The organism is Arthrobacter sp. Y3221114, from assembly GCF_059092625.1.
On sequence record NZ_JBNHHW010000004.1, the window covers coordinates 1 to 57671 of the forward strand.

Genomic DNA, 57671 nt, shown 5'->3' on the forward strand with positions numbered 1-57671 from the left:
ACACACCACAGGGGCGGCACGCCACGGCACTTTCAACCAATAAATAATTGGTATCAACAAACTTGGCACACTATTGAGTTCTCAAACAACAGGAGCACCCGGCACCAGGACGACCCTCTCAGGCCCTCCATCGCTCCGGAGCAACTTTTCTAACTTACCCGCGCCGGCAGTCCTTGTCAAACTGCCCTGTCCGTTCCTCCCGTTGGCGTGTGCCTCCGGTCGGTCCCGGCGAGGCGGCCTTACCGCCCTGCGCGGCTTTAAACTCTAGCACCGGTCGGCGCGGATGTAAATTCCGCTGCCGTTCATCTTTCCGCCACCCGGGGCCGGCCACCGGCCGACGGCTTCAGGTACACCACGCCGAGCGGGGGCACCCGCAGGGTCGCCGAAGCGGGGCTGTCCTTCCAGCCGCCTTCCACGGCTGTGACGGCACCGCCGTTGACGACTCCGGAGCCGCCGTATTCGGCTGCGTCGGTATTCAAGGCCTCGTCCCATTCCCCCGCCCACGGCATCCCGAGCCGGAATCCTTCATGCGGGGCGCCGGAGAAGTTGGCCACGCAAACCAGCGGGTTGCCCTGCTGGTCCCAGCGGATGAAGGACAGCGTGTTGAGGGCGCCGTCGTTCTCGTCGATCCACTGGAAGCCGGCCGGCTCATTGTCGCGCTCGTACAAAGCCGGCGTGGAACGGTAAATCCCGTTGAGGTTGCGGACCAGGTGCTGCAGCCCCTTGTGCGGAACATTTTCGGAGAGCCACCAGTCCAGCCCATGCTGTTCGGACCATTCGGACTCCTGGCCGAATTCGGTTCCCATGAAAATCAGCTGCTTGCCCGGATGTGCCCATTGGAATGCCAGGTAGGCGCGCAGGTTGGCCAGCTGCTGCCAGCGATCGCCCGGCATCTTGCGCAGCATCGACCCCTTGCCGTGGACCACTTCGTCATGGCTGATCGGCAGCAGGAAGTTCTCCGTGTAGGCATAGACCATCGAGAAGGTGGCCTTGCCGTGGTGGTACATCCGGTTGACCGGGTCCTCGGCGATGTATTCCAGGGTGTCGTGCATCCAGCCCATGTTCCACTTCAGCCCGAAGCCGAGGCCGCCCGCGCTGGTCGGGCGGGTCACGCCGTCGAACGCGGTGGACTCTTCCGCGATCATGACGATGCCCGGCACCCGTTTGTACGCGGTGGCGTTGACTTCCTGAAGGAAGGAGATGGCCTCCAGGTTTTCGCGGCCGCCATGGATGTTGGGGAACCATTCCCCGTCCTTGCGCGAGTAGTCGCGGTACAGCATTGAGGCCACCGCATCCACCCGGAGTCCGTCGATGTGGAATTCTTCCATCCAGTACAGCGCGTTGGCGACCAGGAAGTTGCGCACCTCGCGGCGGCCGAAGTCGAAGATCAGCGTGCCCCAGTCCGGGTGTTCGCCCAGCCGGGGGTCGCCGTGTTCATACAGCGGCTGGCCGTCAAACCGGGCCAGCGCCCACTCGTCCTTGGGGAAGTGGGCCGGAACCCAGTCCAGAATGACGCCGATGCCCGCCTGGTGCAGCCTGTCCACCAGGTACTTGAAGTCGTCCGGGTGCCCGAAGCGCGAGGTCGGCGCGTAATAGGAGGTGACCTGGTAGCCCCACGATCCTCCGAACGGATGCTCGGCCACGGGCATGAACTCCACGTGCGTGAAACCCTGCCAGCTGACGTATTCGGCGAGCTGGTCGGCCAGCTGCCGGTAGTCCAGCCCCAGCCGCCACGACCCCAGGTGCACCTCGTACACGCTCATGGGCCCGTTGTGCGGGTCGCGGGCGGCGCGCCGCTCCATCCATTCCTGGTCGCCGAAGCGGTAGTGCGATTCGACCACGCGGGAACCGGTCAACGGTGGGACCTCGGTCCAGCGGGCCATCGGGTCGGCCTTCTCCCGCCACTGGCCGTCCTGGCCCAGCAACTCGTACTTGTAGACGGCACCCGCCTCGACACCGGGGATGAACAGTTCCCACACGCCGGATCCGCCCATCGAGCGCATCGCGTGCCGGGCGCCGTCCCAATGGTTGAAGTCGCCCTTGACCCGGACGGCCCGGGCATTCGGCGCCCAGACGGCGAAGCTGGCCCCGGACGTGTCGCCCAGCGCGGAGTTATAACGCCGCACGTGGGAGCCGAGCGCGCTCCAGAGGGTCTCGTGCCGGCCCTCGCCGATCAGGTGCAGGTCGATTTCGCCCAGGCTGGGCAGATAGTGGTAGGGGTCGTCGCTGATGGCGGGAGCACCGCCGTCGTACGCTACCTCGAGTCGGTAATCCGGGACGCGTCCCGGATCGTCGGCCGGAAAGACCGCCACCCAGATGCCCTCGTGCTCGTGTTCCATCGGCACGCGCAGGGACGGCGTGATCACGGTGACGGAATCGGCCAGCGGGCGCCGGGTGCGGACCGTGACGTGTCCGTGGTCATCCAGGTGGGCGCCGAGGACGGCGTGCGGCTGGTGGTAGGACCCGTGCGCGACGGCGGAGAGCACCTCCTGCTCGACATGCACCGGGGCGCCGGAGCGGCTGCCCGACGGCGACGCCGGCCCGCGCACGGACGACTCCGCGGCGGTGGAGGGGACGGGACGGGCCCGACGACCGGAACCGGTGGCCGCGCCGGAGGTGTTGGCGGCGGCGGCGGTTCCGGCCGCGGCTGCGCCGGCGGCGAAAGTCCCGCCGTTGCCCGCGGCAACCTTGTCCCGGTTACCGGATCCGGGCGGGGTGTCGGCGCCCGCGGCGACCTTGTCCCGGTTGCCGGTCCCGGCCGGGGTGCCGGCGCCCGCCAGGGGCGCCAGCGCCTCGCGGACCCCGCGGACCGGCACCTGCACCCAGCGCGGGCGGTTGCGCTGTTCGTACACGACTTCGTAGAGGGCCTTGTCCAGGAGCAGCGCCCGGAAGAGCGTGGACGACGTGTCCACGGGTTCGCCAGTCCCTTCCCGGTAGCCGTCCAGGAACGCGGCGCTGGCCTGCGCCGCCCAGTTGTCGGCGGCGGCGCCGGCTGCATCGTCGGGCTCCGCGAGCCGGGCAACGCCGGCGGCGTAGTCGAACGAGCGCAGCATCCCCACCACGTCGCGCAGCGGCACGTCGTCGGTGCCGCGCTCCCCCATGGGCCGCAGCGGTTCGCCCTCGAAATCAAGCACTATCCAGCCCCGCTGGGCCGAGAACAGCACCTGGCCCAGGTGGTAGTCGCCGTGGATCCGCTGCAGCTCCGGAAGCTCAGTCACCTGGCCCAGCCGGTCCAGCAGTTCCTGCACCGCGCCGTCCATGGGCCCCACGGACGCACCCGCCTGGGCCCAGCCCCAGCGGATCCGTTCCGCCAGCGCAGACTTGAAAGCGTCGACGGCCTTGGCATCCGCCGGGTAGGCGCCGGCCGCGTCGCGCAGGCTGCGGTGGATCCGTCCGGTGACGGCTCCGAGCTCGCGGGCCTGCGAGCTGAAGTCCGTGCCGTCCAGGGCCGAACCCGACGCGGTGCGCCAGGCATCCTGGCTGTCCGGAATGAATTCCCGCAGCACGCTCAGGTGGCCGGTATCCCACAGGCGGTCGCTGCCGTCGTTGTCCTGTCCGGGAGTGTGCCACCCGCCGGTGACCCACCCGTAGGTTACCGGGACTTCACGGCAGCCGGCCTCCGTGAGCAGCACTCCGACTTCGACGTCCGGATTGGTGCCGGCTTCCAACACCCGGAAGAACTTCACGATCAGCGGGCCTTGGTCGGACTCGACCACCACCGAAGTGTTCGACTGCTCACCCAGCAGCACGGAGGCCTGCAGCCCGGTGGTGAACTCCGGCCAGGATTCGAACCCGGCCCCGGCATGGCCGCGGGTATGCCCGTCGCCGGTTACCAGCTGCCGCCGCATCAACTCCAGCCAGGCGGCCACGAACACCGGGTCGTGGGCGCCGTCGTAAATCCAGCGCTCCCCGGAATCGCCCGCAGCACCGCCGGCCGCCCCCGCGGCGCCGCCAGCGCCGTCGTCGTCCGCCCCGGCAGTCTCGCCCTCGTGGCTGGCTGCCGTCCAGGTGTCCTCGGTGCCCTGCTGCGCGCGCCCAAGCAGGGCCGCCTCTCCGCCGGCCATCGGCTCCCGGCGGTAGCTCAGCGGCACGTTGACCACGTGGACTGCGTCGGCGGTGTGCACGGCCACGATGTGCACTTCCAGTCCCACCGCTCCGGCCGGGTCCTGCAACCGGATGCCGCCCAGCCGGTGCAGGACCGACTCCTGGCCCTTGGCGGGGAACCAGCGCTGGACGGGCAGCCACTGGCGCAGCAGTTCGGGAAGGCTCGGCGTGAATTCAGGCATGTGTTGCCACCTCTGTTCCTTCAGTCGCGGGTTTGATGACTGGGAGTGTCTCGGTCTGTGGAGATGCCGGGTTGGACGCGGCCGAACGCAGCCGCAACCAGAAGAAGTCGTGGCTGCCCAGCGTCAGCGTGAGCTGGCCGGCGTCGTCAAAGGCCGGGAACGGGACGCCTCCGAACGTGTCGCGCAGCCCGCGACCGGCGAATTCGGGCAGCCGCAGCGGTGCCGCCACGGGGTGCTGGGACAGGTTGAACACGCACAGCAGCACCTCTTTCTCCAGACCCTCGGCATTGCCCTCCGGCACTTCCCGCAAAAAGGCCAGCACCGATTCCGAGTCCACCGGCACGTTCCGGTAAGTACCCAGGCCGAAGGCGGGATGGGCCTTGCGCACCGCGAGCATCTGGCGCACCCAGTGCAGCAGCGAGCTGTTGTGCGCCAACTGCGCCTCAACGTTGACGTAGTTGTAGTGGTAGACCAGCGACTGCACCACCGGCAGGTAAAGCTTGCCGGGGTCCGCGGTGGAGAACCCGGCGTTGCGGTCGGGGTTCCACTGCATCGGCGTGCGGGAGGCATCGCGGTCTTCGAGCCAGATATTGTCGCCCATGCCGATCTCGTCCCCGTAGTAAAGGAACGGGCTGCCCGGCAGCGACAGCAGCAGCGCGTGAATCAGTTCGATCTCGGCGCGCGAGTTGTCCAGCAGCGGGGCCAGCCGGCGGCGGATTCCGATGTTGGAGCGCATCCGGGAATCCGGCGCGTACCAGCCGAACATCGCCTCGCGCTCTTCGCGGGTGACCATTTCCAGCGTCAGTTCGTCATGGTTGCGCAGGAAGGTTCCCCACTGCGCCCCGGCCGGGATGGCCGGTGTTTGCTCCATGGTGGCAATGATCGGGGCCGCCTTTTGGTCCCGGAGCGCGTAATACAGCCGCGGCATGATCGGGAAGTGGAAGGCCATATGGCATTCGGGGCGCAGCTCGCCGTCGCCGTCCGGCTGGCCGAAGTATTCCACCACCTCGTGCGGCAGCTGGTTGGCCTCGGCGATGATCACGCGGCCCGGGTATTCCGTGTCCACCAGTGTGCGCAGGTCCCGCAGGAAGGCGTGCGTGGCGGGCAGGTTTTCGCAGTTGGTTCCGTCCTCCTCGAACAGGTACGGGATGGCGTCGGCGCGGAAACCGTCGATCCCCTGGTCCAGCCAGAACCGTACGACGTCGAACAGCGCATCGATCACCTTGGGGTTTTCGAAGTTCAGGTCCGGCTGGTGGCTGAAGAAGCGGTGCCAGTAGAACTGACGGCGGATCGGGTCGAACGCCCAGTTGGAATCCTCGCTGTCCACGAAGATGATCCGCGCGTCCTGGTATTTTTCGTCCGTGTCGGACCACACATAGAAGTCCCCGTACGGCCCCTCCGGGTCCCGCCGGGACTGCTCGAACCAGTCGTGCTTGTCCGACGTGTGGTTTATGGGCAGGTCGATGATCACGCGCACGCCGCGGGCGTGTGCCTCGGCCACCAGGCGCTTGAAGTCGCCGATGGTGCCGAACTCGTCCAGCACGTCGAAGTAGTCCGCGACGTCGTACCCGCCGTCCCGCAACGGGGACTTGAAGAACGGCGGGATCCACAGGCAGTCGACGCCCAGCCACTGCAGGTAGTCGAGCTTGTCGATCAGCCCGGAGAAGTCGCCCGATCCGTCCCCGTTGGAGTCAGCGAAGCCCCGCAACAGCACCTCGTAAAACACTGCCTTGCGGTACCAGTGCGGGTCATGCGGCAGCCCCGGAGCGTGCAGCTGGAAGGGGCCGGCCATCAGCGGTTCCTTCGGATGTGCAGGATGTGGGCGGGTTCCACGTGTGCGTCCAGCCGCACATAGTTGTGTTCGCCCCAGCGCCAGCTCTGCCCGCTGAGCAGGTCATCCACCCAGAACGTGCCGTCGTCGTTGAAGTCCTCGTCCCGCAGCCCCAGCGCCGCCAAATCCAGCGAGACCGTTGACTCGCGCGCGCTGTGCGGGTCCACGTTGACGACGACGATGATCGTGTCCCGCCCGCCGCCGTGGCCTTGGGGCAGGTGCGCCTTGTGCTTGGAGTACACCACCGTGGCCGGGTCGGTGCTGCGGTGCACGGTGAGGTTGCCCAGGTCGCCCAGCGCCGGGTGGGCCCGCCGGATGGTGTTCAGCCGGGTCAGGTACGGCGCGAGCGAGCGTCCCTCGGCCTCCGCGGCGGCGAAATCGCGGGCCTTGTACTCGTACTTTTCGTTGTCGATGTACTCCTCGGCGCCCGGCCGGGCCACGTGCTCGTACAGTTCGAAACCGGCGTACACGCCCCAGAGCGGGCTGGCCGTGGCCGCCAGCACCGCCCGGACCTTGAACGCGGCGGGGCCGCCGTACTGCAGGTACTCGGTGAGGATGTCAGGGGTGTTGACGAAGAAGTTCGGCCGGAAGAACGGCGCCGTCTCGTGGCTGACTTCGGCGAAATACTCTTCGATCTCTTCCTTGGTGTTGCGCCAGGTGAAGTAGCTGTAGGACTGCTGGAAGCCGGCGCGGCCCAGCGCGTGCATCATGGCCGGGCGGGTGAAGGCCTCGGCCAGGAACACGACCTCCGGGTGGTCCCGGTTCACCGTTCCGATCAGCCATTCCCAGAACCACAAGGGCTTGGTGTGCGGGTTGTCCACCCGGAAGATCTTCACTCCGTGCGAAATCCACAGCTTCACGATCCGCAGGACCTCTTCGGAAAGGCCACGCGGGTCGTTATCAAAATTCAGCGGATAGATGTCCTGGTACTTCTTCGGCGGATTCTCCGCGTAGGCAATCGTGCCGTCGGCCCGGGTGGTGAACCACTCGGGATGCTCGGTGGCCCACGGGTGGTCAGGGGCGGCCTGCAGCGCCAGGTCCAGGGCCACCTCCATGCCTAGCGCCTCGGCAGCGGCCACAAAGGCGTCGAACTGCTCGAATCCGCCCAGGTCGGGGTGGATGGCGTCGTGCCCGCCGTCCTTGGAGCCGATGGCCCAGGGCGACCCGGGGTCGCCGGGACCGGCGGTCAGCGTGTTGTTCGGCCCCTTGCGGTTGACCTCGCCGATCGGGTGGATCGGCGGCAGGTACACCACGTCGAAGCCCATGGCGGCAACGGCCGGAAGCCGCTCGGCCGCCGTCGTAAAGTCCCCGGATGTCCAGGTCCCGTCCGCCGGGTCGTAGTGTGCGCCCTCGGAGCGCGGGAAGAATTCGTACCAGGCGCCGCGGCCGGCCCGTTCGCGCTCCACCAGGATGGGGTACTGCTTCGAGGGGCTGACCAGGCTGCGGATCGGGTGGCTGTTCACGGCGTCCAGCACGGCGTTCGAGGTTCCGGCGGCCAAACGTTCATGCACGGTGAGCGATTCGTCGGCGAGCGCGGCGGCAGCATCGCGCAACACCTGCGCGTTGCCTTCCGGCCGCCCGCCCTGCCCCGCGGCCTGGTCCAACAGCAGCCGGCCCTCGGCGAGCATGAGTTCCACGTCCACGCCGGCGGCAATCTTCACCTCGGCGTTGTGCCGCCAGGTGGCGTAATTGTCTCCCCAGCCTTCAACGTGGAAGGTCCAGAGGCCCGTCCCTGTGGGCCGGAGCGTGCCGTGCCAGCGGTCGGTGCCGGGCGCGCCCGGCGTGAGTCTTGCCCGCTGGACGGGCTGGCCGTCCGGGTCGAACAACACCGCGGTGGCGCCGATCTTGTCGTGCCCCTCGCGGAAGACGGTGGCGGCTACCTCTATGTCTTCGCCCGGGATCGCCTTGACCGGAAACTCGCCGCCGCCGACGACGGGCCAGACGTCGACAACCGGGATCCGGCCAAACTTCAGGCGCGCGGCTGGCTGGGTCGTACTGTGCTCCTGCATCGAAGTCGTCACAAGACAGACGTTAGCGAGATTCCTTCCCGATTGCGAAGCACCCTTACCCCTCGCGGCCGTCTTGACGGCCAGTTCAGGGGGCATTCACCCGCCGGCCATCATCGGCGCAGGGGACGTGCGCTAGCCTAGGCCGGGTGAAGGCAATCCGCAGATTTACTGTCCGAACTGTCCTCCCCGAGAGCATTGCTCCGTTGGCCCGCTTGGCCGGCAACCTCCGCTGGTCCTGGCACCGGCCCACCCAGCAGCTGTTCGAACAGCTGGATCCGCAGGCCTGGGCCGAGGTGCGCGAGGATCCCGTCGCCCTGCTTGGCTCCTTCACCCGCGAACGGCTGCGGGCGCTGGCCGACGACCGGGACGTGGTGGCTCGGGTGCGCGAGCTGGACGCCGACCTTGAGCAGTATTTGGCCGAGGACCGCTGGTACCAGACGCTGGGAGCCGACGCACCGGCGTCGATCGCTTACTTCTCCCCCGAGTACGGCGTCTCCCATGTGCTTCCGCAGTACTCCGGCGGCCTGGGCATCCTGGCGGGCGACCACCTGAAGGCCGCCTCCGATCTGGGCGTGCCGCTGGTGGGCGTGGGCCTGCTCTACGCCGCCGGCTACTTCATGCAGTCGCTGAGCCGCGATGCCTGGCAGCAGGAGACCTACCCCGTGCTGGACCCGGACGGCTTGCCGTTGACGTTGCTGCGCGAGGCGGACGGGCAGCCGGCCCAGGTCACGCTGCCGCTGCCGAACGGGCGCAGGCTCGGCGCCTACATCTGGCGCGCCGACGTGGGCCGGGTTCCGCTGCTGCTGCTCGATTCCAACATCCCGGGCAACGACGAGGCCGCCCGCGGCATCACCGACCGGCTCTACGGCGGAGGCGGCGACCACCGCCTGCAGCAGGAGCTGCTGCTGGGCATGGGCGGCGTGAAGGCCCTGCGCATCCACCAGCGGCTCACCGGCGCCCCCGCCCCGGAGGTCTACCACACGAACGAAGGGCACGCCGGCTTCCTGGGGATCGAACGCATCCAGGAGCTGGCGGCGGCCGGGTTGACGTGGGACGAGGCGCTGGCCGCAGGCCGCGCCAACACCGTGTTCACCACGCATACGCCGGTGCCCGCGGGCATCGACCGGTTCGACAAGGCACAGATCCAGCACTTCTTCAGTGCGGGCCTGGCCCCGGATGTACCCACCGCCAAGATCCTGGAACTCGGGGACGAGAATTACGACGGCGGAGATCCGTCCAAGTTCAACATGGCCGTGATGGGCCTGCGGCTGGCGCAGCGGGCCAACGGCGTGGCCAAGCTGCACGGTGTGGTCTCCCGCGGCATGTTCTCGGGGCTCTGGCCGGGCTTCGACCAGGAGGAAGTGCCGATCAGCTCGGTGACCAACGGCGTGCATGTGCCCACCTGGGTGGATCCCCGGATCGCGGAGTTCGCGCGGTCGGCGTTTGGCGACGAGACGGTGATCGCCCGCCAGTGGGACCGCGTCTACGACGTGTCCGACGAGGACATCTGGGCGTTGCGCCGGAGCCTGCGGACGGCCCTGATCGAGGATGTCCGCCGCCGGCTGCGAGCCTCCTGGAAGAAGCGGGGGGCCGCGGATGCGGAGCTGGCGTGGACCGACGCCGTGCTGGACCCGGACGTACTGACCATCGGTTTCGCCCGCCGGGTGCCAACCTACAAGCGGCTGACCCTGATGCTGCGCGATCCGGCCCGGCTCAAGACGTTGCTGCTGCACCCGGAACGGCCTGTCCAGCTGGTCATCGCGGGCAAGTCCCACCCGGCGGATGAACAGGGCAAGCGGATGATCCAGGACCTGGTCCGTTTCACCGACGACCCCGCGGTCCGGCACCGGATTGTGTTCCTGCCCAACTACGACATCGCCATGGCGCGGACGCTCTTCCCGGGCTGTGACGTTTGGCTGAACAACCCCCTGCGCCCGCTGGAGGCCTGCGGGACGTCCGGCATGAAGGCCGCGATCAACGGTGGACTGAATCTCTCCGTGCTGGACGGCTGGTGGGACGAGATGTACGACGGCGACAACGGCTGGGCGATTCCGACGGCGAACCCTTCCACCGGCGCCCGGACCGCCGACATGTTCGACCCGGACGAGCGCGACGATATCGAGGCCGCCGCGCTCTACGACCTCATCGAGCACCACGTGGCACCCCGTTTCTATGCCGCCGAGGTCTCCGAAGGCGCGGGCGCGGCCGGACCGTCCGAGCCGGTGCCGAACGATACCGTCCCGCACCAGTGGATCGCGATGATCAAACACACGCTGGCCAATCTGGGACCGGCGGTTTCCGCAGAGCGGATGCTGCATGACTATGTGGAGCAGCTCTACCGTCCGGCCTGGGCCTCCGGCAGGACGGCCCGGGCGGACGATTTTGCGGCGGCGAAGGAACTGGCGGCGTGGACCAGCCGGGTCCACGCCGCCTGGGACGACGTGTCGGTGGAGCACGTGGACTCGATGGGCATCACGGACGAGCCGCAGATCGGCGAGTCGCTGACGGTCAATGCCTACGTCCGGCTCGGATCACTGCCGCCGGACAGCGTCACCGTCCAGGTGGTGCACGGCCAGGTCACCGAAAACGACGACCTCGCGCAGACCTCCAGCGACGAACTGGCCGTCAGCGACCAGTTGGGCGATGGCCGTTATCTCTTCACCGGCCCGGTCACCATCGACCGATCCGGGTCGTTCGGGTACAGCGTTCGGGTGCTGCCCAAGCACCCGGCGCTGGCAAACCAGGCCGAACTCGGCTTGGTTTCCAACGCCACCGGCTGAGCCACGCCACGTCGCCCCGACGCCGCTCGCGTCCGCCGCCGGCGCGAGCGGCGCACCCTGAGGGCAGCGGAACGGCTGAAACGTCACTATCCGGCAGTTTCTTTAATTCCTTTGAGACCGCCTGTTTCATGCTGGTTTCGAGCGAAAATATGCCCCTTCGTACGTCCTTCTGTGTGACTCACCCCTTTATTATCAGCATGCTGACTAATAGCATGAGGGTGTTCCGTCCGAACGGACTACGAAGGAGGCGAACTTGGGCACGAGCACCGACCGGGAGGCACCACCGCCGGACCACGAGGACAAGCCGCAGCAGCCGCAGCAGATAAAGAAGGCTTCGTGGAAGTACATCCTCCGCAAGACCATCCGGGAATTTTCCGACGACAATTGCACGGATCTTGCGGCGGGACTGACGTACTACGCAGTGCTGTCCCTGTTCCCCGGCCTGCTGGCGTTGGTTTCCATCCTGGGGCTGGTTGGACAGGCGGAACAGACCACCAACGCCATGATGAGCATGCTCGGGCAGGTAGCACCTGCCCAGGCAGTGGAGGTCATCCAACAGCCAATCCAACAATTGGCCAGCGCCCCGGGAGCCGGGCTCGCGTTCGTCGTCGGCCTGGTCGGCGCCATCTGGTCGGCCTCCGGCTACGTCAACGCCTTCGGCCGGGCCATGAACAGGATCTACGAGGTCGAGGAAGGCCGGCCGTTCTGGGTACTTCGCCCGGTGATGCTGCTGATCACCGTCGTGGTGCTGCTGCTGGCAGTGCTGACGCTGCTGATGCTGGTGGTGTCCGGCCCGATTGCGGAGGCGATCGGATCGGTGATCGGACTCGGCGAGGCGGCGGTGACCGTTTGGGACATTGCCAAATGGCCGGTCGTCGTCATCTTCGCCGTGGTGATCGTGGCCGTGTTGTACTACGCGACGCCCAACGTAAAGCAGCCGAAGTTCCGCTGGATGAGCCTGGGCGCCCTCCTCGCGCTGATAGTGCTGGCCCTTGCGACGCTTGGCTTCGCCTTCTACGTGGCGAACTTCGGCAACTACAACGCGACCTACGGAGCCATCGGCGGCGTGATCGTCCTGCTGCTGTGGTTCTGGTTGGCCAACCTCGCCCTGTTGTTCGGTGCGGAGTTCGATGCCGAGACGGAGCGCGGCCGCGAACTGCAGGCCGGCATGGCTGCCGAAGAAAATATCCAGCTTCCGGTCCGCGACAGCCGCAAGATCGACAAGAAGGCTGAGAAGGAAGAGGAGGACATTACACGGGGGCGCGACCTGCGCCGCAAGTTCGCGCATTCCGAGGAGGAATCCCGTGACCGTAGCTGATCAAGATCAGGACTGACAGGAAGAACCCGACAAGGAAAAGGAATTCCCATGACCACGAATCCACATTCCGGCAGTTACGACGAGGGCGCTCCCGTCTACCCGACAGGGGGCACGGCCGTCCCGCCACCCTCGAATCCCCCGTCCACCGGCCAGTCCAAGAGCGAGACAGCCAAGACCGAGGCGAGGGAAGTAGGACGCGAAGGGGCCGAAGCGGGCCAGCAGGTTGCCGAGACTGCCAAGGACGAGGTTAAGCACGTAGCGCACGAAGCCAAGGAAAAGGCCCGCAACCTGATGTCAGAAATGGGCGATGGCATCCACAGCCAGGCCAACACGCAGCAGCAGCGCGTGGCTTCGGGGCTGCGGTCGATCGGAGAGGAGCTCAACTCCATGGCCCAAAACTCCGAGCAGTCCGGGCCGGCGACCCGGTTGGTCGGCCAGGTGGCAGGCCGAGCCGACTCCGTCGCGGGGTGGCTGGAGAATCGCGATCCGGGATCGCTGCTCGACGAGGTCAAGCGTTTTGCCCGGCGACGTCCCGGTGCCTTCCTTGCGATCGCGGCAGGAGCCGGCGTCCTGGCCGGGCGGCTGACCAAGGGGCTCACCGCCGACAGCGGATCAGCCAGCGGCTCCATGACGGGCAGGCAAGTGGGCACGCACCGTGCCACCACCGGTTCGGGCTACGGCACCGCCGGGGCCGGCAGCTATGAAGCCCAAAGCGCCCAAGGTTTTGCGGCGCCCGGGGCGCAGACAGGTTCCGCCCTCGGCGGCGCACCGGCACAGCCTGAAACCACCTACCCCTTGGGCGAACCGCCCGCCGGTGGCCGTGGCACCGCGATCCCGGAGCGGAACCCCTATGAGGACGGAGGGACTCGATGAGTCACCAGCAAATGCCGGGTCCGAGCAATCAACGGGTGCCCGGACAGGATGGAGCCGAACCAACACGGGCGGAAATTAAGGCCGAAAACGAATCCTTGGGCGACCTGCTCAGCCAAGTGAGCACGGACATCTCCGTCCTGATGCGCCAGGAACTGGAACTGGCGAAGGCCGAACTCAAGGAGACCGGCACCAAGGCCGGCAAGGGGGCAGGCTTGTTGGGCGGAGCCGGCGTGGCCGGCCATTTCGTCCTCCTGTTCCTGTCCCTGGCCCTGTGGGCGCTCATCGCCGGCGGGATCGGATGGGCCTGGTCCGGCCTGATTGTGGCAGTCATCTGGGCCATCATCGCGGCCATTCTGTATTCGGTAGGCCGCAAGCAGCTGAAGACGGTCGAAGGGATGCCCCAGACCACCGAGTCAGTAAAGCAGATTCCGGAAACATTGAAGCCAAGTGAGGAAGCGCTATGAGCCAGTCACCCGAAGAAATCCGAGCCGACATCGAACGCACCCGCGCCCGGCTGGGCACGGACGTCGACGCCGTGGCGGAGAAAGCGTCGCCGTCGAACATCGTCCACCGGCAGACGGACAAAGTGAAGGATTCCGTGGGCCGCGTCAAGGATAAGATCATGGGCGCCGCCGACGACGCCACCGGCGGCACCCGCTCCATGATGCACGACGCCGGCGAAATGGCCAGCGACGCCCCGCACCAGCTCGCCCGCAAGGCCCAGGGCAACCCGGTAGCGGCCGGCCTGATCGCCTTCGGCGCCGGCTGGTTGCTGTCCTCGCTGTTCCCGGCCAGCCGGGTGGAGCAGCAGGCAGCCGACAAGGTCAAGGAACAGGCCGAACCGGTGGTGCAGGAAGTCAAGGACTCCGCCCGGCAGGTGGCCCAGGACATGAAGGAGCCGGCCCGCGAGGCAGCCGAAGACCTGAAGTCCTCGGCCCAGGACTCGGCGGGCAGGGTCAAGTCCGAAGGCACGTCCGCCGCCGAGGACGTGAAGCAACGGGCACAGGAGGCCCGCGGCAACGTGCAGGATCCGCCCCGGCAGATCTAGGTCCTTCGTCCACGCTGCCTGACGGGCAGCATGCCGTCGCCGGGAGAGCCCTTGAGGCACTCCCGGCGCCGGTGCGTTTGCTTAGGAGCGGTAGATGGAGATGGTGCTCGCGCCCACCACATCCATGTCGCCGCTGCGGACCGTGGCGCCACGCCGGTGTTCCCCGTCGTGGGACGTGGTGTAGAGCAGCTCGAAGAGATGCTTCCCGCCGCGGTGCTTGCCGAAGTCCTGCAGCGACTGCGGGGTGGGCAGCACGATTTTCTGCGGCTGGCCTCCGCCGTTGATCACCACCAGACCGTCGATCACGCCCTGGGGCGACCCCATCAGCAGCTGGACCAGGCGGCAGTCCGGGTTGTTCCAATCATCCGGAGTCATCGGTTCGCCGTCGGCGTTGAACCAGAGCAGGTAGGAACTTTCCGCCCGTGCCGGGTAGTTGTACGGCTGGTGCGCCAGGAAGGACCGGCGGAGTTGGATGAGCCGGCGGGTGGCATCGAACATCCGGTGTTCGCGCTCGTCCAGCTGCCAGTTGGTCCAGGCCAGCTCGTTGTCCTGGCAGTATGCGTTGTTGTTTCCCTGCTGGCTGCGGCCGATCTCGTCGCCGGCGCAAATCATGGGCACCCCGAGCGACAGCAACAGGGTAGCCATCAGGTTCCGGGCGCTCCGGTCCCGGGCGTCGAGGACCTGGCTGTCCCCCGTGTGCCCTTCGATGCCGTGGTTATAGCTGCGGTTATGGTCGTGGCCGTCGCGGTTTTCTTCGCCGTTGCCCTCGTTGTGCTTGCGGTCATACGACGTCAGGTCGGCCAGTGTGAAGCCGTCATGGGCGGTCACGAAGTTCAACGAGGCCAGCGCGGTGCGCCCGGAGCCGGCGAACAGTTCGGTGGATCCGGCCAGGCAGCCGGCCAGCCTCGCCACCGTCCCGGCCTGCCCGCCAGCCGCCAGCGCGGCTTGGTCCGCCAGCCAGAAATCGCGGACGGTATCGCGGAAGCGGTCGTTCCAGTCAGTCCAGCCCGGCGGGAAGTGCCCCGTCTGCCAGCCACCGTCGCCCACGTCCCACGGCTCCGAGATCAGCTTGGCTCCGGACAGCACCGAATCGGCGCCGACGGCCACCAGGAACGGGTGGCGGGGGTTGAAATGGTTGTTTCCGTCGCGGGCCAGCGACACCGCCAGGTCGAAGCGGAACCCGTCGATGTGGAACTCCTCCACCCAGTAACGGAGCGAATCGAGGGCCAGCTGGATCACGCGCGGCTCGTTGAAGTTCATCGTGTTGCCGCAGCCGGTGGTGTCCAGGTAATTCCCGTGGCCGTCGTGCCGGTAGTACACGTGGTCCGCCAGCCCGCGGAAGGAGTAGGTGTCCTGGTCTTTGCCGCCCTCGGCCGTGTGGTTGTAGACCACGTCCAGGATCACCTCGAGGCCGGCGGCGTGCAGCTGCTTGACCATGGTGCGGAACTCGTCCTGCACCGCCCGCGGCCCGTCGGCCTGGGCGGCCGCGGTGGCGTACCCCGGCCAGAGGGCGAAGAAGCCGAGCGTGTTGTAGCCCCAGTAGTTGGCCAGCCCAAGGTTTTGCAGGTGCGGTTCGTCCAGGTGGTAGTGCACCGGCAGCAGCTCCACCGTGGTAATCCCCAGCTCCAGCAGGTACTGGATCATCACCGGGTGGGCAAGGCCGGCGTAGGTACCGCGCAGTTCCTCCGGGATGTCGGGGTGCAGCATCGTCTGGCCCTTGACGTGGCACTCGTAGACCACCGTGTCCCGCCACGGCACGTGCGGGCGAGCGTCGTTCCCCCAGTCGAAACCGCCGGTGACGTACACCGAGCGCAGCACGCCGCCGTCGTCATCGATGGCACGGCCGTAGGGGTCCAGCAGCAGCTGCCCGGACGCGGGCAGCTCTTCGCCGTGCGGCCAGAACGCGTACCGGCTGCCGGCCTCCAGACCCTTGACCGTCCCGTGGTGGACGCCGTCGGTGAGTGCCGTCAGCTCAGCGCGCTGCCAGGTGCCTGAAGCATCCTCGAAGTGCACGTCCATGGTCCCGAACCCCGGGGCGAAGACCGCCACATTCACCGCTCCGGGAATCGGCGGCAGGCCCGGGGCGGTGTCGCTGACGCCCAGCGGGAAGGCACGCGAAAGCTGCGCCTGCCGCGCGGGCGGCTCAGGGGAAAGGCTCTTGGCGTGACGGGCCAAAACGGTCCACCTGCTCCTAGCGCGCGCGCTGCCGGGAGATTTCGTACAGGCTGATGCCCACGGCCATGGACGCGTTGAGCGACTCCATGGCCGAGTCGATCGGGATGGAGACGATCTGGTCACAGTGTTCGCGGACCAGCCGGGACAGGCCCTTGCCCTCGGAGCCCACCACCAGGCACACCGGCTCGGTGGCCAGCGACAGGTCCGGCAGCGAAACGTCGCCGTCACCGTCCAGACCGAGCACGAAGATGCCCAGCTGCTGGAAGGCCTTGAGCGTATTGGTCAGGTTGCCCGCCTTGGCGACCGGCACGCGCACCGCTGCGCCGGCGCTGGTCTTCCACGCGGAGGCCGTCATCCCGACCGAGCGGCGCTCGGGCACGATCACGCCGTGGCCGCTGAAGGCCGATGCGGAACGGATGATGGCACCAAGGTTGCGCGGGTCGGTAATGCCGTCCAAGGCCACGAACAGCGGGGCGTTGTTGATGTAGCCCTTCTTGAACTTGGCCATCGTTTCCTCGGCCAACTCCAGGGCGTCCTGGTAGTCGTACGGCGGGATCTGCAGCACCAGGCCCTGGTGGACGGCGTCATCGGTCATCCGGTCCAGTTCCGGCTTGTGCGATTCGAGCACCGGAATGCCGCGTTCGGCGGCGATCTTCAGGGATTCCCTGACGCGGTCGTCCATCTCGATCCGGACGCCGACGTGCAGCGCCTTGGCGGGGACGCCGGCGCGCAGGGCTTCCACTACGGAGTTGCGTCCGGTCACTATCTCGCCCGCGGACTTGCCGCGGCGGGGGGCCGTGCCGCGCTGGCCGCCCGGGCGCTTGGCGGCCGAGCGTTCGGACAGCTGCTTGGTGCGGTACGCCTTGTGGTACGGGCGGTCTTCGGCCTTCGGGGTCGGCCCCTTGCCTTCGAGCGCTTTGCGCCCGTGTCCGCCGGTTCCGGCGGTGGGTCCCTTTTTGGACTTGCGCACCGCTCCGGGGCGAGGTTTGTTGGCCATCGAAAAACTACCTTTGTGTTGGGGAAGATGCGTTCCCACGTGCGGCACACCGGCTGTGCGCGGCAAGCCCGACGGGAATCGTCTGCTTTAAAGGGTACCGCCCCACGGTGCGGGCCGCCGTCAGCCGAGACTCCAGCTGGCGCCCTCGGGCAAATCCTCCACCACGATCCCGGCGGCCGCCAGGGTGTCGCGGATGGCATCGGCGCGGGCCCAGTCCTTGGCCTCGCGGGCCAGCCGGCGTTCCTCCAGCTGGGCGCTCACCAGCACGTCCAACGCCTGGTGGGCCGCGGGGTCCGCGCCGCCGCTGCTCCAGTGCGGATCCAGCGGATTGATGTACAGCACGTCGGTCATCGCCATGACCTGGTGCAGCGCGCGGGTGGCCGCCTCCTTGTCCCTGGTGTCCAGCGCGGTGTTGCCGGCACGGACGGTTTCGTGGACCACGGCCAACGCCTGCGGCACGTTCAGGTCGTCGTCCATGGCCGCGGCAAAGGCGTCCGGCACGCGTTCCGTCACCACGAACCCGAACTGCTCGCCGTAGAGGAACTTCAGCGCCCGCTGCAGGAACCCCTCGATCCGCTCCACCGCGGAACCGGCCTCCGCCAGTGACCCGGGGTTGTAGTCGAGCGCGGACCGGTACTGGGCCTGGCCCAGATAGTAGCGGACCACCAGCGGCTTCGCGTCCTGGAGCATCTGCGCAGGCGTGATGATGTTGCCGATCGACTTGGACATCTTCTCGCCTTCGAAGGTGACCATGCCGTTGTGCATCCAGAAGTTGGCGAATCCGTGGCCGGCGGCCCGGGACTGCGCCACCTCGTTCTCGTGGTGCGGGAACCGCAGGTCCAGCCCGCCGCCGTGGATGTCGAATTCGGTGCCCAGGTACTTGGTGACCATGGCCGAGCATTCCAGATGCCAGCCCGGCCGGCCGGCTCCCCACGGGCTGGACCAGCTGGCGGTTTCCGGCTCGCCGTCCTTGTGCCCCTTCCAAAGCGCGAAGTCGCGCGGGTCCTTCTTGCCGCGCGGGCCGGCGTCGGGCGCCGCCTGCATGTCCTCGATCCGCTGATGGGTCAGCGAGCCGTATTCCGGCCACGAGCGCACATCGAAGTAGACGTCGCCGGAATCGTCCAGCGCCGGGTAGGCGTGGCCGCGGTCGATCAGCTGCTGGATCAGGCGGTGCATCTCCGGGATGTGGCCGGTGGCGCGCGGTTCGTAGGTGGGCCGTTCCACGCCCAGGATGTCGTAGGCCTTGGCGAATTCCTGCTCGTAGCGGTAGGCCAGCGCCCACCACGGCTCGTTCGGCACCGGCACCATCGGGTCTTCGGCCGCATTGGGGCGGAAGGATTCGGCGGACTTGACCAGGATCTTGTCGTCGATGTCCGTCACGTTGCGCACCACCGTGACGTCATAGCCGCTGTAGCGCAGCCAGCGGGTGAGCTGGTCGAACGCGATGGCGGAGCGGATATGGCCGACGTGCGGGTCGCCCTGCACGGTGGCGCCGCAGTAGTAGAGCCCTACCTTGCCCGGGGACAGCGGGACGAAGTCGCGTACTTGCGCGGTGGCGGTGTCATAGAATCTCAGGCTCACCGCTCTAGCCTAGCGGCGGCCGCCGTGCCGGTGCGAACCGCTGCACGTGCGCAGCGGGCTCCGTTTGGGGCACCTGCTCCGGTTATTTTGCGGAGCAGACGCCCCAAGTGGGGCACCCGCAGCGGGAACCGCTCTCCTTAATTCAGCCTAACGACGACGGCGGTGGCCACCGCCGCGATCCCCTCGCCGCGGCCGGTGAATCCCAACCCGTCGCTGGTGGTCGCCGAAACGCTAACCGGCGCCCCGGCCGCCTCGCTGAGCACCGCCTCGGATTCGGGCCGGCGCGGCCCGAACTTGGGGCGGTTGCAGACCAGCTGGACCGCGATATTGCCGATCTCGAACCCGGCCTCGCGGACGATCCGGGCGGCTTCGGACAGCAGCCGGACACCGGACGCGCCGGCATACTCCGGACGGTCGGTGCCGAAGTGCGTGCCAAGGTCCCCGATGCCGGCCGCGGAGAACAGCGAGTCCGCGGCGGCGTGCGCGGCAGCGTCGCCGTCGGAATGGCCGGCCAGGCCCCTTTCCCCCTCCCACAGCAGGCCGCCCAGCCACAGCGGCTGCGGGTCGGATTCCGGGGCGAAAGCGTGGACGTCCACACCGATTCCGGTGCGCGGGAGGGGATACGGGAATTCGGGCACGGTCAGCCTTCCAGGACGGGTCGGGGCCGGCCGGCGGCCAGCAGGGCCTCCGCCACGGCCAGATCCAGCGGCGTGGTGATCTTCAGGGCCCACGCGGAGCCCGGCACCAGCATCACCTCGATGCCGTGGCGCTCCATCAACAGGGCTTCGTCGGTGATGGCCACGACCTCCTCGGGGGCCATGCCGGCCAGCCTCCGGTGCGCCCGGGCCAGGGTTGCCGCGTCGAACCCTTGCGGCGTCTGGACGGCGCGCAGCTGGGCGCGGTCCACCGTGGCGGCTACTTTCTCCGGCGCGATCGCGGCCTCGGCACCGGTGCTCGGCGCGGCCGTCTTGATGGTGTCCACCACCGGCACCGCAGGAACGACGGCGCGCGCGCCGGCCGCCAGCGCGGCGGCTACCCGCTCGAAAACCTCGGGCGGGGTGAGTGCCCGGGCCGCGTCGTGCACCAGGACGCCGGACATGCCGTCGCCCAGCCCGCGGAGCGCGGCGGCGACCGAGGCGGCGCGGGTGGCACCGCCGTCGACCGTGGAGACAAGAACGTCGGGGTACTGCGCGGCGAAGCCGGCACAGAGCCGCCGCAGGGCGGTGTCCCCGGCGGGGACGGCTACACAGATCCGTGACGCGATGTCGGCCGCCAGCACGCCCCGGAGGGCGTGGACGAGGATCGGTTCGCCGGCCAGCGGGACCCGGGCCTTGGGCAGGCCGTAGCCGAGGCGGGTGCCCGAGCCCGCCGCCACGATGATCACGCCCAGGGACGTGCTTGCTGTGCTCACCCCTTTAGCCTAATGGGCCACGGTCGGGCGGTTGGGTAACGAAAAAGCGGCCGGCATCCAGTGCTGGATGCCGGCCGCTTGAAGCGCAATCAGGAGGCGAGAACCTCGTCGAGGACCTCGGCTGCCCTGTCTTCGTCGGTCTTCTCGGCTAGGGCGAGTTCGGAGATCAGGATCTGGCGCGCCTTGGCCAGCATCCGCTTCTCGCCCGCGGAAAGGCCGCGGTCGTGGTCCCGGCGCCACAGGTCGCGGACAACTTCCGCTACCTTGATGACATCGCCGGAGGCCAGCTTTTCCAGGTTCGCCTTGTAGCGGCGGGACCAGTTGGTCGGTTCTTCGGTGAACTTGGCACGGAGCACATCGAACACATGCTCGAGGCCTTCCTTGCCCACCACATCGCGGACGCCGACCAAATCCACGTTCTCTGCCGGAACTTCAATAGTCAGATCGCCCTGGGCAACCCGGAGCTTGAGATACATCTTCTCTTCACCTTTGATGGTGCGCATTTTGATCTCTTCGATCTTTGCTGCACCGTGGTGAGGGTAAACAACCGTCTCGCCGACCTCAAATACCATCTGTAGTATCCCCTTTCCCGACCTCTAGTTTATCACGGATGGTTTGGCCACTTCCGCGAGTTTGCAGGCCTGGACGCCCGTCGGCACGCTAGAATGCCGCCTTTTGACCCCTTGACGGATCCCGGATTTGGTGCTTCGTCCGCGGGTTCTTACGGACGTCGAATCCTACTTTTGACCGGTTTGCGGATAGGCTAGGCGAGGCAAGCTGCCGAGATCTGCAGCACCGCACCTGATTTTGACTGAGGAGTTTCCGCCGTGAAGATTGCGCCGAAGAACCGTGTGCAGCGCACCCTTGTAGCAGGCGCCGCCGCGCTCACCCTGCTCGCATCGACCGGATGCGGCGCAATCAACGAACAGGCCACCACCAAGTCCTACTCCGCCAGCGACGGCATCGTGGCCAACGTCGGCTCGATCGGACTGCGCAACCTGTTGGTCGTCGCAGAGTCTGCCGACGCCCCCGCCCGTATCCTCGGCACCGCCTTCAACACCTCGGATTCTCCCGTGCAGTTGGCCCTGACCGGCCCGGGCAGCACCGCCACCGTCACTGTCCCGGCAGACGGGAAGGTAATTTTCGAAGAGGACGAGAACGAGACCATCGTCGGCAGCCCGGGTGCCGCTCCCGGCGCCCTGGTGGACCTCACCGTCCGCGTGAACAACGAGTCCGCCGACGTGCTGGTGCCGGTCCTCGACGGTACGCTCCCGGAGTACCGGGACTTCGTCCCGTCCGCTGAGCCCGTCGAGACCGCGGCGCCGACCGAGACCGCCGCTCCGACAGACGGCGCCACCGAAGAACCGACCGAAGAGGCCGGCGCCTAACCGACCGTCGCTTCACAAAAGGCCGGGCCGCTTCCCTTTCAGGAAGCGGCCCGGCCTTTTGCTGTGGCGGCGCCCTCGGTCTACGGTTCGAACTTGTAGCCCAGCCCCCGCACGGTGACCAGGTAGCGCGGCGCCGAGGGATCGGGTTCGATCTTGCTGCGCAGCCGCTTCACGTGCACGTCCAGGGTTTTCGTGTCGCCCACGTAGTCGGACCCCCACACCCGGTCGATCAGCTGCCCGCGCGTCAGTACCCGGCCGGAGTTGCGCAGCAACATCTCCAGCAGTTCGAACTCCTTCAGCGGCAGCGACACCGGTTCGCCGTCCACGCTGACCACGTGCCGTTCCACATCCATCCGCACCGGTCCGGCGGAGACGGCATTCGGCACCAGTTCTTCCGGTTCGCCCTGGCGGCGCAGTACCGCACGGACCCGGGCCACCAGCTCGCGCGAGGAGTAGGGCTTGGTGACGTAGTCGTCGGCACCGAGCTCGAGTCCCACCACCTTGTCGATCTCCGAGTCCTTGGCGGTGAGCATGATGACCGGAACCGCCGAGCGCTGCCGCAGCTGCCGGCATACTTCCGTCCCGGACTGTCCCGGCAGCATCAAATCCAGCAGGACCAGGTCCGCGCCGGCGCGGTCGAACGCCACAATGGCGTCCAGCCCGTTGTCCACCACCTCAACTTCGAAGCCCTCTTTGCCCAACAGATAGCTCAACGGATCGCTCAGCGATTCTTCATCTTCGACGACCAGAATGCGGGTCAAGCACCGACTCCTTGTTCATGCGCCACACCGGCGCCCTGCGTGCGCGGCTCCACGGATTCTGTGGTGCCGCCGTCTTCCTGCTCCATTTCCGGCAGTCGCACGGTGAAGGTGGAGCCCTGTCCGGGCTGCGACCACACCGATACTTCCCCGCCGTGCTGGGAGATGACGTGTTTAACAATGCTCAGGCCCAGGCCTGTTCCACCGGTCTGCCGCGAGCGGGCATCGTCGATCCGGTAGAACCGTTCGAAGATGCGGTCTTGTTGGTCGGGGGTGATGCCCGGGCCCTGGTCGGTCACCGACACGGTGGCCAGCCCTTCGCGCACCCGCAGCCCGACCCCCACCTTGCTCCGTTCGGGCGCGTAGCGGATCGCGTTGTCGATCAGGTTCCGAAACGCGGTGGTCAGCAGTTCAGAATCGCCGAAGACCGGCGCGTCGACCTTCCCGCCCACCGACAGTTCTACATGGCGGCTTTCGGCCATCAGCTTGTTGCGGTCTACGGCCTCGGCCACCACGGCGTTCAGGTCCACCTCGGTGCCGCCCTGCACAACGTCCGCGCCCTGCAACCGGCTCAACTCGATGATGTCCTGCACCAGGGCACCCAGCCGGCGCGACTCCTTGTGCATGCGGCCGGCGAAGCGGCGCACTGCTTCCTCGTCGTCGGCGGCGTCGTCGATGGCCTCGGCCAGCAGCGAGATTGCTCCGACCGGCGTCTTCAACTCGTGGGACACGTTCGCCACGAAGTCGTTGCGCATCGCTTCGGTGCGGGTTATTTCCGTCCGGTCATCGGCCAGCAGCAGGATGTATTCCTCGCCGATCGGCGCCACGCGCACCTGGACCACAATGGTGCCCTGGCCCAGCGGACCGCGCGGCAGTTCCAGCTGCCGCTCCTCGATCACGCCATCGCGGCGCACCCGGGCGGTCAGGTCGAGCAATTCGGAATGCACCATCGTGTGTCCGCGGACCAAGCCGAAGGCGTAGGCCGCCGGGCTTGCCCGGACCACGCCGTCGATCGCGTCCACCACCACGTAGGCGCGGCCGACGACGGACAGCACCTCGGCGGCACCGTCCGGCAGCGTCGGTTCGTCCACGTCCTGCAGGCGCCGCCGCTGGCGATCGCTCAGGCCGAAGGCGAGCACACCGAAGCTGCCCAGCACCAGGCCCACGAGCCCTGCCAGCAAGCCGAATATCAGTGGATCCACGCCTCTAGCTTAGGCGCAGCCGGGCACAGCCGAAGGCCGTTCCAGTAGCAATCGCCCCTCCGTTCAACTAACGTTCACTTGAGGTGGCGTAATAGTTAACCGCGGGCTGAGAGGGTATGAAGCCAGTGGGACGCTAGGACGCCTATGCTCCACGTACACAAGCGAAAGGACGCCAGTGCGCAAGGTTTTCCAGGCCGAGCTCCATCAAGTCGGAGAGCAGCTGGTAGAGATTTCCCGGTTGGTCACCGAGGCGATGCAGAAGGCAACCACGGCGCTCGAAACCGCCGACATCGATTTGGCCCAGGAAGTCATTGCCGCCGACGCCCGGATCGATTTCCTCCAGACGGACCTGGACGAGCGTTCCATCGACATCCTGGCGCTGCAGGGGCCGGTCGCGTCGGACCTGCGGATGATTGTCGGCGCCCTGCGGATGAGCGCCTCGCTGGAGCGGATGGGCGACCTAGCCCGGCACATCGCGCAGCTGGTCCGGCTGCGGTACCCCGACCTCGTGATCCCCGCCTCGCTGCGCGACACGTTCCGGGAGTTCGCCGAGAAGGACATTGCGATCTCGGAGAAGCTGACCGAGCTGCTCGAGACCCGCGACCTGGACCTCGCGGCCCAGATCGACACGTACAATTCCCGCATTAATGAGCTCCATGCCGGCGTCTTCAAGGCGATTGCCGATCCGGCCTGGAACTCCTCCGGGCCGACCACCGTGGACGTCTCGCTGGCGAGCCGTTACTTCGAGCGTTTCGCCGACCACGGCGTCTCCGTGTCGCGCAAGGTGACCTACCTGGTCACCGGTGAGTGGCGCCCCAACGGCCAGTCCGTGTAACGCAAGGACTTAAGCAGGAAGGCCGGCTCCCCGCGGGGGCCGGCCTTCCTGTGTTTAAGCGTGTGCCTACTTCTTGCCCTGGTTCGCCACGGCCTGGATGGCTTTCGCCGCGGCAGCGGCGTCCAGGTACGTGCCGCCGGCGGTGACGGGCTTCAGGTTCTCATCCAGCTCGTACACCAGCGGGATGCCGGTGGGGATGTTCAGCCCGGCGATGTCTTCGTCGCTGATGCCGTCCAGGTGCTTGACCAGCGCCCGCAGCGAGTTGCCGTGCGCGGCCACCAGCACGGTCTTGCCCGCCTTGAGGTCCACGGAGATGTCCGATTCCCAGTAGGGCAGGAAGCGCTCCAGTACGTCCTTGAGGCATTCGGTCCGCGGCACGGCGTCGCCCAGGTCGGCGTAGCGCGGGTCGTTGGCCTGCGACCACTCGCTGGCGTCGTCCAGGGCGGGCGGCGGCGTGTCGTAGGACCGGCGCCAGACCATGAACTGGTCCTCGCCGAACTCGTTGCGGATCTGCGCCTTGTCCTTGCCCTGCAGGGCGCCGTAGTGGCGCTCGTTCAGCCGCCAGCTGCGCTTGACGTCGATCCAACTGCGGTCGGCAGCCTCCAGCGCGAGGTTGGCCGTGACAATGGCCCGCTTCAGCCGGGAGGTGTACAGGACGTCGGGAAGCAGATTGTGCTCGACCAGCAGTTCGCCGCCGCGGTGCGCTTCCTTGCGTCCCAGGTCGGTCAGCGGGACGTCGACCCAGCCGGTGAACAGGTTCTTTTCGTTCCAGTCGCTCTGCCCGTGGCGCAACAGGACCAGCGTGTATTTCGAGGTGGAAGTCATGGCTGCCATCCTAGCGGAGCACCGCGTGGCACCGGCGGCGCCGGCAGGACATTACGCAGCCAACCAGGGGACAGCCCGGAAATCCCTCTGCGTGAGCTTGGGCACACTCGGCCCCTTAGCGGCCGGGGCGGGGCCGCCGTGCCCTTATTCTTTTTTCTCGTGCCCCAGCTCACCGCGACCGCAACCCGGCCAGTCCGTCGACCCATCGGCACGGTCACCCGCGGCACCACGAATCCCAATCGGCTGCGCCGCATGGACCGCTGGCTGGCCGGTCCCGCGGTCAGCTGCCTCCGCCGGTCCGCGGACCCGCTGGTCATCGACCTGGGCTATGGGGCGGCGCCAACCACCGCCGTCGAACTCCATCACCGCCTGTCCCGGGTGCGCCTCGATATCGAGGTGATCGGGATCGAAATAGAGCCGGCACGCGTCGCCTCGGCCAAACCGTTGGAGCGGCCGGGCCTGACCTTCCGGCAGGGCGGCTTCGAGATCCCGGTGGCGGGCCGGCGGCCCGCGGTGGTCCGCGCGTTCAACGTGCTGCGGCAGTACCCGGAATCCGAATATGGCGCGGCGTGGGACACGGTGCGGGGACGCCTGGCGGCGGGCGGGCTGTTCATCGACGGCACCTGCGATGAGATCGGCCGCCGCGCCACGTGGATCGCGGTGGCGCCGGAAGGGCCGCTCTCGCTGAGCATCTCGCTGCGCTTCGGCGCGTTCTCCCGACCCTCGGAGGTGGCCGAGCGGCTGCCCAAGGCGCTGATCCACCACAACGTTCCCGGCGAGCGGGTGCACCGCTACCTGCAGGCGCTGGACCGGGCGTGGGCGGACGCGGCTCCGCTGGCTTCGTTCGGAACCCGGCAGCGCTGGCTGGCCATGTGCCATTCAATGCACGACGCCGGATGGCCGCTCCTCGACGGGCCGTCGCGATGGCGGCTGGGGGAAGTCACCGTAGCGTGGCACGCCGTCGCGCCCGCGCACTGAGCGACGCCGAATCTACCAGGGGTAGGCCGACCCGCCGCCCTTGACCTCGATCAGGGCGGGCTTGACGTCCGCCAGGTACACGCCGGCAGCGGCAACGGCGGCCAGCTGGAAGATCATCCACGTGCCCAGGCCGCCCGCGCCCAACGCAACCAGGGCGCCGACCGCGGTGGAGGCTGCCAGCACGCCGACCCAGAAGCCCTTGGTCTTCTTGAAGGCGGCTTGGAAATAGTCGGCCTTGCGGCCCACGCAATCCGCCAGCGCCCATATTTCGATAACCAGGGCGATCAGTCCCAGGACCGTATATAGCCAGTATTGGATGTCGTAGGCGAGTAGCACGGGTTAAGCCTAACCGGTGGGGGTGCGTTTCGGCAGTCTCATACGTCCGCCACGGCGAGTGCCTGGTCCAAGTCCGCCCAGAGGTCCGCGGGGTTCTCGATTCCGACGGACAGCCGCAGCAGGTTCTCCGGGACGCTCTCGGGTTCGTTGACATGGCGGCGGCGCCGCTCGATCAGCGATTCCACGCCGCCCAGCGAGGTCGCCGGCAGCCACAGCCGGAGCGCGTCAATGACCTTGTCCGCTGCTGCCGCCCCGCCCTTGACCTGAATCGCGATGATGGAGCCGAAGCCGTCCATCTGGGCGGCGGCACGGGCGTGCCCCGGATCTTCCGGCAGGCCCGGGTAGCGGACGGCCTCCACGGCCGGGTGCCGCTGCAGTTTCCGGGCCAGCTCGCCGGCGGTGGCTTGGGAGCGCTCGACCCGCAGCGCCATGGTCCGCACGCCGCGCAGCGCCAGCCAGGTCTCGAACGGTCCGGCGATGGCGCCGCGCAGCGACCGGTGCACGAGCAGCTTCGCGCGCAGGTCCTCGTCGGACGTCACGAGGGCGCCAAGCACCACGTCGGAGTGGCCGGCCAGGTATTTGGTCACCGAATGCACGACGACGTCGACCCCCGCCGCCAGCGGGCGCTGGCCCAGGGGCGTGGAGAACGTGTTGTCCGCGACCACCAGGGCGCCGGCCGCGTGTGCGGCGCGTGCCAGCACCTCCACTTCGGCGATCTCGAGCATCGGGTTGGTCGGGCTTTCCAGCCAGAGCATGTCGGCGCCGGCCAACTGCGCCGTCACGGCAGCGGTGTCCGCGATGTCCACGGTGCGCAGCTGCAGTTCGCCGCGCCCGGCCAGCTGCTCGGCGATGGCCAGGCTGCCCTGGTAGCTGTGCCGCGGCATCACCAACACGCCGCCCGGCGGGATCAGCGACAGCGCCGCGGAAACGGCCGCGAGCCCGGACGCGAAGACCAGCCCGGGCAGGGACGCGCCTTCCAACTCGGCCAGGGTCTGTTCGAACGGATCCCAGGTCGGGTTGGAATAGCGCCCGTAGGCCCGGTCCCCCTGCACGACTTCGCCCCGGCCAAAGAACGTGGAGGACAACACCAGCGGCGGATTGACCGGTGCGTCGTGGTCGCGGGGCGGCCGTCCGGAAGAGACCACAACGGTGTCCGGGGCAAGATGCCCGGCATGCTGGCGGCCGTGGGAGAAGGCGTCGGTCATGACAGCACACTAGTACCGCCGCCATCCACACGCTAACTGTGACCGTCCCGCGTGCACGGGCGATTCCAGCTAGGCTAATCAGGTGAGTTCCGACCGCCAGCCCGCCGCCGCCCGCGGTCTCTTTATCGCATTCGAAGGCGGGGACGGGGCCGGAAAATCAACGCAGGCCGCCGCCGTCGAACAACGCTTGCTTCAGATGGGCCGGACGGTGCTCCGCACCCGCGAGCCCGGCGGCACCCCCGTGGGCGAAAAGCTGCGCGCGCTGGTGCTCGAACACGGCAACGGCGAGATCGATGCCCGCACCGAGGCCCTGATCTTCTCCGCCTCCCGGGCCGCCCACGTCGAACAGGTCATCCGGCCGGCCCTGGAGCGCGGCGAGGTGGTGGTTTGTGACCGGTTCATTGACTCCTCGGTGGCGTACCAGGGTGCCGGCCGCGGCCTCGGCCTGGCGGCGGTTCGGGAGCTCAACCTGTGGGCCACGGACCGGCTGCTGCCCGACCTGACCGTGCTGCTGGACGTTGCCCCGCAGCAGGGTCGCGAGCGGCGGACGGCCGGAGATGCCGCCGAGGACCGGCTGGAGTCCGAGTCCGACGACTTCCACTCACGGATCCGGGACGCGTTTCTGGAACTGGCCGGCGCTGCCCCGGAGAAGTACCTCGTGCTGGACGCCGCCGCCGACCGCGAAGACCTGACCGGGGCCATCATGGCCCGGGTGCGGGAGCTGTTGGCATGAGCGTCTGGTCCGACCTGCCCGGCCAGACCGCGGTGATCGAACAGCTCAGTCGGGCGGCCGCCGCCGAACGCCCCGCGCATGCCTGGCTGTTCACCGGTCCGCCCGGCTCAGGCCGCAGCAACGCCGCCAAGTCCTTCGCCGCTGCGCTGCTGTGCGACCATGCGGATCCGGCCGAACGCGGCTGCGGAGCCTGCCATGCCTGCCGCACCGTGCTGGCCGGTTCCAATGCGGACGCCACCCTCGTGGCTACCGAAAACGTGACGTTCTCCATCCAGGAGATGCGCGACCTTGTCGGCAAGGCACAGGACAAGCCGTCGTCGGGCCGCTGGCGCGTGATCATCATCGAGGACGCGGACCGGATGACCGAGCGCACCACCAACGTGTTGCTCAAGGCCATCGAGGAACCGCCGCCGCGGACCATCTGGATCCTGTGCACCCCCAGCCCGGCGGACGTTCTGGTGACCATCCGCTCGCGGTGCCGCCCGGTGAGCCTGCGCATTCCACCGCCCGACGACGTCGCCGCCCTCCTGATCCGACGGGACGGTGCGGATCCCGAGCTGGCAGGCTTCGCCGCCCGGGTCTCGCAGAGCCACATCGGCGTGGCCCGCCGCCTGGCCACGGACGCCGATGCCCGCCACCGCCGCGACACGATTGTGCGGTTGCCGCTGCGGCTGCGCGGCGTGGCCGATGCCGTCACGGCCGCCGGCGAGCTGGTGGAAATCTCCAATGCCGACGCCGCGGCCGCCTCCGAACAGCGCAACGAGGCCGAGCGCGAAGCGCTGCTGATCGCGCTCGGGGCACCCGAGAAGGGCGCCATGCCGCCGGCCATCCGCAGCCAGCTCAAGCGGCTGGAGGAAGACCAGAAACGCCGCGCCAAGCGCAGTGTCAGCGACTCGCTGGACCGGGTGATGATCGACCTGAGCACGTTCTTCCGCGACGTGCTCACCCTCCAGCTGGGTACCGGCACCGAGCTGGTCAACGAATACCTGCGCCCGGACTTGACCGCGTATGCGGAACGATCCACCCCCGAACAGACGTTGGGCAGGATGGACGCCATTGCCCAGGCCAGGCAGCGCCTGGGCACCAACGTTGCCCCCGTCCTGGCCATGGAAGCCATGGCCGTCAGCCTGCTCTGAGTCCGCCCCGGACCCGCACGCAGCACTATCCAGGAGCCGCCCGCATGCCCCGCACCCGCCCCAGGCACCCCGCTTCCACAGCGCGCCGTTCCGCAGCAGCGGTGCTGGCCGCCGTCGTCCTCCTGCTGGGCTCCGGCTGTTCGGTGATCGCCCCGGAACAGGAGCGCGAGCCCGCGGACCCGGCGCAGGTCACCAACGGCGTGGCCGAAGAACTGATGCCGTTCTACACGCAGGCCGTTGACTGGCAGCCGTGCGAGAACGGTTTGGAGTGCGCGGACGTTGACGTGCCGCTGGATTACTCGGATGCCGGCGGCGAACGAATCCAGATTGCCACCATCCGCAGCGACGCCGGCGGTTCGGCGCAGGGGTCGATCCTGGTCAATCCGGGCGGGCCCGGCGGTTCCGGCTACGACCTGCTGCGCGACGGCCTCCAGACGATGTTTTCCGAGCAGCTGCGGAGCGAGTATGACCTGGTCGGCTTCGATCCGCGCGGCGTCCAGCGCTCGGCGCCGGTGACCTGCCAGACCGACGCCGAACGCGACGAGGCCCGGCAGGCGGAGTACGACCGCGACTCGGCCGAGGACCTCCAGCGGGCGATCGACGATGCGGCCGAACTCGCCGCCCAGTGCGCGGAGAAGACCGGCGAGGTCCTGGGCCATGTGGACACCGTCAGCGCCGCCAAGGACATGGACATTATCCGGGCCGTCGTCGGCGACGAAAAGCTGAACTACCTGGGCTTCTCCTACGGCACGTTCCTGGGTGCCACCTACGCCGGGCTGTTTCCGGAGCGGACCGGCCGGATGGTGTTGGACGGTGCGCTGGATCCGTCGCTGAGCAACGAACAGATCACGCTGGGCCAGGCGGCCGCCTTCGAGGACACCATCCACGCCTACGCGGAGTCCTGCCTGGAGAAGGCCGGCTGTCCGATGAGCGGCAGCGTGGACGACGCCGTGGCCCAGCTGCGCGACCTGATCCGCTCGGTCGAGGAGAGCCCGCTCACCGCATCCGACGGCCGCCTGGTCCCGGTCGGCACCTTTGTCTCCGGCCTGCTGGTGCCGCTGTACGACGACGCCAGCTGGCCGATCCTCACCCAGGCGCTGACCAGCGCGTTCCAGGGCGATCCCAGCACCGTGCTGCTGCTGGCCGACAGCAGCGCCGGACGCGATACCGACGGCCGCTACACCAGCAACAGCACGTTCGCCTTCATGGCGGTCAACTGCCTGGACTATCCGATGGAGACCGATCTGGCCGCCATGCGCGAGGACGCCAAGGAACTGGAGCAGGCCTCCCCCACCCTCGGCCGTTACCTGGCCTACGGCGGGGCGAACTGCAAGCACTGGCCGTACGAGCCGACCGGTGAACGCGCCCCGATCCACGCCGAGGGGGCCGCGCCGATGCTGGTGATCGGCACCACCGGCGACCCGGCCACCCCCTACGAGTGGGCGGAATCGATGGCCGAAGACCTGGCGTCGGCCACGCTGCTGACCTACGAGGGCGAAGGCCACACGGCGTACGGGCGCGGCAACACCTGCATCCGCGATGCGGTGGACAGCTACTTCGCCGACGGCACGATGCCGGCCGAGGGCACCGTCTGCTCCTGAGCCGGCGCGGGCCGGTCGTTTTGACCGGCCCGCCACGGCTCCCATATAGTTGTTCTTCGTGGATTCGGCCCGGAAACGGTGAAGATCCCGGCCTCCTTAGCTCAGTCGGTAGAGCGTTTCACTCGTAATGAAAAGGTCGCCAGTTCGATTCTGGCAGGGGGCTCCACTTCCCGGAATTTTGGGAGTTCCAGAAATCCCCATGGCACGTATCGGCCCAAGTATGAAACCACATGCCACAGCCTTACCATGGCATCCCGCCATCTGAAGCGCAGCGGGCGAAGCCACGGAACACCGGCTCCCTTCCCCCCGACCTGCCGACGGCACAAGGCCAGAACCCGCTTGGGTTGCAAGGGCACTCCGCAAGGATGATGGGAGGACCACGATACGTGGTGCCTGCCCGAGCTGCCCTCATCAGCCATCGGACGCGTGCGCTGGCCTTAGTTCCCGAACGCGCCACCGGTTCCTTCGCAGGCGGACTGGCCGTCTCGTGCGTGTTTCTTCACCTGCTGCCCGAGATCCCCGAGGGCGATGAAGCCATCGGCGAGGCGCTCTCCGATGTCTTGGAACCTGACCGACCGAAGTCTTGACGAGCATTGCCCCGACCGTTTCGCTGCGACCGGGCGGGTGTTCCTGGCCGGTTTGCTGCTGGCGGGATGGGCGCTCTCCGCTGTTGCGGCACCCACGAGCACGCTGGCCGTGGCAGTGGCGCTCCTGGCCGGTTTCGTACTGCTTGAACGTTTTCAAAAAAGAACTGCCCTCCAGCCGGGGTTCCAGGTTCGGCTGGTAGCGCCAGCAGGCCTGGCCTGCTGGCGCTCGTCACAATTCTGGGGGCATGACGGGCGGGGCTGCTGCGTCGCTGACCGCCCGGAGGAGCTGCAGGCGTTCCGTTTGGGTATAGGTGCCGGCTTCGATGGCTTCGCGCATCTGAGCAAGCTGCTCGCGGATAGCCGACCGGTACCGGCCTTCCTGGTCGCACCATGAGACTTCCTTGAGCAGTTCCACGATCCGTTGGGCCACGGCCGGATCCTTTATCCCGTAGAGCCTCGGCTGCCCCACCGCCAGGTTTAGGAGGTCTTCGAACGACGGCAGCGCTAACTCCACCCGGACCAGACCGCTATCATCGGTGAGCCTTCGAGGAGAAAGGTTCCGGGCAGCCAGTCGGCACAGCAGCGCAGACAGATGGCCCAGAGCGTGCACTGCGGTGGTGGGATCATTGATGCCCGGCGAGAGCGCGCGGGCGGCCACGTCGACGAGTTGGCGGAAACCGAAGCCGACGTCTTGGACGCTGGTGCGTTCGAAACCGGTGGTGACGGCAGCATTAACCTGCTGCAGCAGCCGCTCAGTGGCCTCGGCAGTGAGCTTCTTGGCCGGCTCCAGCGGCCATGCCCTCGCGAGCGGGACGCCCTCAATCAGGGAACTGCCGGGTGGGCAGTCTATTCTGAGTACTGCGCCGGCGGCCGTTGCGGCCGCTACCAAGGCTGCTTCGTCCACGGCTGTGAGAAAACCTGAGGACACGGCTCGAACGTGCACGGGTGAGCCTTCCATCCCCGGGTGCGGTGGCCGATCACGACGGTCCTCGGGGAAAACTCGGTCCAAGGTCGCCCTGGTCTCGGAGTGCACTGTCCGCATCATGGTTTCGACCCGGATTTCGCGTGTGAGATGCGCCAGGAAAAGCACCAGCGCCAAGACGCTGGCGACGGCCAGGACGAAGGCGACGGTAACGGAAATATCGGGGACGAAGGAACCGCTCTCCTGCCCTCCTGTCCTGACGCTTCTGAGCACAGTGAGGGCGAAGACGAACGTGGCCAGAAACAGGGCCAAGGTCGCGTGGACGAAGCGGTCACGGGTGAAGGTGCGCAGCAAGCGAGGTGAAAACTGGCTGCTGGCCAGCTGGAGCGTGACGACGGTGAGTGAAAACGTCAGCGACGTGACCGTGATCAGAGATCCCGCAATCGTCTCCAACAACGACCGTGCCGCTTCGGGACCGCCCCCAAACAGCAGCCCGGCCACGGACCGCGGCATGTCATCGTCTAGGGCCGCGTCCATAACGGGGAGCGCCACCCCCAAGCCCACGGCAGCGCCAACAGACAGTGCGGGCAGCGGCCAGAGCTGCGTGCGGTAGGCGTCCCACACCTGCAGCGCCCGCTGACCCACGGGTCTTACCCGTCACCCAGTGAGGTGAGGACCCATGTGCCCCTGCACCGAGTATGCGGACCCGGCGCACCGAGCCAAGAGCCTAGGGTCTTCGGCCCCAAAAGCAGCCCCGGAATGACCATGGATTCCCCCTCAGCGAGCCGGCCCTCGCATCGTACTGCATTGCTTCCTGTCTGACACGCCGGCCGAGACTGACAAGAAAGCAATCGCCCGGTTACGGAAACAGCGCCTATCTGAACCGCGCCCCCGGTGGGCGCACTGTGCGAGGATCGTACATGATGTGGTGCTGGACAGGTCATGGATACAACGCCTTGGGGTCGGCAGGGACAATGGGTAAGGGTCGCGGAAGCGGTTCCGGTCGCGGCAAGGCAAAGCGGACGGCGACCCCTGTTCCGCGGCTAGACCGGCTCGTGGGCATCCTGAGCGTAGTGTTCGTTTTCTGTTACAAGTGGGGCCGAAGCGCCGGCTGGCGCCGCCCCCGGGGTGGCAGGACGGCCGGCGCAGGCACCGGACACCTTGCCGGTTTCCTAGCCGCCGCCAGGGAGGGCCGGGGCCGTGGGTGAAGAACGTCAGCCCAAGCCCCGGAGTGAACAGCTCGGCCGTGCCGAAGCGCTGGCCGCGCGGCTCGACCGGCCTATGGGCATTCTGGGCGTGTTATTCCTGTTCATCGTGCTGGCCCAGCTACTGGCGACTGACCCGGTACTGCTTGCGGTCCTGGGCACGGCGGGATGGCTTTTCTGGGCGGTCTTCGTGGCCGAGTTTCTCCTGCGGGCGTTCGTTGCAGGCTTTCAGTGGAGTTTTTGGAAACGCAACTGGTGGCAGGTCATCTTTCTGCTGGTTCCTTTCCTGCGCTTCTTCCGGGCACTGCAGGCTTTGCGGATCTGGCGCGTGGCACGGTTGTCCCGTGTTGGCGGCATCCTTTCCGCCGGTGTGCGCGGTTCACGCTCGGCCGGGCGCTTGCTGTCAAACCGGATCGGGTGGCTGGCTGCGGTCACTGCGGTCGTCGTCCTAGTATCCAGCCAGCTCCTTTACATCAGCGGCTCCTACGGCAGCTACGCCGACGCGCTGCACGACGCGGCGATGTCGACAATCACCGGCACCCGCTTGGGTGCTGATGATGCCTTTGCCCGCCTGCTGCAGGTTTTTCTGGCCATCTACTCGGTCGCCGTTTTTGCGACACTCGCCGGCTCCGTCGGCGCCTACTTCCTGCGCGGCGATAATGAACCCCGGAACGGGCGGGATCAAACCGGAGTGACCGGCGATCCCCAACGCCTTGACGGCCCTGGTACCCCCACCGGCCCAGATACGGGAAATAATTGACGCCGCCGAGCCGATAGCTGCGTGAAAATTAGCGACCAGCCTCTCGCGGTTTCGTCATGTTGCTAAAGTGAGGTCGTAACCCGCCATAGGGGCGCGAGGGCGATTAAGAGCGGGGTCATGCCGCAGCGGTGCGGGGGCACAATTTCCAGGTGCCGGACCGGAACAGAAAACGCGATGTCTTTCTCCGCGGAGGGGCCATGGGCAGATTCACCCGGAAGTCGGGGCCACATCCATGGGTCGTGATCGGGGCAGCTCTCCTGTTGATCCTCATCGGCTTCGGGACTGACCTCTGGATTCACTACTTCGCTCCCATTGTGGACCAGCTGTACCCGGGACTGTGAGCAGAGGCCGACCCACAGCGCCAGCGCCGGTCAGTGCTTCAGGCCAGCCAGCACGCGCTCGGCATCGGCCAGGTCCGAGAGAACGACGGCGGCGCGGCGGCGCACGTTCTCGACGCCGGCTTCGTAGCCTTGGCTGCCGCCGAGCCTGACCATCGCGGCGGCCTGGGCGGCCGCCGCCAGGGAGTTGCCGGCCCTGGAGAGGCTGCGGTGGACATCTGACAGGGCACCGCCGGGGATGTCCAGCCCGTCGGTGGGATGCAGCGACTGGGCGGTCGTGCAGCAGGTGCGCACCCGGGGCAGGAGGCCGGCGAGCTGGTCTGCTATCGGCAGCAGCTCGCCGTAAAGGCCGTCGTCCTCCACGCCCTCGAGGACCTGGTGGTAACGCTCCAGGGCACGCCGGAAGCGGTCGTGCGCGCGGCGCCAAATTCCCTTGCCGAGTTCCTTATCCTCCCGGCGGGCCTGCCGGGCAGCACCGAAGAGCGCCACCGGTCCTACAGGTACTGTCCGGGCCCGGTGTGCCGTTCGCCGCCCTGCACCGAGCCGGCATTCTCCCCCTCGGCTCCGGTGGCCCGGCGCGGTTCTCCGTCGTCGCCAATCACGACGCCGGGCGCGATCATGGTGCCGGGCGGCAGCTGGCGCATTTGCATGCGGGCCGCCATCTGCTGGTTGAGGGCCTGCTGCGCCGCGATCGCGGTCTGGATGCCGTGGAAGAGGCCTTCCAGCCAGCCGACCAGCTGCGCCTGGGCGATGCGCAGCTCGGCGTCCGACGGCGTGGAGTTGTCGGTGAACGGCAGGTTGATCCGGTGCAGTTCCTCGATCAGCTCAGGTGCCAGCCCGTCCTCAAGCTCCTTGACGGACCGCTCGTGGATTTCGGCCAGGCGGACGCGGGCGGCGTCGTCGAGCGGGGCGCTGCGCACTTCCTCGAGCAGTTGGCGGACCATGGTGCCGATCCGCATGACCTTGGCCGGTTCATCGACCAGATCGGCCAGCGCGGAATTGCCGCGGCCGGATCGCCGCGCAGCGGGACCGGGCTCCGGGTTCACGGGCTCTCCGGCGGCCGGGCTGTGGCCGCTGGGCAGCGCGGGGAGGATGACCGGTTCTGCGGGCTGCGGCGTCTGCTCTTCGCTCATGTTTTCATCTTGCCAGAGACGACCAGCGGGCGCAGATCATATCCAGCCCCCGGTCAGCAGCAGCGTCCCTGCGGGTTGTTCTCCTGCCGGTCCGTTTTGTCCCGCCAGAACTCGCGCTCGCTCATCGGCTCCGTGCCGGGATGTGCCCGCCGGTGGTGCCGAAGATAGTCCTGGTAGGCATGCTCGCCCATGACGCCTTGGAAGTACCAGGCGAACCTCTGCCAGCCGCTGCGGGCCCGGGGCCAGATGACGCCGGACATCAGTGGCCCGCCTTGGCGCGCCCGGTGTCCGCTGGCAGTTCGTTCCATTGCCTTTCCAGTTCCTTCTCCGGCCGGGTGGCCAGGAGACCGGACGGCGCGTAGATGGAGGAGACGACCGCCGGGTCCTCGTGCGAGGGTTCTCCGCCCAGCCGCCAGGACTTGTAAGTGGCGATGAGGGCGGTGGCGATGACGATGATGGTCAGCACCACGAACACGATGGACAGCGTGCCCTGCACCGCGGTGTTGCGGATCACCGCCTCCATTTCCGCCACCGAGGCGGCGTTCCCCAGGCTCGTTTCGCCGGCCGCCAGGGCCTCGCGGTGGGCGATGTGGTTGGCCCAGTAGCCCACCTTCACATCCGAGCTGAAGATCTTCAGGATCGAGGCCCAGATGGTGATGACGGCGGCGAAAGCCAGCGGCAGCCCGATGATCCACAGATACTTGAACGCCCCGCGCTTGGCCGCGATGGCCAGGCAGACTGCGAGCGCGATGGCCGCCAGCAGTTGGTTGGCGATGCCGAAGAGCGGGAAGAACGTGTTGATGCCGCCCAGCGGATCGGTGACGCCCAGGATCAGGATGTATCCCCAGCCCGCCACCATAATGGCCGTGCAGATCCAGACGCCGGGCCGCCAGGACATGTTCTTGAACTTCGGCAGGACGTTGCCGACGGTGTCCTGCAGCATGAAGCGGGCCACGCGGGTACCGGCGTCGACCGCGGTGAGGATGAACAGCGCCTCGAACATGATGGCGAAGTGGTACCAAAAGCCCATCATCCCGATGCCGCCGATCAGTCCCTGCATGATGTGTGCCAGGCCGACGGCGAGGGTGGGCGCGCCGCCGGTGCGCGAAACCACCGATTCCTCGCCGACGTTGCTGGCCAGGTCGGTGAGCATGTCCGGTGTCAGGTTGACGCCGGCCAGGCCCAGGCCGTTGACGAAGGCCACCGCGCCTTCCACAGTGCCGCCGGTGGCCGCTGCCGAAGCGTTCATCGCGAAGTAGATACCGCGGTCGATCGAGATGGCCGCGACCAGCGCCATGATGGCCACGAAGGACTCCATCAGCATTCCGCCGTAGCCGATGAAGCGGGTCTGCTTCTCCTTCTGCACCATCTTCGGCGTGGTTCCCGAGGAGATCAGCGCGTGGAATCCCGAGAGTGCGCCACAGGCAATGGTCACGAAGAGGAAGGGAAACAGCGAACCTGCCACCACGGGTGCGTCTTCACGGCCGGCGAACTCGCTGAACGCCGGCACGTTGATCTCCGGGCGCACCAGCACGATGGCCAGCGCCAGCATCAGGATGGTACCGATCTTCATGAACGTGGAGAGGTAGTCGCGCGGGGCCAGCAGCAGCCACACCGGCAGTACCGCCGCGATGAAGCCGTAGATGATGATGCCCCAGGCGATGGTGGTCCTGTCCAGCGTGAAGACCGCCGCGCCCCACTCGGTGTCCGCGATCATGCCGCCGCCGATGATGGCGGCGATCAGCAGCACGAAGCCGATGAGGGAGACCTCGCTGACCTTGCCCGGCCGGAGGAAACGCAGGTAGATGCCCATGAAGATGGCGATGGGGATGGTCATCGCCACCGAGAAGACGCCCCATGGCGATTCGCCCAAGGCGTTCACCACGACCAGGGCCAGGATCGCCACGATGATGATCATGATGGTCAGCGTGGCGATCAAGGCCGCCGTGCCGCCGATGACGCCGAGTTCCTCGCGGGCCATCTGGCCCAGCGAACGGCCGCCCCGGCGCATGGAGAAGAACAGCACCAGGTAGTCCTGGACCGCACCGGCCAGGATCACGCCAACGATGATCCACAGGGTGCCGGGGAGGTAGCCCATCTGCGCCGCAAGGATGGGTCCGACGAGCGGGCCGGCCCCCGCAATGGCAGCGAAGTGGTGCCCGTAGAGCACGCGGCGGTCCGTCGCGACATAGTCTTTGCCGTCCGCGTTGTACTCCGCCGGCGTCGCCCTCAGGTCGTTGGGGCGGGTGAGCTTGTTCTCGATGAACTTGGAGTAGAAGCGGTAGGCGATGAAATACGTGCAGACGGCCGCGAAGACGAACCAGATGGCGTTAATGGTTTCTCCCCGCGAAAACGCGAGGATGGACCAACTGACGGCCCCCAGCAGGGCGATGGCCACCCAGATCACGATCTTGGTCGGGGTCCACCTGTGGGCTTCGGCCTCCGCGGCCGGATCCAGCGCTACCGGCGGCAGGGTGGGATCCTGCACCAGCACGTCCGATGTGGGACCATTGCTCCCGGGTTGCCCGGGCCGGGGTCCGCTGATTTTCCCGCTCATGATGCTCCCCTCGTGGAACGCCGTTCGCTTTTACGCAGCACCGTAGCAGCGACGCCCGTGGGAGGGAACGGTAAAGCCGGTTTCAGGAGGTAGTGAGCAGGATCTTGCCCGTGTGTTCGCCTGAATCGAAGTACTCGTGGGCCGCCGCTGCCTCCGACAGGGCGAACGTGCGGTGCACCTGGGGTTTGACGTCGCCGGAGACGACCAGCGGCCAGACATGCTCGGCGACCGCCCGCACGATGGCGGCTTTCTCCTCTGCCGGCCTCGCCCGCAGGGTCGTGCCGATGACCGCACCGCGTTTGGCCATCAACTGGCCAAGGTTCAGCTCGGCCTTGGCCCCGCCCAGCAGCCCGATCACCACCAGCCGTCCGGAGGTGGCGAGCGCGTCCACATTCCGCTGCAGGTACTTGGCGCCCACTACGTCCAGGATGACATCGGCGCCCCGGCCTCCGGTGGCGTCCTTAATCCGCTCCACGAAGTCTTCCTCGCGGTAGTTGATCAGCACCTCGGCACCCAGTGCACGCGCGACGTCGAGCTTCTCCTGGCTGCCGGCGGTCACCGCGGGAATCGCGCCGAAAGCGGCAACCAGCTGTACGGCCATGGTTCCGATGCCGCCGGCGCCGCCGTGGATCAGCACCGCTTCCCCGGCCTGCACGCCCGCGGTCATGAAGAGATTGGAGAAGACGGTCGCCGCCACTTCCGGCAGGGCCGCGGCCGTCACCACATCGGTCCCCCGCGGGACCGGCAGCACCTGGCCTGCCGGAACCACCACCTGCTCGGCGTAGCCGCCGCCGGCCAGCAGGGCGCACACTTCGTCGCCCACCCGGAGCCCGCCGACGCCTGGGCCGACCGCCGCTACCCGGCCCGATACTTCCAAGCCCGGGATCTCGGATGCGCCTGGCGGCGGAGGATAGACGCCGAGCCGCTGCTGGACGTCGGCGCGGTTCACGCCTGCGGCAGCTACGTCGATGACCACCTCGCCCTCGGCCGGTTGCGGGGCTTCGGTGTCCCGCACGCTCATGACCTCGGGTCCGCCTGCTCCGTCGTAGAAAACCGCCTTCATACCAGCCTTTCGCCTTGTCCGGACATCAAAACCCCGGTGCCTGCGCGCTTTGCCCGGGTAGACCCCTCCGTGTCAGACTACAAGGTGAGGAAGGTTGTCCGAGCGGCCGAAGGAGCTGGTCTTGAAAACCAGTAGGCGGTAACCCCGTCTCATGGGTTCAAATCCCATACCTTCCGCTTCGCAGCAGGTGTCTTGGCCGTTCGGCCCGGGCACCTGCTGCATTTGTGCTCCCACGCCTGCTGCGGCACGGGCCCTTCGCACCGGATGTTCCGGTCGCCGGCCATCCGGCGTCAAGTATTCTGACCCGGCGCTCCCCCGGTATACCCTCGGCTAGGAGTCGTTCGCACTAAAGCTTGAGGAGTCCCCCGTGCCCAGCCAGCCAGCACCTGTCCGCCGCCCGCTCAAGGCGGCCGCCGCCGTCGTCCTCGTGGCGTTGCTCAGTGGCTGTGGCGGTGGAACGGATGAACCGCCGCGGGACGAATCCGGTGCCGTGACCGAAGCCGCCTCTGCCGGCGCCTACGCCATCAAGGTGGGCGACTGCCTGAACAACCCGGACACCGACCGCCTGACCGAGGTGGAGTTCGTGCCGTGCGACCAGGCCCACGAACTGGAGGCGTTTGCCGCCAGCAACCTGCCCGAGGGCGATTTCCCCGGCGACGAGGAAGTGGCGGCCAAGGCCGAGGAGTTCTGCGTGGCCGAGTTCGAGGCCTTCGCCGGCATCCCTTACGACGATTCGGCCCTGGAACTGACCTACCTGAACCCGACCGAAGCCAGCTGGACCGGCGAAAAGGACCGGGAGCTGCTGTGCCTGCTGGGCGAGGAAGGCTCGAAGCCCGTCACCGGCACGCTGAAGGACGCCCGGCGGTAGCTGCCCGGCGCTAGCCCCAGGTCCTTCCTGTCAAGGGCGGGAAGCGTTCCGCCGCGGATTTAAACGTTCTTTCTCAGAAGTCTTCCGCTGCTTCTGGCCCTCGGGTAACCTCCCGTTCATCCATGACCGCTGGACTGGGGGCGGTGCGCCCTGTGCACCGTGCAACCAGCTGTGCCGCAGCCTTTCCTGCGGTGCGAGGATCATCACTTCCACCTGAGAGATAGGGCCACATGGCTACTTCATCACCGAAGACCGCGCTGGCGGCGGTCCTGACGGCAGGCTTGGTGGCGGCACCTTTCGCCGCGCTGCCGGCGCACGCGGCCGACCCGGTCGAGCTGAACCTGCTGAGCATCAACGATTTTCACGGCCGGATCGACGCGAACACCGTCAAGTTCGCCGGCACCGTGGAACAGCTCCGCGCGCAGAACCCCGAGGGGACGCTGTTCACGTCCGCCGGCGACAACATCGGCGCCTCCGTCTTCGCGTCCTCCACGCAGCAGGACCAGCCGACTATCGATGTGCTCAACGCCCTGGAAATGGCGACGACGGCGGTGGGCAACCACGAATTCGACGGCGGCTTCGCCGACCTGACCGACCGTGTGGCTGCCGCGTCCCACTACCCGCAGCTGGGCGCCAATGTGTACCGGGCCGACACCACGGAACCTGCCCTGCCCGAGTACGAGCTGGTCACGGTCAACGGCGTGGGCGTCGGCGTGGTCGGAGTGGTCACGGAGGAAACCTCCTCGCTGGTGTCCCCGGGCGGGATCGCGGACCTGGAGTTCGGCGACCCGGTGGACGCCGTCAACCGGGTGGCGGCCCAGTTGACCGACGGCGAAGGCGACGAAGCCGACGTCATCATCGCGTCCTTCCACGAGGGAGCGAACACCAACACCGATCTGGGCGGCGCGACAGGCGCCAGCGCCGTGTTCAATCGGATCGTCAACGAAACCAGCGCGGACGTGGACGTCATTTTCAACGGCCACACCCATCAGGCCTACAGCTTCGACGCCCCGGTCCCGGGTGCGGAGGGCAAGACCCGGCCCGTGGTGCAGACCGGCTCCTACGGCGAGAACATCGGCCAGGTGCAGCTGAGCTATGACGCCGGAACGGATGAGGTCGTGGCGCACACCGGAGCCGTGGTGCCGCGGACCAAGACCTCGGACGGTGACCTGGTGGCCGCCTACCCGCGGGTGGCCGAGGTCTCGACGATTGTCCAGGCCGCACTCGAGCACGCCGCGGAGATCGGCGCCCAGCCGGTTGGCTCCGTCACCGCCGACATCACCACCGCGTTCCTGCCCGACGGGCCGGATGCGGGCACGGAGCCGGACCGCGATGACCGCGCCTCCGAATCGACGCTGGGCAACCTGGTGGCGGACTCGCTGCTGGCGTCGCTCTCCTCCGCCGAACGCGGCGGCGCGGAGATCGGCGTGGTCAACCCGGGCGGCCTGCGCAACGAGCTCTACTACGCGCCCGACGGCACGGTCACCTACGCCGAGGCCAACGCGGTGCTGCCCTTCCTGAACAACCTGTGGACCACCACGCTGACCGGCGCGCAGGTCAAGACCATGCTGGAGCAGCAGTGGCAGCGCACCGGCGCCGGCGACGTGCCGAGCCGCGCCTACCTGCAGCTTGGCCTGAGCAAGAACGTCAACTACACCTACGACCCGGCCCTGCCCGAAGGCGAGCGCATCACCGGCGTCTGGGTGAACGGCGAACCGCTGGACCCGGAGCGCGGCTACCGCGTGGGCACCTTCAGCTTCCTGGCCCAGGGCGGCGATAACTTCCACGTCTTCAAGGACGGGACGGACACCCGCGACTCGGGCCTGGTGGATCGCGACGCGTGGATCGCCTACCTCCGGGGCAACAGCCCGCTCTCCCCGGACTTCGCCCGCCGCAGCGTGCAGCTCACCGGCGCGCCGGAATCCGTCGGCCCCGGCCAGCAGGTCAGCGTGCAAGTCACCAAGCTGGACCTGACGTCGCTGGGGGCCCCGGCGACCACGGAGGTGTCGCTGGCCTACGTCGACGCCGCGGGCGCCAGGACCGCGCTGGGCACCTTCCCGGTGGCCGACGGCGCTGCCTCCGTCGAGTTCACCGCACCGTCCGCGCTGGACGGCGGCTACTTCGAACTGACCGCGGACGCGTCCGGAACCACTTTCCGGCTGCCGGCCGTCCTCACTGCCGGTGGCACCGGCGCCAACCATGTGGTCATCAACGAGGCCTATTTGTCCGGCGGCAGCGCCGGTGCGGCCTACCGGAACAAGTTCGTGGAGCTGTACAACCCCACGGACGCGGACATCAGCCTCGACGGCTGGTCGCTGCAGTACCGCTCGGCCACCGGCACGGGAAACCCCAGCGCCGTGGCAGAGCTGTCCGGCAGCATCACGGCCGGCGGCCACTACCTGGTGCAGGCCAACTCCAACGGCAGCAACGGCGAAGAACTGCCGGAGCCTGACCTGGTGACCGGCATGGCCCCGTCCGGCACGAGAGGCACCCTGGTGCTGTCGAACCAGGCCGGTGCGGTGGCGGACCTGGGCACCGGCTCGGTCATCGACCGCACCAACGTGGTGGACCTGTTGGGCTACGGCACCTCGAACACCTTCGAAACCGAAGCGGCCCAGTCGCCGGACAACAACCAGGACGTCCGGTCGCTGAACCGCGCCGAGGGAACGGACACCGACAACAACTCCGCGGACTTCAGCCTCAGCGAAGACATCACCCCGCAGGGCACCGGCGGAGGTGACGGCGGCGGTGATCCCGAACCGCAGCCGCAGCCCGTGGCCATCGCCGACATCCAAGGCACCGGCACCCAGTCCCCGCTGGCCGGCCAGACCGTGACCACCCGGGGCGTGGTCACCGCCGCCTACGCCACGGGCGGCTTTGACGGCTACTACATCCAGACGGAAGGCACCGGCGGCGACACCGACGCGGCAGCCCGGACGGCGTCCGATGCCGTCTTCGTCTACTCCCCGGCCACGGTCGGCCAGGTGAAGGCCGGCGACTTCGTGGAGGTCACGGGCAAGGTCAGCGAGTTCCACGGCCTGACCGAGCTCACGGTGGCCGCCGACGGACTCAAGCTGCTCGCAGAGGCAGCCGCCGCTCCGAAGGCGGCCGCCATCGGTTGGCCCGCCACCGACGAGGAGCGCGAGAAGTTCGAGGGCATGCTGCTGGCCCCCCAGGGCGGCTTCACCGTCACCGACAACTACGCCCTGAACCAGTACGGTGAAATCGGCCTGGCCGCCGGGAACTCCCCGCTGCTGCAGCCGACCGCCGTCGGGACCTACGGATCGGACGCCTTCTGGGCCGAAACCGAGAAGAACGCCGCCCTGGGTGTCACGCTGGACGACGGCTCAAGCGTCAACTACCTGGGCGCCGACGCCAACAAGGACATCCCGCTGCCCTACCTCTCCGCCGACGATCCGGTTCGGGTGGGGTCCCCCGCCGAGTTCACCACCAGCGTGGTGCTGGACTACCGCTTCAACCTGTGGCGGTTCCAGCCGCTGGGCCACCTGACGGTGGAGAACGCCGGAACCGTCCAGCCGGCGTCGTTCCAGAACACCCGCACCGCCTCCCCGGAAAAGGTGCGCGGGGACGTGAAGGTCGCATCGTTCAACGTGCTGAACTACTTCACCACCACGGGCGACCAACTGGCGGACTGCAAGGCCTACCTGGACCGCGACGGCAACCCGATCACGGCCCGCAACTGCGACGCCCGCGGCGCCTGGGACACGGAGAACCTGGAACGCCAGCAGGCCAAGATCGTTGCGGCAATCAACGCCCTGGACGCGGACATCGTGGCGCTGGAGGAGATCGAAAACTCCGCCCGGTTCGGCAAGGACCGCGATGCAGCCCTTGCCGCGCTGACCGACGCACTGAACGAAGAGCTGGGCGATACCCGCCACCACGGAAAGCACTCCGGCCAGGGCAAGCACGGCGGCTGGGACTACGTCCGCTCGCCGAAGAATCTGCCGGCTTTGGCGGATGAAGACTTCATCCGCACCGCGTTCATCTACCGGAAGGACGCGGTGAAGACGGTCAAGGAGTCGGTGATCCACAACGACACCGAGGCCTTCGCCAACGCCCGCAAGCCGTTGGCCCAGGCCTTCAAGGCCAAGAACGGCGCCTCGGATACCTTCATCGTGATCGCCAACCACTTCAAATCCAAGGGTTCGGGCCCCAACTCGGGCGAGAACGCCGACCACGGCCAGGGCGCCTGGAACGCTGCCCGCACCGCGCAGGCGCACTCCCTGGTGGACTTCGCGGACCGGCTGCAGGAACAGTTCCGGACCGACAAGGTGCTGCTGACCGGCGACTTCAACGCCTACGCGAAGGAGGACCCGATCAAGGTCCTGACCGACGCTGGGTACGTCGACCAGGGCGCCAAGACAGGCGAGCACAGCTACAGCTTCGGCGGCATGGTCGGCTCGCTGGACTACATCTTCGCCTCGCCCGCCGCGGACGCGAAGGTCAAGGGCGCCGACATCTGGAACATCAACTCGGTGGAGTCGATCGCGCTGGAGTACAGCCGGTACAACTACAACGCCACCGACTTCTATGCGCCGGATCCCTACCGTGCCAGCGACCACGACCCGATCATCGTGGGCCTGGACATGGGCAAGGACAAGGAAGGCGGCAACGCCCGTTAGAAACCACGGCGTGGGCCCTCCCCTGCCGGGAAGCGGCCGACGCGCCGGCAACGCCCGTTAGAAGCCAGAGCGTAGGCCCTCCTCCAACCGGGGAGGGCCTACGCGCGTCCACGGCCGGGTCAGTACCCCGGAACCCCGCTGGCGACGACGTCGGTGCTCGCCTGCGCGGGGCCGGCCAGGCTCCTGTTGTCTGCTGCGGCCAGGATGGCGCGCGCTATCCTGTCCGCATCCTGCAGCGTGCGGCCGCCGGTGTCGCCCGGCGCCCCGGCCTCGGCGGCGATCGACGTGCCCCACTGGACCGAGGACAGCTGCAGTCCGATCACATACAGGCTCCGGGCCGGCTGGCCGTTCCGGTTCAGCGGACGGTAGGGCGGCAGGGTCACGTCCAGGCCCGACGCTGTCACCGGCTGTCCGTTGGGCCCGATCATCAGCTTCGGCCGGACCAAGCCGTCCTCGAGCATCCGTCGCAGCAGCGGAGACCGGTTGTGGGCCACCCGGTTGGCCGGCATCATCGCCTCCACCAGGTAGGCGCCGGTGTACTCGGCGCCGTCGACCCACGGAGAGGTCACCCGGAACCGGCCGCTGTCCGGGTCCACCTCGTAAACCGGTTCCGGCCCGGCGAACCGGACGATGCCGGCCCGTGCCAGGGCGGCCAGCTGCTCGATGCGCTGGGCCGGCGGCCCGCTGGCCAGCCCTTCGACCAGCGGTTCGAACCAGCCGCGCAGTTCGGCCAGCCAGGATTCCTCCGTAATGCCGCCGTCGGCCACGATCTTCTTCAGCAGCGATCGCCCGGCGTTGAGCGCCCCGATGGCCATCTTGAGCGGATCGTCGGTACCGCGGGCAGAGCCCTCCGCATCGGCGTCCAGATAGTCCAGCACCGCCTGCTGGTAGTCCGCGGGGGAGGCGAACTTGCGCCCGTTGAACGGCTTCGCCAGGGCCTCCACATCCAGCAGCCTGTGCCCGGCGACCCGTTCGGAGAGGTAGGCCCCCGCCCGCATCTGCAGGGTGCGGCTGCCCGGTTCGGCTTTCTCCGCCAGCAGCTGCCCCAGTCCGGCCAGCAGCTCCTCCGGCGGCACGCCCAGGCACTCCGGTTCCACCCGGGCAAGCGTGGAGTAGTAGGCCCAGTAGACGTCGCGGTGCAGCATCGGCCACAGGTCGTGGTCGAAGCCGGGCTGCACGCCGGCTTCGGCGTACAGGCGGGCCGCGTGCGTGGTGAAATGCCGCAGCTCCACGCCGGCCGGAATATACGTGTCGATCCGGGCCTTCGCCCGGTACGGCGTGCCGCGCCGGGAGCCGGCCACGAGCCGCGGTTCCTTACCCGACGGGACGTAGCGCATCGGCTCGGTGTCCGTCGCCGGGAGGAACTGCCCGCCGCGGCCCTCGGTGACCTGCACCATCAGGTCGAAGAAGTTCAGACCCATGCCGCGCACCAGCACCGTGCGGCCGGGCGGGACCCGGTCCCAGTCCACGTCGGCCGGCACATTGGGCGGCAGGTAGTTCAGGCCGTGCCGGGCCGCGGCATCCTGAAGCTGTTGCTGCTCCGGATTCAGCGCAGCGGGGACGTGGCCCAGGGCCAGCACTACGGCGTCCGCCGCCACGGTGGCACCGTCGGTCAGCTCCAGCTGCCATTCGCCGTCGTGCTCGGTGAGACCGGTTGCTTCCGCCGGATGAACGGTGAGGGAGACGTCCGCCCCGGTCCGGGCGGCCAGCTGCGCGAAGGTCCAGGTCAGGTAGCGGCCGTAGAGCGCCCGGCTGGGAAAATCGGCCGGCCCCAGCGCCGCCGCTTCGTCGCGGTCCGCCTGCGGCACCTCGGGAAGGCCGCCGGCCGCCACGGTGGAGCGCCAGGCCTCGAAGGTCATTCCCGCCACCGGATCGGGGCCAACCTGCCCCGTCCCCGGAGCGGGCACCACCGTGGGGAACAGGCAGGGCGTGTTCATCAGGAACAACCGGGACTGGCCCGGCTGCCAGACATGCCCGGCGCCGGGCGGGTAGGGATCGATCAGGTGGATCCGCAGCGGCGCCCCGCCGTGTGCCCGGTGGTTGGACAGCAGCCGCTCCAGCACGGAGGTGCCCCGAGGGCCGGCGCCCACGATCGCCACACGGTAACTGCCCGGATTGTCCATGCCGTCTAGCCTACGGGTTGGCAACCGCCTCCCCGTGGCGGCATGCCTAGGATGGGTCCATGGCCCAGGACACCCAGCATCTGCCCCAGGACGAGTTCATCTGGCTCGAGGACATCTACGGCGCCAAGCCATTGGAGTGGGTGAACGCGCAGAACCAACGCACCGAGGCCAAGCTCGTGGACGACTCGTTCACGGCGCTGGAAGCGGGCATCCTGGAGGTCCTGGACGCGGAGGACCGGATCCCGGCCGTCACCAAGCGCGGCCCCCACTACTACAACTTCTGGCGCGACAAGGCCAACCCCCGCGGCCTGCTGCGCCGCACCAGCTGGGAGAGCTACCTGACCGATTCCCCGGACTGGGAGGTGCTGCTGGACGTTGATGCGCTGGCCGCTGCCGAGGGCGTCGACTGGGTCTATGCCGGCTCTTCCTTCCTGCGTCCGGCCGACGGCACCAGCTACCGGCGCGCCATGCTGCGGCTCTCCCCCGACGGCGGCGACGCGGTTCGGCTGCGCGAGTTCGACGTCGAGGACCGCGCCTTCGTGCCCGGCGGCTTCGACATTCCGGTGGCCAAGAGCTACGTCTCCTGGCTGGACGAGGACCGCATCCTGCTGGGCACCGACTTCGGCCCCGGCTCCCTGACCACCTCCTCCTACCCGCGGACCAGCCGCATCCTGCGCCGCGGCCAGGCTCCGGAGGCTGCCGCGGAGTACTTCGACGTCCCCCGGGACCACATGCTGGCCCAGGTGGGCCACGACTCCACCCCCGGCTTCGAACGGGACGTGGCGGTGGACGTTATCGATTTCTTCAACTACCGCACCTACCTGCGGCGCGACGGCGAGTGGCTGCCCATCGACGTTCCCACCGACGTGAACGTGGATCTCCACCGCCAGTGGCTGCTGCTGCGGCCGCGTGGCGACTGGGAGCTGGATGGCACCGTCCACCCGGCCGGCTCCCTGCTCGCCGCCGACCTGGAGGCGTTCCTGGCCGGCGACCGTTCCCTGCAGGTCCTCTTCGCCCCCGATGCGGCGACCTCGCTGCAGTCCTGGAGCTGGACCAGGAACTACCTGCTGCTCAACCTGCTGCAGGACGTCTCGTCCCGGATCCTGGTGCTGGATCCCGCCGCGCAGTGGGCCGCCGCCGAGCTCCGGGACTGCCCGCCGCTGCACGCAGTGGATGCTTCCGGAGTCGACGACGACGAATCCGACGACTACTGGCTGGTGGCCACCGGCTACCTCACGCCGTCGACCCTCTCGCGCGGCACCATCGGTGGGCCGGCGCTCGAAGTCAAGGCATCGCCGTCGTACTTTGACGCCTCCGCCTACGAGGTCCAGCAGCACTTCGCCACCTCCAAGGACGGCACGCAGGTCCCCTACTTCCAGGTGGGCCCCAAGGATCTTGAGCACGACGGCGGCAACCCGGTGCTGCTCTCGGGTTACGGCGGGTTCGAAGTGGCCAGGACCCCCGGCTACAGCGGCACGGTGGGACGGGCGTGGCTGGAACAGCGCACGCCGGATGGGCGCGGCGGCGTGTACGTGGTGGCCAACATCCGCGGCGGCGGCGAGTACGGCCCGGGCTGGCACCGGGCTGCGCTGCAGGCCAACCGGCACCGCGCCTACGAGGACTTCGCCGCGGTGGCGCAGGACCTGACGGACCGCGGGGTCACCCGCCGGGAGCGCCTGGGCTGCGCCGGTGGGTCGAACGGCGGCCTTCTGGTGGGCAACATGCTGACGAGCTACCCGCATCTCTTCGGCGCGGTGTCGTGCGGGGTGCCGCTGCTGGACATGGCCCGCTACACCAAACTCTCCGCCGGCTACTCCTGGATTGCGGAGTACGGGGACCCCGAGGACCCGGCGCAGTGGGAGTTCATCCGCACGTTCTCGCCCTACCACCTGCTCCAGCCGGGCACCGAGTACCCCGACGCGCTCATCTGGACCGCCACCTCGGACGACCGGGTGGGCCCGGTGCAGGCCCGGAAAATGGCCGCGCGGATGCAGGAACTCGGGGTCCGGAACGTCTGGTTCCACGAAGCCCTCGAGGGCGGCCACGCCGGCGCCAGCGACAACAAGCAGACGGCCCGGTTGCAGGCACTCTCGCACGCGTTCCTGTGGCGCGCGCTGGCCGGCTAGCCCGCTCGCGGTTTTGCTCTTGGCCCCGGATTCTGGGTAGTCTTGTGTGGCTAGCAATAGCGTATGGAGACGTGCCAGAGCGGCCGAATGGACTTCACTGCTAATGAAGGGTCGGGGTTAAACTCGACCGGGGGTTCAAATCCCCCCGTCTCCGCGTCAACTCCCCCGGGAAACCGGGGGAGTTTTTGCGTCTCCTCGTCCTCGGCGTCACCGCGCCCGTGGGCCTGTCCGTGGGCCTCGCCGTCCACATCACGGGGCGTTTCTAATGCCGCGCAGGCCCGAACCAGCGGGCCAGCGCGTCCTCCAGCCCACGCTGAGTCCCGTCTCCCGTCCACGCCACATGCCCGTCGGGCCGGATCAACACCGCCGCAGGGGCGCTGACCGAACCGATCACCGGAAGCTCCCACCCTCCGTCGTACGTGGCGTCCACCAGCTGCACCCGGTCCGCCCACGGCCCCGGCCTGATGCTGCCCGGAACGCCGAGGTTGAGCAGCACCCCGCGGGCTTCGTGCAGGAGGGTGAACACCCGCAGCGGGCCGTGGGCGGTGACGATGTCGAGATCGGGCATGCGGCGCCCGAGCAGGGGATGCCCCTCGCCGAGGTCGTAGCGGACGTCCAGGCCGGAGATGAGTCCGCCCAGCCGCTTCCGGGCCTCGTCGATCGTCAGCAGGCCGGTCACCGTGTCGGCCAACGCGCCGATGCGCGGGTCGGCCCGCTGCATGAGCGACTGCGCCATGGTGTGCTTGAGGGCGCGGGCCCCGGCGGGGTGCCGCTCGGCGTGATAGGTGTCCAGCAGGCTGTCGGGCGCGATGCCCCTGACCACCAGGGCGAGCTTCCAGCCGAGGTTCACGGCGTCCTGGATGCCCAGCCCGATCCCCTGCCCGCCCGAAGGGGAATGGATGTGCGCGGCGTCCCCGGCCAGCAGCACGCGGCCGCTGCAGTACGCCGCGGCCTGCCGCGTGGCGTCGGTGAACCGCGAGATCCAGGTCGGAGCGTGGACCCCGAAGTCGGTGCCGTAGACCTCGGACAGCGCCTTGCCGAGGTCCGCCAGGGTGGGCTCGGCCGCCGGCCCCAGTTGCTTCTCGGTCACGACCACCCGCACCGTCCGCCCGTCCTCCATCAGGTGCAGCCCGTGGACCCCCACCTCGTCGATGCGCATGCCCGCCGGCGTCTCCTCTGTCACCTCCACTTCGGCGATCAGGCTGCTTTTCGTCGCGTCCCAGCCGGGGAACCCGATGCCGGCCGCCTTCCGGACGGCGCTTCGTCCGCCGTCGGCGCCGACCAGGTACAGCGCGCGCATCGGCCCGCCGTCGGCGAGCTGCACGTCGAGCCCGCCGTCGACCTGGGCGAAGCCGGCCACCTCGACCCCGCGATGGACCGGCACACCCAGCTCCTCGATCCAGCCGGCCAGGATCCGCTCAATGTGGTTTTGCCACAGGCCGAGCGTGTAGGGGTGCCGGGTGGGAAAGTCGCCCACGTCCAGCCTTGTGCTGCCGAAGAACGCGGCCTGGACGGGCTGGCCCTCGGCGAGGAACCGGTCGGCGATCCCGCGCTGATCGAGGATCTCGATAGTCCGCGAGTGGAAGCCGCCCGCACGCGAGCCCACCAGCTCGGGTGTCGGGCGGCGCTCCACGATGGCCGCATCCACACCCGCCAGCGCCAGCTCACCGGCCAGCATCATCCCCGTCGGGCCGCCGCCGGCGACGATCACCTCGACCATTACAACCCCCGCCTCTCCGGGCCGTCCCGTGCGCCACCTTCGGGCACGTCCGAGCCATTTTGGGGCATGACGGGGGCCTTGCAGCAAGCCCCCCGGGACGCGCTACATTGGAAGTGGCGGGGAACATGAAGTGTCAGCAGGCACAAGGGATGGCCGTCGTCCGGCCGGCTCAGCCGATGAGGCAACCCCCGTGTTTCCGGGCCCGCCGCGCCGCCCGCCGCCGGCCCCGCACGTCAGGCGAAGCCGAAGACCGGCGGGAAGACCACGACGACGACGACGGCCCAGGCCCCATAGACCGGCAGGTACCCCGTCTGCCAGCGCTCAAGCGCTGCGAAGGGGCGCCGCCCGCGCAGGAACCCGACGGTAAGCCACGCTGCCCGCACGAGGTGCACCAACAGCAGCAGGTTTAGGCCGAGCGCGGCGACCTTGTTGGGGCTGGTACCGAATTCGGCGATCCGGGTCAGCATCGCCGTCAGCATGACCGCGTCGACCGCGACCGCGGCAGCGACGAGGACCAATTGCAGGCCGTCGAACAGGCCCGGCGGCGCCAGCGCCTCGCGGGCGGAGATCGCGTACAGCAGCAGGGCCAGGACGAGCACGAGGATCGCATTCATGAGGATGAGCAGCCCCCGGTCGACGTCCACGAGGCCGCCGGCCGCCGTGAGCACTGCCAGCAGCGCCAGCAGCATCACGATGGTCAGGGGCGTGAAGACGCGGGTGAGCACCGGGGCGATGTTCTCGACAACGTTCTGCTTGGCCTCGACCAGCCAGGCTGCTACGACCAGCGCACCCGGAACGGCGAACGGCAGTATCCAGGCCTCCAGCGCCGGCTCGAAGTCGACGCCCACAGCCTGCAGTGCCCCGAAAGTGAGCCCAATCAGCACAGCCCCGCCGAGGGCCAGCAGCGTGAAGTAGATCGCGAGTTCCCCGGTGAACCGGACAAAGTCCATGCGACGGTTGTGGTCCCGCCACCTGCCGCCAACGTACGCCACGCCCGCCAGCAGCCACAGGACGACCGGGGCGTGCAGCACGGCGAGCACCTCGGTGGAACCGGCGGCCGCGAACGGATAGGCATTGAGCAGCACCGCCAGCGCGGCAAAGGGGACGAGCAGCGCCGCCGCCTTGGACACCGCCAATCGGCGTTTCCAGGCAAAGTACGCGGCCAGGAACGGGAAGACGAGGAGGCCCAGGTTTCGCGCCAGGACCGCGCCGTCGAGCCAGACGGTGCCTGCCTTGACGGCCACCCCTGCCCCAACGGCGAGCGCGAGGACCACAGCAAGCTCCCGCCACGGCGGCGCTGCGGTGTCGGAGTCCTGCGGGACGAGCACCAGCTGCTTCCACAACCGGTCGGAATGCTCGCGGGCGAACTCGCGCGAGATTGCATCCAGGTTGCCCAGGCGCTTGATCGCGACAAGGAAGGCCTCCTCGTCGTCGAGCCCTGATGCCTGCCGGTCGGCGATTTGTCCGCGCAGGTGGTCCTCCAGTTCATCGAGGTCCGCGGGTGAAATCGCCTGGCGGCGCCGGACGTACCCGCGCCACCTGTCTATCTGTGCTTCCAACTCGGCATGGAGTTCCATCAGGCCCACCCTTCGACCGGGGCGGCGGGCGGCGGCACCGCCTGCCACACCCGCCGCAGCGTCTCGGCGACCACCGTCCACTGTTGCTGCCGCTCGGCGAGCACCTCGCGGCCTTGGGCCGTGATCGCATAGTGTTTGCGCCGCCGCCCGGCCTCCGAGAGGCCCCACGAGGACGACACATACCCGAACCGCTCGAGTCGGTGCAGCAGCGGATAGAGCATGCCGTCTGTCCACTCCAGCCCCCCGTCGGACAGTTCGCTCACGCGTTTGCTGATCGCGTAGCCGTACAGTTCGCCCTCCGACAATATCCCCAGCACCAGCGGGGTGGCCGAAGCGGCGACCAGGTCCTTATCAATGCGCAACGGGCCTCCTCATACCTAGATCTGCAAGGTATAACCCTAGCAGTTCTAGGTATCAGGTGCTTGTCCGCGGAGCCGGCGGGAAGCTCAGGCCTTGAGGGCCAGGACGAAGGGCAGGACCGCTTCTGCCCCGGCCAGGCGGAGAGCGCGTCCGGCCACGGTGAGGGTCCAGCGGCTGTCGGCGACGTCGTCGACCAGCAGCACGGGGCCGCGGTTCTCCGCCAACCAGGCTTCCCCGCCCTCCGGGACCTGGAACTGGTCCCACACGTCGGCCAGCCGGAAGGCGCTGTTGCCGCCGGGGCCGCTGCGGGGTCCGCCGTGCGGGACAGCGAGCTCGCCCAGGTACGGCAGCCTGCCGATCTCGGACAGCCCGCGGGCCAGCGACTGCACCAGCAGCGGCCTGCTGCGCGAGGGAACGCTGACGATGCCGACCGGGCGCTGCGCCCAACCCCATTGCGCCAGGACCTGGACGCAGGCCTGCAACATGGCAGGATCCACTCCGCGGTCGGGCGCCCCGTCCGAGAAGACTTCGCGCAGCTTTCCGCCCCAGCCCAGGTCCGTCAGGCGCGCCAGGGCCCGGCCGCTGCCATTGACCTCAGCCGGCGAAATCTTTCCCTTGACCGGCACGCCCAGCTTGTTCATGCCGCTGGGCCACATGGCCCGTGGCTCCAGTTCGACGCCGGCACGCTGCAGGGCCGCGCCCGCGCTTTCGGTGGCCTCGGCCGCGATGATGTCCGAGTACCACGGTCCGGCGCAGTTGTCGCAGCGCCCGCAGGGCGCCGCGGCGGGATCGTCCAGGGCCTTGGCCAGGAATTCCATCCGGCAGCCGGAGGTGTTCTCGTAGTCCAGCATGGCGTTCTGCTCGGCCACCCGGGCCTGCGAAATGCGCCCGTAGCGCTCGGCGTCGTAGCTCCAGGGCTGGCCGGTTCCCTCCCAGCCGCCGCTTACCTTGCGCACTGCGCCGTCCACGGACAGGACCTTCAGCAAGAGTTCCAGCGGGGACCGTTTCAGGTTCACCAGTGTCTCCAGCGCCGCCGTGGACAGCACCGTCCCCGGGGCGGCGAGCTCCCGCAGCACGGCCGTGGCCGTCCCCTCGTTGGGCATCGACGCCGTGGCAAAGTACTCCCAGATGTCCCGGTCTTCGGTACCCGGCAGGAGCAGTACGTCAGCGTTCGGAGTTCCGCGGCCCGCGCGCCCCACCTGCTGGTAGTAGGCGACCGGGGAACTCGGCGCACCCAGGTGCACCACAAAGCCCAGGTCCGGCTTGTCGAAGCCCATGCCGAGGGCGCTGGTGGCCACCAGCGCCTTGACCCGGTTCTCCTTCAGCGCCGCCTCCGCCTGTTCCCGCTCGGCCGGGTCGGTGCGGCCGGTGTAGGCGGCCACTTCGTGGCCGGCCTCCCGGAGCAGCCGGGCGGTGTCCTCGGCGGCGGAAACCGTGAGGGCGTAGATGATTCCGCTGCCGGGCAGGTCGTCCAGGTGCGTGAGCAGCCATCCGAGCCGGGCGCGCGGGCTGGCCAGGCGGAGCACGCCCAACCGCAGGGAGGCACGGGCGAGCGGCCCCCTGATGGTGAGCACTCCGCCGTCGTGCCCGGTGGCAGAATGCACGCCGAGTTGCTCCTCGATGTCGTGGACCACGCGGGAATTGGCGGTGGCCGTGGTGGCCAGCACCGGGACCCGGTCGGGCAGCTGGGCGATCAGGTCACGGATCCGCCGGTAGTCCGGGCGGAAATCGTGGCCCCAGTCGGAAATGCAGTGCGCCTCGTCGACCACCAGCAGGCCCGAGCTTTGCACCAGCTGCGGAAGCTGTTCGTCGCGGAAGCGCGGATTGTTCAGCCGCTCGGGCGAGACCAACAGCACGTCCACTGTGTTGGCGGCCAGCTGCTCCTGGACCTGGCCCCATTCCAGCTGGTTCGCCGAGTTGATCGCCGCGGCCCGGACACCTGCGCGTTCGGCCGCCGCCACCTGGTCCCGCATGAGCGCGAGCAGCGGCGAGACGATCAGTGTGGGGCCGGCGCCGCGGCGGCGCAGCAGCAGGCTGGCCACGAAGTACACCGCCGACTTTCCCCAACCGGTACGCTGCACCACCAGCGCCCGGCGCCCGCCGGAGACCAGCGCCTCGACCGCCTCGAACTGGCCCTCGTGGAACTCGGCTGTGTCATTGCCCACCAGGGCGCGGAGCAACGCGGTGGCCTCCCCGCGCAGCCCTCCGTCGTCCTGCCCCGGCCCCGCCGTTCCCGTCGTCGCCGCGTCCATTGTCCCGTCGATCAGCTCAGCCATGCTGCCCAGTATTGCAGCCGCTGCCGACAACCTGGCCCTTTTCCACAGCGGCCCCTTATAAGCTGGTGAAGTGAGCAGCATAGATCTCGGCCTGTCCTTCAAGGCCTACGACGTCCGCGGGATCGTGGGCGAAACCATTACGGCGGCGACCGTCGAGGCGACCGGTGCCGCGTTCGTGGACGTGTTGTCCCTGGCCGGGCAGACCGTGCTGGTGGGCGGCGACATGCGTCCGTCCTCGCCTGAGTTCGCCGCCGCGTTCGCCCACGGTGCGGCCGGCCGCGGGGCCAACATCCGCATGCTGGGGCTGATCTCCACCGACGAGCTCTACTACGCCTGCGGATCCCTGGACGCCGCCGGAGTGGTGTTCACCGCCAGCCACAACCCCGCGCAGTACAACGGCCTGAAGATGGCCAAGCCCGGGGCGGTTCCGGTCTCCTCCGACACCGGCATGTTCGACATCCGCGACCTGGCGCAGAAGTACCTCGAGACCGGCATCCCCGACGGCACCGAACCCGGGACCATCAGCGAAACCAACGTGCTGGCCGGTTACGCCTCCTACCTGCGCTCCCTGGTGGACCTGGCCGGCATCCGTCCGCTGAAGGTAGTAGTGGACGCCGGGAACGGCATGGCCGGCATGACCACCCCCGCCGTGCTGGGCGACACCCTGCTGCCGGCGCTGCCGCTGAAGATCGTGCCGCTGTATTTTGAGCTGGACGGAACCTTCCCCAACCATCCGGCCAACCCGTTGGAACCGGAAAACCTGGTGGACCTGCAGGCGGCGGTCATCGAGCACGGGGCGGACATCGGCCTGGCCTTCGACGGCGACGCCGACCGGTGCTTCGTGATCGATGACACCGGGGCGGTGGTCTCCCCCTCGGCGATCACGGCGCTGGTCGCCCGGCGGGAAATCGCCCGCGCCCGCGCCGCCGGCGAAGAAAGCCCGGCGGTGATCCACAACCTGATCACCTCCCGCGCGGTGCCCGAAACCATCACCGCCGCCGGCGGACGCCCGGTGCGCACCAGGGTGGGGCACTCGTTCATCAAGGCGCACATGGCCGAGGAGAAGGCCGTGTTCGGCGGCGAACACTCCGCGCACTACTACTTCCGCGACTTCTACAACGCCGACACCGGCATGCTCGCCGCCATGCACGTGCTCGCCGCCCTCGGCGAGCAGGAGTCGCCGCTGTCCGCTCTGGCCGCCGAATACGACCCGTACCATGCAACCGGCGAACTGAACTCCCAGGTCGAAGACAAGGACGCCGCCATCGCCCGCGTGCTGGCCGACTTCGCCCCCGCCCTCGCGTCCGACCCCGCCGCGGCCGGAACCGACACCACCGCCGGCAGCTGCCCGGCCGCCTACGCGGGCACTGGGGTAGGCGTGGACCGGCTCGACGGCACCACCGTGATCGCCGACGACGGCTCCTGGTGGTTCAACCTGCGCCCCTCCAACACCGAACCCTTCCTGCGGCTGAACGCCGAAGCCACCAACCCCGGCCTCCTCGACACTCTCCGCGGCCACGTTCTGGCCCGCGTCCGGGAAGCAGCATGAGTGCCTCCTGGCGGGACGGGATCCCCGCGGAGATACTGTCCGATATCGACACCCTGTTCGGAACGGGGCTCGGGGTGGCGCAGGAACAGTTGACCGAGCATGGGGCGTTCCTGCCCGCGGCCCTGGTCACCACGCACGACGGCGGTCTGCGCCTCGTGGTCGTCTCCCCCGATGACCTGGACGCCGAGGCCGCCGAGGTCAACGTGGACGGCATGATTGAGGACCTGTACGCCACCCTGCGCAAGGATCGCGCCGATTTCCGGGCCATCGCCGTCATCAGCGACATCTTCTTGCCCGAAGAGGACGCCGACGCGATCCAGATTGCCGTGGAGCACTCGGCCGGCATCGCAGTCTCGGCCATCCAGCCCTACCATCACGACGACGACGGCACCTGGAGCTACCCGGACCCCTTCGTGGACCCGCAGGAACGCCTCGTGTGGCCCGATCAGGAATTCGACGACGGAGCCGAGCCGCCCCGGGACTGACCGGCCGGACCGTTCCGGGCGCACCGTGGCCAATTATGGTCCGGGCAGGACACTAAAATAGGCAGCATGCGTA

General features: G+C 68.3%; 44 protein-coding genes and 3 tRNA genes (1 of these 47 running past the window's edge). 22 read left to right on the plus strand and 25 right to left on the minus strand.

Annotated elements, in window-relative coordinates:
- Positions 1-302: 302 nt before the first annotated feature.
- From glgB to AC5RV3_RS09615, 3 genes are read right to left on the minus strand one after another with little or no spacing between them, the layout of a single operon-like run.
- Positions 303-4286 carry a 1,4-alpha-glucan branching protein GlgB gene (gene glgB, locus AC5RV3_RS09605; RefSeq protein ID WP_494121937.1) on the minus strand — a complete coding sequence of 1328 codons (3984 nt, stop codon included), beginning with the start codon at positions 4284-4286 and terminating at the stop codon, positions 303-305.
- Positions 4279-6078 carry a maltose alpha-D-glucosyltransferase gene (gene treS, locus AC5RV3_RS09610; protein WP_494121938.1) on the minus strand — a complete coding sequence of 600 codons (1800 nt, stop codon included), beginning with the start codon at positions 6076-6078 and terminating at the stop codon, positions 4279-4281. The genes glgB and treS overlap by 8 nt, the downstream gene beginning before the upstream one ends.
- Positions 6078-8126: an alpha-1,4-glucan--maltose-1-phosphate maltosyltransferase gene (locus tag AC5RV3_RS09615; protein ID WP_494122336.1), complete on the minus strand. Its 2049-nt coding sequence runs from the start codon at positions 8124-8126 to the stop codon at positions 6078-6080. The genes treS and AC5RV3_RS09615 overlap by 1 nt, the downstream gene beginning before the upstream one ends.
- A 146-nt stretch (positions 8127-8272) precedes the next feature.
- On the opposite strand from AC5RV3_RS09615, the gene glgP reads away from it, so the two are divergent.
- The 5 genes from glgP to AC5RV3_RS09640 all read left to right on the plus strand — a co-directional run bounded on the left by glgP (position 8273) and on the right by AC5RV3_RS09640 (position 14145).
- Positions 8273-10906 carry an alpha-glucan family phosphorylase gene (gene glgP, locus AC5RV3_RS09620; RefSeq protein WP_494121939.1) on the plus strand — a complete coding sequence of 878 codons (2634 nt, stop codon included), beginning with the start codon at positions 8273-8275 and terminating at the stop codon, positions 10904-10906.
- Between the two features lie 253 nt (positions 10907-11159).
- On the plus strand, positions 11160-12224 hold the full coding sequence (locus AC5RV3_RS09625) for a YihY/virulence factor BrkB family protein (protein ID WP_494121940.1): 1065 nt from the start codon (positions 11160-11162) through the stop codon (positions 12222-12224).
- 48 nt (positions 12225-12272) lie between these two features.
- Positions 12273-13097 carry a hypothetical protein gene (locus tag AC5RV3_RS09630; protein WP_494121941.1) on the plus strand — a complete coding sequence of 275 codons (825 nt, stop codon included), beginning with the start codon at positions 12273-12275 and terminating at the stop codon, positions 13095-13097.
- An 11-nt stretch (positions 13098-13108) separates the two neighbouring features.
- On the plus strand, positions 13109-13561 hold the full coding sequence (locus AC5RV3_RS09635; RefSeq protein ID WP_494122337.1) for a phage holin family protein: 453 nt from the start codon (positions 13109-13111) through the stop codon (positions 13559-13561).
- On the plus strand, positions 13558-14145 hold the full coding sequence (locus AC5RV3_RS09640) for a DUF3618 domain-containing protein (protein ID WP_494111916.1): 588 nt from the start codon (positions 13558-13560) through the stop codon (positions 14143-14145). The genes AC5RV3_RS09635 and AC5RV3_RS09640 overlap by 4 nt, the downstream gene beginning before the upstream one ends.
- Before the next feature lie 81 nt (positions 14146-14226).
- On the opposite strand, the gene glgX is transcribed toward AC5RV3_RS09640, so the two are convergent.
- The 6 genes from glgX to AC5RV3_RS09670 form a co-directional block, all read right to left on the minus strand.
- Entirely contained in the window at positions 14227-16164 is a 1938-nt protein-coding gene (gene glgX / locus AC5RV3_RS09645) for a glycogen debranching protein GlgX (protein ID WP_494122338.1), read from the minus strand.
- Between the two features lie 172 nt (positions 16165-16336).
- Positions 16337-17317 carry a 23S rRNA (guanosine(2251)-2'-O)-methyltransferase RlmB gene (rlmB, locus tag AC5RV3_RS09650; RefSeq protein WP_494121942.1) on the minus strand — a complete coding sequence of 327 codons (981 nt, stop codon included), beginning with the start codon at positions 17315-17317 and terminating at the stop codon, positions 16337-16339.
- Between the two features lie 120 nt (positions 17318-17437).
- Entirely contained in the window at positions 17438-18898 is a 1461-nt protein-coding gene (gene cysS, locus AC5RV3_RS09655; RefSeq protein WP_494121943.1) for a cysteine--tRNA ligase, read from the minus strand.
- Positions 18899-19035: 137 nt separating this feature from the next.
- A complete protein-coding gene (ispF, locus tag AC5RV3_RS09660) occupies positions 19036-19536 on the minus strand; it encodes a 2-C-methyl-D-erythritol 2,4-cyclodiphosphate synthase (RefSeq protein ID WP_494121944.1) in 501 nt (166 codons plus the stop codon).
- Between the two features lie 2 nt (positions 19537-19538).
- The gene (gene ispD / locus AC5RV3_RS09665) at positions 19539-20309 is read right to left on the minus strand and encodes a 2-C-methyl-D-erythritol 4-phosphate cytidylyltransferase (RefSeq protein WP_494121945.1); all 771 of its coding nucleotides are present in this window, start codon (positions 20307-20309) and stop codon (positions 19539-19541) included.
- A gap of 89 nt (positions 20310-20398) precedes the next feature.
- Positions 20399-20881 carry a CarD family transcriptional regulator gene (locus tag AC5RV3_RS09670; protein ID WP_494121946.1) on the minus strand — a complete coding sequence of 161 codons (483 nt, stop codon included), beginning with the start codon at positions 20879-20881 and terminating at the stop codon, positions 20399-20401.
- A gap of 255 nt (positions 20882-21136) precedes the next feature.
- On the opposite strand from AC5RV3_RS09670, the gene AC5RV3_RS09675 reads away from it, so the two are divergent.
- A complete protein-coding gene (locus tag AC5RV3_RS09675) occupies positions 21137-21697 on the plus strand; it encodes a hypothetical protein (RefSeq protein ID WP_494121947.1) in 561 nt (186 codons plus the stop codon).
- Between the two features lie 80 nt (positions 21698-21777).
- Here AC5RV3_RS09675 and AC5RV3_RS09680 read toward each other — a convergent pair whose 3' ends face one another.
- Together AC5RV3_RS09680 and AC5RV3_RS09685 are read right to left on the minus strand one after the other, a co-directional pair.
- Positions 21778-22458, minus strand: a complete 681-nt coding sequence (locus tag AC5RV3_RS09680; protein WP_493988876.1) for a winged helix-turn-helix domain-containing protein — start codon at positions 22456-22458, stop codon at positions 21778-21780.
- Positions 22455-23657, minus strand: coding sequence for a sensor histidine kinase (locus AC5RV3_RS09685; RefSeq protein ID WP_494121948.1), 1203 nt, complete (start codon positions 23655-23657; stop codon positions 22455-22457). The genes AC5RV3_RS09680 and AC5RV3_RS09685 overlap by 4 nt, the downstream gene beginning before the upstream one ends.
- A gap of 175 nt (positions 23658-23832) precedes the next feature.
- On the opposite strand from AC5RV3_RS09685, the gene phoU reads away from it, so the two are divergent.
- Positions 23833-24492, plus strand: a complete 660-nt coding sequence (gene phoU / locus AC5RV3_RS09690) for a phosphate signaling complex protein PhoU (RefSeq protein ID WP_494111909.1) — start codon at positions 23833-23835, stop codon at positions 24490-24492.
- 66 nt (positions 24493-24558) lie between these two features.
- Here the strand turns inward: phoU and AC5RV3_RS09695 are convergent, their stop codons facing one another.
- A complete protein-coding gene (locus tag AC5RV3_RS09695) occupies positions 24559-25317 on the minus strand; it encodes a phosphoglyceromutase (protein WP_494111908.1) in 759 nt (252 codons plus the stop codon).
- A gap of 252 nt (positions 25318-25569) precedes the next feature.
- On the opposite strand from AC5RV3_RS09695, the gene AC5RV3_RS09700 reads away from it, so the two are divergent.
- Positions 25570-26295, plus strand: a complete 726-nt coding sequence (locus tag AC5RV3_RS09700) for a class I SAM-dependent methyltransferase (RefSeq protein WP_494122339.1) — start codon at positions 25570-25572, stop codon at positions 26293-26295.
- Positions 26296-26307: 12 nt separating this feature from the next.
- On the opposite strand, the gene AC5RV3_RS09705 is transcribed toward AC5RV3_RS09700, so the two are convergent.
- Both AC5RV3_RS09705 and AC5RV3_RS09710 read right to left on the minus strand, forming a co-directional pair.
- Positions 26308-26631, minus strand: coding sequence for a DUF2516 family protein (locus AC5RV3_RS09705; RefSeq protein ID WP_494121949.1), 324 nt, complete (start codon positions 26629-26631; stop codon positions 26308-26310).
- A gap of 38 nt (positions 26632-26669) precedes the next feature.
- Positions 26670-27836, minus strand: coding sequence for a trans-sulfuration enzyme family protein (locus AC5RV3_RS09710; protein ID WP_494121950.1), 1167 nt, complete (start codon positions 27834-27836; stop codon positions 26670-26672).
- Positions 27837-27918: 82 nt separating this feature from the next.
- On the opposite strand from AC5RV3_RS09710, the gene tmk reads away from it, so the two are divergent.
- From tmk to AC5RV3_RS09735, 5 genes are all read left to right on the plus strand, one after another.
- Positions 27919-28569, plus strand: a complete 651-nt coding sequence (gene tmk / locus AC5RV3_RS09715) for a dTMP kinase (RefSeq protein WP_494111906.1) — start codon at positions 27919-27921, stop codon at positions 28567-28569.
- On the plus strand, positions 28566-29705 hold the full coding sequence (locus tag AC5RV3_RS09720) for a DNA polymerase III subunit delta' (RefSeq protein ID WP_493988869.1): 1140 nt from the start codon (positions 28566-28568) through the stop codon (positions 29703-29705). The genes tmk and AC5RV3_RS09720 overlap by 4 nt, the downstream gene beginning before the upstream one ends.
- A 44-nt stretch (positions 29706-29749) precedes the next feature.
- Entirely contained in the window at positions 29750-31306 is a 1557-nt protein-coding gene (locus AC5RV3_RS09725) for an alpha/beta hydrolase (RefSeq protein ID WP_494121951.1), read from the plus strand.
- A gap of 90 nt (positions 31307-31396) precedes the next feature.
- A tRNA-Thr gene (locus AC5RV3_RS09730) sits at positions 31397-31472 on the plus strand.
- A gap of 223 nt (positions 31473-31695) precedes the next feature.
- Entirely contained in the window at positions 31696-31893 is a 198-nt protein-coding gene (locus AC5RV3_RS09735; RefSeq protein ID WP_494121952.1) for a hypothetical protein, read from the plus strand.
- Between the two features lie 229 nt (positions 31894-32122).
- Here the strand turns inward: AC5RV3_RS09735 and AC5RV3_RS09740 are convergent, their stop codons facing one another.
- A complete protein-coding gene (locus AC5RV3_RS09740) occupies positions 32123-33460 on the minus strand; it encodes a DUF2254 domain-containing protein (protein ID WP_494121953.1) in 1338 nt (445 codons plus the stop codon).
- A 555-nt stretch (positions 33461-34015) separates the two neighbouring features.
- Between AC5RV3_RS09740 and AC5RV3_RS09745 the strand changes: the two genes are divergently transcribed.
- On the plus strand, positions 34016-34780 hold the full coding sequence (locus AC5RV3_RS09745) for a hypothetical protein (RefSeq protein ID WP_494106640.1): 765 nt from the start codon (positions 34016-34018) through the stop codon (positions 34778-34780).
- Between the two features lie 371 nt (positions 34781-35151).
- On the opposite strand, the gene AC5RV3_RS09750 is transcribed toward AC5RV3_RS09745, so the two are convergent.
- From AC5RV3_RS09750 to AC5RV3_RS09770, 5 genes are all read right to left on the minus strand, one after another.
- Positions 35152-35607, minus strand: coding sequence for a hypothetical protein (locus tag AC5RV3_RS09750; RefSeq protein ID WP_493988864.1), 456 nt, complete (start codon positions 35605-35607; stop codon positions 35152-35154).
- Positions 35608-35612: 5 nt separating this feature from the next.
- Entirely contained in the window at positions 35613-36251 is a 639-nt protein-coding gene (locus AC5RV3_RS09755; protein ID WP_493988863.1) for a bacterial proteasome activator family protein, read from the minus strand.
- Between the two features lie 53 nt (positions 36252-36304).
- Complete coding sequence (locus AC5RV3_RS09760; RefSeq protein WP_493988862.1) at positions 36305-36511, minus strand: YbdD/YjiX family protein; 207 nt, start codon at positions 36509-36511, stop codon at positions 36305-36307.
- Positions 36511-38808 (minus strand): carbon starvation CstA family protein, encoded by a 2298-nt coding sequence (locus AC5RV3_RS09765; RefSeq protein WP_494121954.1) that lies wholly within the window; start codon positions 38806-38808, stop codon positions 36511-36513. The genes AC5RV3_RS09760 and AC5RV3_RS09765 overlap by 1 nt, the downstream gene beginning before the upstream one ends.
- Positions 38809-38890: 82 nt before the next feature.
- The gene (locus AC5RV3_RS09770) at positions 38891-39871 is read right to left on the minus strand and encodes an NAD(P)H-quinone oxidoreductase (RefSeq protein ID WP_494121955.1); all 981 of its coding nucleotides are present in this window, start codon (positions 39869-39871) and stop codon (positions 38891-38893) included.
- Between the two features lie 88 nt (positions 39872-39959).
- Here AC5RV3_RS09770 and AC5RV3_RS09775 point away from each other — a divergent pair.
- From AC5RV3_RS09775 to AC5RV3_RS09785, 3 genes are all read left to right on the plus strand, one after another.
- A tRNA-Ser gene (locus tag AC5RV3_RS09775) sits at positions 39960-40047 on the plus strand.
- A gap of 191 nt (positions 40048-40238) precedes the next feature.
- Complete coding sequence (locus AC5RV3_RS09780; protein WP_494121956.1) at positions 40239-40739, plus strand: septum formation family protein; 501 nt, start codon at positions 40239-40241, stop codon at positions 40737-40739.
- A gap of 230 nt (positions 40740-40969) precedes the next feature.
- A complete protein-coding gene (locus tag AC5RV3_RS09785; RefSeq protein ID WP_494121957.1) occupies positions 40970-45382 on the plus strand; it encodes an ExeM/NucH family extracellular endonuclease in 4413 nt (1470 codons plus the stop codon).
- Positions 45383-45501: 119 nt separating this feature from the next.
- Here the strand turns inward: AC5RV3_RS09785 and AC5RV3_RS09790 are convergent, their stop codons facing one another.
- Positions 45502-47505: an FAD/NAD(P)-binding protein gene (locus tag AC5RV3_RS09790; RefSeq protein ID WP_494121958.1), complete on the minus strand. Its 2004-nt coding sequence runs from the start codon at positions 47503-47505 to the stop codon at positions 45502-45504.
- A gap of 59 nt (positions 47506-47564) precedes the next feature.
- Here AC5RV3_RS09790 and AC5RV3_RS09795 point away from each other — a divergent pair, with 59 nt between their 5' ends.
- Together AC5RV3_RS09795 and AC5RV3_RS09800 are read left to right on the plus strand one after the other, a co-directional pair.
- On the plus strand, positions 47565-49631 hold the full coding sequence (locus tag AC5RV3_RS09795; RefSeq protein WP_494121959.1) for a prolyl oligopeptidase family serine peptidase: 2067 nt from the start codon (positions 47565-47567) through the stop codon (positions 49629-49631).
- A gap of 65 nt (positions 49632-49696) precedes the next feature.
- Positions 49697-49785, plus strand: a tRNA-Ser gene (locus AC5RV3_RS09800).
- A 108-nt stretch (positions 49786-49893) separates the two neighbouring features.
- Here the strand turns inward: AC5RV3_RS09800 and AC5RV3_RS09805 are convergent.
- The 4 genes from AC5RV3_RS09805 to AC5RV3_RS09820 all read right to left on the minus strand — a co-directional run bounded on the left by AC5RV3_RS09805 (position 49894) and on the right by AC5RV3_RS09820 (position 55564).
- Positions 49894-51351 carry an FAD-dependent monooxygenase gene (locus AC5RV3_RS09805; protein ID WP_494121960.1) on the minus strand — a complete coding sequence of 486 codons (1458 nt, stop codon included), beginning with the start codon at positions 51349-51351 and terminating at the stop codon, positions 49894-49896.
- A gap of 233 nt (positions 51352-51584) precedes the next feature.
- Positions 51585-52928, minus strand: coding sequence for a permease prefix domain 1-containing protein (locus AC5RV3_RS09810; protein WP_494121961.1), 1344 nt, complete (start codon positions 52926-52928; stop codon positions 51585-51587).
- Positions 52928-53290 (minus strand): PadR family transcriptional regulator, encoded by a 363-nt coding sequence (locus AC5RV3_RS09815; protein ID WP_494068561.1) that lies wholly within the window; start codon positions 53288-53290, stop codon positions 52928-52930. The genes AC5RV3_RS09810 and AC5RV3_RS09815 overlap by 1 nt, the downstream gene beginning before the upstream one ends.
- An 84-nt stretch (positions 53291-53374) precedes the next feature.
- Positions 53375-55564, minus strand: a complete 2190-nt coding sequence (locus tag AC5RV3_RS09820) for a RecQ family ATP-dependent DNA helicase (protein WP_494121962.1) — start codon at positions 55562-55564, stop codon at positions 53375-53377.
- Between the two features lie 70 nt (positions 55565-55634).
- Between AC5RV3_RS09820 and AC5RV3_RS09825 the strand changes: the two genes are divergently transcribed.
- From AC5RV3_RS09825 to AC5RV3_RS09835, 3 genes are all read left to right on the plus strand, one after another.
- Positions 55635-57113, plus strand: coding sequence for a phosphohexomutase domain-containing protein (locus AC5RV3_RS09825; protein WP_494121963.1), 1479 nt, complete (start codon positions 55635-55637; stop codon positions 57111-57113).
- Positions 57110-57598, plus strand: coding sequence for a hypothetical protein (locus AC5RV3_RS09830; protein WP_494121964.1), 489 nt, complete (start codon positions 57110-57112; stop codon positions 57596-57598). Before AC5RV3_RS09825 ends, AC5RV3_RS09830 begins: the two co-directional genes overlap by 4 nt.
- 66 nt (positions 57599-57664) lie before the next feature.
- Positions 57665-57671: the start of an RrF2 family transcriptional regulator gene (locus AC5RV3_RS09835; protein WP_494111891.1), read on the plus strand. Its footprint extends 443 nt past the window's final position; 7 of the gene's 450 nt are visible here — the first part of the coding sequence; its start codon is at positions 57665-57667; its stop codon lies beyond the right edge, outside the window.

Bases quoted from the DNA above. Each gene is read 5' to 3' on its own strand.
- glgB (WP_494121937.1), bottom strand. From the start codon at position 4,286: ATGCCTGAATTCACGCCGAGCCTTCCCGAACTGCTGCGCCAGTGGCTG.
- treS (WP_494121938.1), bottom strand. From the start codon at position 6,078: ATGGCCGGCCCCTTCCAGCTGCACGCTCCGGGGCTGCCGCATGACCCG.
- AC5RV3_RS09615 (WP_494122336.1), bottom strand. From the start codon at position 8,126: ATGCAGGAGCACAGTACGACCCAGCCAGCCGCGCGCCTGAAGTTTGGC.
- AC5RV3_RS09630 (WP_494121941.1), top strand. From the start codon at position 12,273: ATGACCACGAATCCACATTCCGGCAGTTACGACGAGGGCGCTCCCGTC.
- AC5RV3_RS09635 (WP_494122337.1), top strand. From the start codon at position 13,109: ATGCCGGGTCCGAGCAATCAACGGGTGCCCGGACAGGATGGAGCCGAA.
- AC5RV3_RS09640 (WP_494111916.1), top strand. From the start codon at position 13,558: ATGAGCCAGTCACCCGAAGAAATCCGAGCCGACATCGAACGCACCCGC.
- glgX (WP_494122338.1), bottom strand. From the start codon at position 16,164: ATGGACGTGCACTTCGAGGATGCTTCAGGCACCTGGCAGCGCGCTGAG.
- rlmB (WP_494121942.1), bottom strand. From the start codon at position 17,317: ATGGCCAACAAACCTCGCCCCGGAGCGGTGCGCAAGTCCAAAAAGGGA.
- AC5RV3_RS09670 (WP_494121946.1), bottom strand. From the start codon at position 20,881: ATGGTATTTGAGGTCGGCGAGACGGTTGTTTACCCTCACCACGGTGCA.
- AC5RV3_RS09695 (WP_494111908.1), bottom strand. From the start codon at position 25,317: ATGACTTCCACCTCGAAATACACGCTGGTCCTGTTGCGCCACGGGCAG.
- AC5RV3_RS09700 (WP_494122339.1), top strand. From the start codon at position 25,570: ATGGACCGCTGGCTGGCCGGTCCCGCGGTCAGCTGCCTCCGCCGGTCC.
- AC5RV3_RS09710 (WP_494121950.1), bottom strand. From the start codon at position 27,836: ATGACCGACGCCTTCTCCCACGGCCGCCAGCATGCCGGGCATCTTGCC.
- AC5RV3_RS09720 (WP_493988869.1), top strand. From the start codon at position 28,566: ATGAGCGTCTGGTCCGACCTGCCCGGCCAGACCGCGGTGATCGAACAG.
- AC5RV3_RS09725 (WP_494121951.1), top strand. From the start codon at position 29,750: ATGCCCCGCACCCGCCCCAGGCACCCCGCTTCCACAGCGCGCCGTTCC.
- AC5RV3_RS09755 (WP_493988863.1), bottom strand. From the start codon at position 36,251: ATGAGCGAAGAGCAGACGCCGCAGCCCGCAGAACCGGTCATCCTCCCC.
- AC5RV3_RS09760 (WP_493988862.1), bottom strand. From the start codon at position 36,511: ATGTCCGGCGTCATCTGGCCCCGGGCCCGCAGCGGCTGGCAGAGGTTC.
- AC5RV3_RS09765 (WP_494121954.1), bottom strand. From the start codon at position 38,808: ATGAGCGGGAAAATCAGCGGACCCCGGCCCGGGCAACCCGGGAGCAAT.
- AC5RV3_RS09770 (WP_494121955.1), bottom strand. From the start codon at position 39,871: ATGAAGGCGGTTTTCTACGACGGAGCAGGCGGACCCGAGGTCATGAGC.
- AC5RV3_RS09785 (WP_494121957.1), top strand. From the start codon at position 40,970: ATGGCTACTTCATCACCGAAGACCGCGCTGGCGGCGGTCCTGACGGCA.
- AC5RV3_RS09790 (WP_494121958.1), bottom strand. From the start codon at position 47,505: ATGGACAATCCGGGCAGTTACCGTGTGGCGATCGTGGGCGCCGGCCCT.
- AC5RV3_RS09795 (WP_494121959.1), top strand. From the start codon at position 47,565: ATGGCCCAGGACACCCAGCATCTGCCCCAGGACGAGTTCATCTGGCTC.
- AC5RV3_RS09805 (WP_494121960.1), bottom strand. From the start codon at position 51,351: ATGGTCGAGGTGATCGTCGCCGGCGGCGGCCCGACGGGGATGATGCTG.
- AC5RV3_RS09810 (WP_494121961.1), bottom strand. From the start codon at position 52,928: ATGGAACTCCATGCCGAGTTGGAAGCACAGATAGACAGGTGGCGCGGG.
- AC5RV3_RS09820 (WP_494121962.1), bottom strand. From the start codon at position 55,564: ATGGCTGAGCTGATCGACGGGACAATGGACGCGGCGACGACGGGAACG.
- AC5RV3_RS09830 (WP_494121964.1), top strand. From the start codon at position 57,110: ATGAGTGCCTCCTGGCGGGACGGGATCCCCGCGGAGATACTGTCCGAT.